This is a genomic window from Anaerobacillus sp. QJM3NY_17, assembly GCF_056173665.1.
Map to the genome: position 1 here is coordinate 3,911,689 of NZ_CM149685.1, position 57,671 is coordinate 3,969,359.

Sequence of the window (57,671 nt, forward strand, 5' to 3'; positions counted from 1 at the left end):
TGTAGTTGGGCAGTGATATCGGTCGCTTCAATAGAAAACTCAACCGCCCATACATTTACAGGAATGAGTAAGATAAAAAGAAAAAAGCCTAAAACTAACACCTTATTCATAGACGTAACCTTCTTTCCTGTACATTTACACTTTTATATACGGATAAAATAGGTAAAAGTTACAAATTCATTACGTTGAGATTAGAAATTGATTTGACATTAAAACATTATTTTTCACAATAACATTAATGCAAACGGTTGCGTAAATGTTAAAGATTAGTATATACTATTCAAAGAAAACGCTTTACCATATTAATGATGCATTCCTTTACTACTTCACGATCCTAGTGAGGTATAAAGCTTATAACTAAAGCGTTATCACGACTAATTCACTTTACAGAAGGCTGATCGAACCATTCGCGAGTACAGCTTTTATTTTTTAATTCTCATGCAAGCGATTGCATTTTCTTTGTTCACTTATTTATACGCCATACATATACAGGAGGAAATTATGTTACAAGAACAAGTTGCCACAACGAATGAAAAGCGATATCAAAAAGAATTACCCGCTCTACCTCTCACGACAATCTGGTTAATTAGCTTCGGATTTTTAGGGGTTCAGATGGCCTTTTCATTACAAAGCGCGAATATGGGACGCATTTTCCAAACCTTAGGAGCAGATCCTCATAATCTCGGTTTATTCTTTATCCTACCGCCACTCGCTGGATTAGTTGTCCAACCTTTAGTTGGATATTTTTCCGATAGGACCTGGATTCCAGGGCTTGGCCGACGAATTCCTTATCTACTCGTTGGAGCTGTAGTTGCTGTCATTGTCATGTGTCTCTTGCCCAATTCGGGTAGTTTCGGATTTACTGCAGTAACAGCCATGACGTTTGGCGCCATTGCCATTCTCTTTATGGATGTCTCATCAAACATGGCGATGCAGCCATTTAAAATGATGGTTGGGGACATGGTGAACAAAGAACAAAAAGGATTTGCGTATTCGATCCAAAGCTTTTTATCAAATAGTGGTGCTGTGTTAGCTAGTATTTTCCCGTTTCTATTAACAATTATCGGCGTTTCAAACAGCGCACCAAAAGGCGTTGTGCCACAATCTGTCGTCCTTTCATTTTATGTTGGTGCAGGAGTTCTCATCATCTGTAGTCTGATAACGGTATGGAAAGTAAAAGAGTATACTCCAGATGAGTTCGCAGTTTATCACGGCATTTCGAAAGAATCGACGAAAGAAAAGGTAAACATTTTCAAATTGCTTGGAAGCGCTCCAAAAGTATTTTGGACCGTTACACTCGTTCAATTATTCTGCTGGATAGGTTTTCAATACTTGTGGACGTATGGCACCGGTGCCATTGCGTTAAATGTTTGGAATACGAGCGACCCTTCTAGCGCAGCTTATCAAGATGCCGGGAACTGGTTTGGGATTTTAACAGCCGTTCAGTCGATTGGCGCCGTACTCTGGTCTCTCGCGTTATCCAGAATTCCAAACAACTCACGCAAATTCTATTACTCCATGAGCTTATTGCTAGGTGGGATCGGATTTGGATCTGTTTTCTTCGTGCACAATCAGTGGGCACTCGTTATTTCCTTTACGTTAATCGGAATCGCTTGGGCCGCAATGATGACATTCCCATTCACGATCTTAACGAACGCGTTGAAAGGGAAGAACATGGGTACATATCTTGGGTTATTTAACGGTAGCATTTGTTTACCGCAAATTATTGCTTCATGCTTAAGCTTTGTTTTATTCCCATTGATCGGATCTTCCATGCCGTTTATGATCTTGCTTTCAGGTGTGTTACTTGTCGTTGGGGCGTTGTCTGTACCGGTTATTAAGGAGACGTATGCGAAGTAGACATGAACGAGACGATTCTGTCCAATGACATTCATAAAACGAAAAAGCCAGATAAGCAAACAATTAGCTTATCTGGCTTTTCAAGTTTTATAGTCTAACTTAAAAAATAGAATAGAAACTCTTTAATCAATCGTTTGTTTAACTTAAGAAATATACTGTTTGAGACGTCTCTCTAAACAAAGCCCCAACTTCCTCTGGTTGATAAAGAAACCATTTCACACAAAGAATATAAATATTTATTAAATAGTTCCACATAAATGGGTGGTGACAGACACCCAACATGCCTACTGAGCTATCCTCATCCCATTGTTGTTATACAAATTGGCATACATTCTTCCAGACTGCATTAGCTCCACGTGTGATCCTTGTTCTACTACTTCACCTTTGTTAATTACAACAATATGATCTGCATTCCGTATTGTAGACAACCTGTGGGCAATCATTATAGTTGTGCGTCCTTCCATAAGTCGCTCTATGGCTTCTTGGACTAAACGTTCTGATTCATTATCCAACGCAGAAGTTGCTTCATCTAGCAACAAAATAGGTGCGTCTCTTAAGATGGCTCTAGCAATTGCAATTCGTTGCTTTTGTCCACCAGATAATCTTGATCCTCTTTCCCCTACTTCTGTTTCATAACCACCTTTTAACTCCACGATGAATTGATGGGCATTTGCTTTCTTAGCAGCTTCAATTATCTCCAACCTGCTAGCACCTATCCTACCAAATGCAATATTTTCTTCAATTGTTCCACTAAAAAGGAATGTGTCTTGAGGTACATAAGAAAAATAACTTCTTTGTTGATTTACTGACATTGCGAAGGCATCTAAATCATCAAAAAATATGTTCCCACTGTGAGGTTGATAAACACGTTGAAGGAGATGGAACAGTGTGCTTTTTCCTGCGCCACTCGGTCCAACCAGAGCAGTAACTTTACCAGCAGGCACTTTCAATGAAAAATTTTGAAATAACACATCATTTTGCTGATAGTGAAAGTCCAAATTTCTAAACTCAATCATTCGTTTCATTCTAATAGGTGGATTCATATGATCCTTAAGATTCATTTCTGGTTTTTCCTGCATTGCTTCCATAATACGTTCAACAGCAGCAATCGAACGCTGAAAGCTCCCCCATTGTTCTGCAAGGGAAGTTAGAGGATAAACCAACCTTTGCATTAAACTTACAAAAGCGAGTAATACCCCAATCGTAATTTGCCCATGCGTTACAAGAAAAGCCCCTAGTCCTAACGTAATAAAGAAAGACATCGTTCCTGCCATATTAGCGGCTGTACTAAACCAACTACGAATAGAGGCCTCTTTCATTTCAGTATGAAGAAGTTCGTCCGATGATTGTTGGAAGCGTCTTAGAAATAACGTTTCAAGACTAAACGTCCGAAGAACCATATTACCAGCGAATGAATCATTTAATGTGATGTGCATATCTTCCACTTGTTTATGAATAAGACGATTCCTGTCTCTCATTTGCTTTCCAAAGACAATTCCTGAAATAATCGTTAATGGAGCGAGTACGATAAATAGAAGAGATAATTGCCAATTCAATAAAACAAGATACACAAAAATAGAAATAACTAGGATAGGAAGACGAACTAAATTTAATAGCACTCCGCCAACGGCACCATGGATCTTATCAATATCATTCGTTAAATGTGATAGTAGTTTACCAGAATGATTCTTTTCAAAAGATGCATATGGAATAGAAAGAAATCTTTCAAACAATTGTGTTCGAAGATCTTTCTTTACATGACTTACAGTGTAGGTTCTTAAATAGGAGTCAAAATAATCTACGATGCCTGTAACAACTAGTGCAATTAATCCAACAGTGAAAAGTGTCTTTAACTCTTTAAAATCCCCATTCACCGCACTGTCAGTAATATGTTGCATTAACCAGGCAAAGAGTAAAATTAGAAAAATGTCTACTATTAAAATAAAAAGGAGACAGCAGTAGCTTCTCCAGTACGGTTTGATATATGAAGATAAAAAAGTTAAGGAACCTTTAATGTCACCTGTCTCAAGTAATCTTTTAACTGGCGCTAGACTCTTCATTGGCTTTTCTGTTCCTTTTCTTTAATATTTTATGAACGTATATGTGTAATAAAATTGATGCCGCGCGGGAATGACATAGTAAAAAACTATAAATTTTTATGAACCATTTTGTGACATCTATTGTTGTTCTACTTTTCTTGATCATTGTTAATTTTCCAATAACCTCCCCCTCAAATACTGGTGCATCAGGATAAAGATTCGTATCTCCTTTGCATATAAATCCTATCTGCCCATTTAGATAAATAGTTCGCAAATAGCGATGTCCCGTTAAGCCACCATCTTTCGTTTCAAACAACAAAATATCACCTTTTTTTAATTTTTTTAGATTAAACTGCTCGAAGGCACAAACATTATTTTGACTAATCATAGGGTACATACTGAAACCTTGTGACGGGACCTCAAGAAATTCATTAGATTTAATTAGTTTCTTAAGTAGTTGGGACTGATTCTTCATTTTTTTACTAATCCGGCGTCCACCATTTCATTCAAAAATTGCTTAATATCTTTCTGTACAATTTCGGTAGAAACTTCATAATCACTCTGAATTTTCTCAGTTAGTGACTGAACTGATTGTTCCTTAGTAAGAAGCTCCCAACATACACCTCCTAGGGCATTTAACTTTGTCACTGTGTAATCGACAGGATGTAGAACAACCCAAGTTCCATCCATCTCTACTGCTTCAAGATCAGATTGGCGAATATAAGTTTCCATTAACTAATCTCCTTCCAAAATAAATCATTTTTTTGAAATTGAAGCCTATAAACTGGTACATTACTAACAAGTTGACTTAATAACTCAAATAATTTTTTAGTCTCAACTGGATCACTTGCCCAGTAGAAGACTTTATCAAATAAGCTCATCATACTCTCGGATTTTTCTAACCGAAACCGGTTAATGTTTTCAGACTGTTCAAGAAGTTGAATTCCTCCAAGTTCGATCGATGGTTCTTGAAAAGATGAAGTTGTATCACTTCGGAATGGTGAGTCATAAACTTTCGTACCGCTACTTGTTATTTTAACTACTGTTGCTTCATCGGAAAGAATAGCACGTGGATAAGACAACTCAACCACAGTAGATTTACCAGCACCAGATTGGCCTGAAAAAAGATAAGCTTGGTTACCTTCTCTCATGCATGAAGAATGAATAAGCAATCCCCACTGTTCATGGACAATAAAAACACTATATAAGTTCATGAGAGCATGCTTCAAAGCAAAATCATTAAGAACCTTTATATTTGCAGTCGTATAGCTTGAGTCGACCTCAATAATATAATCCCCACGATCATAGAAAACAGTTCCATTATCCTTTGTGATATCTACATCAAAACTATTAAAAGGATAACCGTATCCGTATTCTATTACAATATCTAGGTTAGCTTTTTTTGACTGTTTAGTCGGTACCACTTTAAATCCATTAACAATGTGTTGAATGGCCTGCTCTGACTGCGAATTAATTCTTATACTGTGATCACCTATCTCAATCCATAGCTGATTCATAAGTTACTCCTCCTTATTCATTATGCCTTATGATATTTGAGCGAATTTTGCTGCAAAAGTACCAAGTAATATTTTTTTAGTAATACCCACCTTGAATGATTATCTTTATCTTCACCTAGAAAATTCTTCAAATATATTTTAGGAGGATAGATAACATGAAACAGTTTTGTTGAAGTAATTAGATGTTTAGGAGAATCAAAAAGACAATGATTAAAATAAAATTTATATACGTAATATGAAAGATCTTTATGATTTCTCTGAGCTTTTCGTGCATTACTTAAACTCCAAAAAAGGACACGTTTTCGAAAAGGGTAAAATTTTATTTTTTCAAGAAACGGAATCTCCTGGTACAAAATTGACAGACAAGCATTTATTTTTCTCCATGTCTTATCAGACTTGGCGCGATTTTTTAATTTATGGAAATCAATTTCCTCTGCATGATTTGATAGAATTTGAATAAGATCAATAAAATATTTCAACGAATCCATTTTATGTCGTACAGCATGGAGAGAAGTGAAATAAAACGTATCTTGTACCGATAGAACCCTTACATAATTGTAATTAGAATAGGAAATAGAGTTATCCCAAAACGGGTCTATATGCACATCGGAATAATATTCCTTATCTAAATTCCAATGCAATTCTACGGAGACAGATAAAGAACTATTAGGATTATTTTTCACAAAAGAACAATGGTTATTAGATGGATCTTCTGACTCTTCAATAGTAAAACCAGCCTTTTTCACAAGGTTTATTGATTTTTGCAGGTCGGAAGAGCGAATGAGTAAATCGATGTCTGCTGTCCCTCTAGCTAAAAAACTATTAAAATAAGTTTCTGAGAAGACTATTCCTTTTAATGGAATAACTTGTAAAGATGCTGCTTCAAAACAATCGAGGAGATGATTAAGTTCATGTCTTAGCATTAAATTCTGATAAGATGCTTTCTCATAAGAACTTTTTAATTGGTTCATAAGGGATATCGAATAACTACTTTTCTGCTGACAAGACTTAAGATAATGGTACACTTGGGACTTTATAGCGAACACATTAATATCGTTCAGCATTGATATGTAGGTATCTTCTCCCCCTTCATAAAGATCTTTTTGAGTATACATCTTCTCAAGCATAGACATAATCATAATCAGTCTCCTCTCTTACTTAAAAGCCTTTTTTCTTATCATCTTTATCTTTTTTACCAGAGGCCTTTGTTTCGAATTGGATGATTTGATGATCAATAACTTTTGGAGCTTCATAAGTTCTTTTCATTAGTTTCCACCTCCTTTTTATGTATTTGTTAGATCTCACGTTCATTATAACGCACAAAAAATTTAAGTGCAACAATTTTCTAAATATTAAAGCTGGCTATTTTGATGACCTTTACTATCATATTCAATAAAAATAGACATTGCTCCTATTCCATAATATCTAATGACTCCATATACTAGTTCATAAACAAAATATTTACACCTTTAATACAAAGGGGGATAAATTAAGGAGGGATTAAATGGAACTATGTTCAGCGAATACACTTCAAGAACAGATTAATAATGTAAGTGCTTCAGGTGGCGGAATTGTCACGGCTTCTGAATGCATTTATGTTCTGACAGAGCCACTCCTATTGAAACCGGGAGTACATTTAAAAGGGGCTGGAAAAGGGAAAACTATTATCAGAATTAATCCTAAAAGTTCTAGCGGGTCTTCAGCAAGTCATAAGTTACTAATTGCAGACCGCAGCAACAATATTAAACTTAGTGATATTACATTTGATGGTATGAAGGATAGTAGACCAGATCTTATAAACGATCCATACGCTCATTCTGTAGAGATTGCTTGGGTCGATAGCTTTGAAATAAATAATATAGAAATTATTAACTCTGCTAGTGCTTCTATAGTTCTTTATAACTCTAAAAATGGAGTAATTCAAAATAGTATAATTCTTAATAGTGGCTCTAATGGAATTCTTGCTCTACAAGAATGTAAGAATATAACCATAAATGATAATTTAATCGAAAATACGGACCATCAAAATGGAATATTCTTTAGTTATCAGCTTGGGAAATCGTGTTCCAATATTACAATAGAGCGAAATATCGTCAGGAATGCTGCTGATTTTGGGATTGAAATTGGACATACAGTTAATGAAGGCCATCCCCCCCATAAAAACATTATGATTCGGGATAATAAAGTGTATAACTCAAGAAATAGTGGTATTGCATTTAGAACTGTAAGTTTTGGAGTAATTGAGAACAATTTAGTAGAAGGGTACGGTCAAAACGGCGGATACGGTGGAGACGGTCTCTTCATAGAAGGATTTCGGAATAAAGCTGTTGATGTTCGTGTAATGAATAATATTATTAAACAAACGAATCAAACAGGTGATGCAAACGCTATTTATATTACTGGAGTAGATATGGTTCATGTTATCCAAAACCAAATTATAGATAGTAATGGAAGAGGAATTTTTGCACAGGCATCTGTTATGGGAGTAACCACAAAGGACTTCCCTAATGGTAGACGAAGATACAATGAATTATTGATTCAAAAGAACAATATAACAAATAGCAAAAGTGTCGGGATTCAGTTACAAGGCGAAAGTTCACTCAACAACGAAATTATTTTAAATAAAATTATTAGTAGCGGTGAAGAAGGTATCTTAGTAGCTAACTTAGATGAGTTAAATTTTGGACTTAAAATCTTGTTTAATAACATTGAAGCTAGCGCAGATGAAGGTATCGGTCTATACAAACAAAATAACTTCGAAATCAACAATAACATTCTATTAAATAATGGGAAGTCGACTGTAGAAGATACAAGAAAATCAGGTGTCCGACTGACAGTGGTAGGAAATGGATCATTCGTCAATAACACTTTTCAAGATAATCAAACCATTCCAACCCAGATTTATTATGTTGTATTAAGACAGGTAAACGGAACAGTTTCAAATGACGATGTTCTCCTTATTGGTGGAACGAGACAAAAAAACATTTTAAATTCGCCTAACTATTCCGAATCAAATGTAATTTATAAAGAGAATGATGATACTGATGGTCCAAGTGAATTTGAAAACAAATTATTAAAAGCAGTTGAAGGACTTGAAGATCTAAATGAAGCTACTATCGATAAAATACTAAATATTTTCAAAGAAATTATTGAACTTTCAACAAAAGAAACTTAAGAAACAAACGAGTGAAGAGATTTTATCTCTTCACTCGTTTGTTTCTTAATTGAAATTTCCCACTCACTTATGAACTAATTCCATCGAAATCTCATCCAATCTACCAATGAAAAAATCCAGATTTGAAGTTACTTTGTTATTAGATACTGTAGAGCATAGCGTAGAATAGTCAAGTATTTTATCTTTCAATTCTTCAATTTTAAAAATAGATATGATCCTTTTTTCTTTTTCGAGACGTTTAGAAAAATAGACTTGATGGTCATCGACATGTTCCTTAAATTCTTCTTGCCTCGGAACGACTATAGGGATTTTGCCTATAGATAATGGCAACATAATACTTCCTGGTCCTCCATGAGTAATAATTATTCGCGCTTCATTCGATTTTTTAACCATATCATCGTAGCTGATTAATTTTGCAGAATCGCAATACTCAGGAATATAAGAAGAATAACCAATCTGTATAAATACATCATCATAAATAATGCCATCTTTTTTCAAACAATCAATTTCTTTAATCAACCTATTAAAAGGTTGTTCATGTGTACCCACGGTTACAAATATCATAATAACCCTCCTAGGAATTCACCTTTGGGATAAAGTTTTCTTTGCTCTTCCCACTGTAAGATGAATTTATCAGCTATAGGGTAAACAATTTTACCTGTGAGAGTTGAAAGTTCGATACGATCATAAACTTCAATGTAAATTAGTTTGCATCCAAATAGTTTGCCTAGATAAAAAAAAGGAATGGCAGGAGCTGCACCAGTTGAAATAATAATATCTGGACGTTCTTTCATTAGTACTTTCCAGGATAGAATAGTATTTCTCAACAAATTTTTGACGTTACGATTAGTAGGATGATGACACCAATATCGCTTTTCGTTTTTCAACAAAGAGCAACTATCTTCTTTTTCAAATGTAACCCAAAACCTTTCATATTTTCTCCACCATTTTTCTAATTGATACAACTGCATTAAGTGACCACCGCTTGAACCCACAAGACAAATTTTCATCTAAACATCTCCTGTTCGTTTAGATTATTTTTATTAAACCTTTCATGTTTAGGTGGAAATGGGCAATTCGTTTATCAATTCATTACCCGACATATTAATTGAAGAATGAAGAGTTTGATTCCAAGCTTCTAGAGCTAAACTATCTGGTATTTCTACATTATCAAAAGTAAGATACTCCCCTTTTTTTACTGACTTTGTTATTTTCCCTCTAGATAATAGACCTATTGGAATATGGCGTGGAAAATCTTCTATTTTTATACTTGTTCCTCTAACTTCAAAGCTACCGATTCCTTTATTAATAGATTCTCCGAGTAGGAGGTTTCGCTTAGCTATCGCAGCTACACTAAATTTAGGATTTCTGGAATTATTCAATAAAATCCCTTCACCTCTAAATACTCTTCTAATGGTTTTTATAATTTCCAAATGACAGAGGTGATGATTCTGAAGTAGTGTATAGTAGGGGCCATCACCCATTTTTAAATATTTTAAAGCATCATATTGATCACTAGTATGCTCTGCTGTTATAAATACTCCTGCAGGAGCACTAGGGCATAATATGTAATCACTTAATGAATGATTACGACTTGTAGCCTCTACCGCAAGCTTTTCTCCTCCTTGGAAAACACTTTTAACTTCTGGGCCTAATAAACCATTCTCCGCAATTGTAGCTCCTAGGCCGTTGGCTACTAATACTTGTTCTATATTCACTTTTGTACCATCTGTGAATGAAGTCACCATTTCTAAACTAATTCCATTTTTTTTCGACCAGAAAGTCATATCCTGCATCTCTGGTTCTTCATTTAAATACCCCTTTATATTTCCATAAACCACTGGTTTAAAGCCCATTTCCAAAGCGTTTTCACGAAGTGCTGCAAGAGAGCCAGGTTGGTCTCCTTCTGCTTCAGTAATAAAACCTTTCTTTGCAAAATAAGAACCAGTGGTAATTTGCAATTCGGAATTCATTGTCACGATTGGTAAGGAAGCCTTCATTGCTCTGTCTATTACTTCTGTGCCGTATAGTACATCTCCACTACATTCAACAATTAAATCAGCGTTTTCTAGAAAGTCTTCTATTGAATTTGTTAAATCTTCCAGAGGGATGCCCTTGACTGTAGCAGGATCCCTCCTTGTTAAAACCTTCCCGATCATAATATCGTTTCGATTTCTTAATGTTTTGGTAAGTCCAGTACCAATAAAACCAGTCCCCACGACCCCTATTCTTTTCCTCATTACCAGGCACCCTTTCCATCAGTCGTATCCATCATTTAATATCGTTCGTTACAAACCTTTCTTTATAACGAACGATAAAGTTCATCATTATTTGCAGTTTCCTTAACTTCATCGTCCCGTTTTCTCTTAAGTAGATAGTACGATGTAATCAAAGCAAGATGAAACCACACAAATCCCATACGAAAACCATTGTTAAAGTTGAAATTTACTAGCAAAAGGATACAACAGCCCATTAAGCCTAATGAAATGTAATTATTTTTGTTAAATGTATTTTTAAGCATCCAACTAATACGCAATAAGATAGTGATAAAAATAGTTAATCCTACTATTCCAGTATCAAATAGCACCGATAAGAAAATGTTCGCATTTCCCTTTCCTGTGTTTAGATCTCCACCACCAGCATATTTGTTTCTGTTTTCTTCTAACTCTGAAAGTAGTGCCATTCCACCGCTCCCATTACCTACAATCGGGTGCTTAGGAATGTAGTCTAACATTAACTCGATTGATCCCAATCTACTGTCAGCAGCTCCCCTGTCTGTTGTGACAGATGTGGTAGGGTTGAAACGATTATAAACTTTCATAACAATTTCACTATCTACGATAAATAAAACAACGAGCAAGAGTAATAAAAACACTGTGGAAGAAGCAGCAATCTTAATAATTCGAACGTTCCATGTAATTACCAGTAAAATGAGAGTTGTTAAAATGAAGGCAAGAATGCTTGCTCTTGCCATACTAATAAATAAACCCATGAAACTTGCAGCTAAGCCAATTTGTACAAACTTTTCACTGAACAAACTAGAATCTCTTCTAATGAACAGTACAAGAAACCAAATAGATGTATATCCTGCAAACAAACCATACCAATCTGGTTCGTATGCGAAGGACGAAGGTCTTGGTATTCCTATAGCATCATAGTGACTAATTCCAATGTGAATCCCCATAAAAAAACCAATCCATTGCAAGATACCAACTACGACCACAATAAACCCTGATAAAATAGTGAATTTTAAAGTTTTATAAAAAAAACTCAAACCCTTCTCACGAATGCACTGCACTGAGATAAAGAAAAAAACATTTAGAAAAAGTTGCCCTACAACTGTTATCCAAAAATCTTTCATACTTAGCACATGAGAATAGCTTAAGAAATAACTCAAAACCCAAAGATTTATGAGAAAAAAAAGTGGCACCTTCCATAACTTTCTTTGTTCCAAAAAATATTCTATGAAAAGTTTCACACAGATTACCATTAGTAATAATTGATAGATTCTAATGTAAGACCCTTGTATTGAAATAAAAGATATATCTATAAAAATCACTAAAGCTACTGCTAAAAACAGCTTTTCAATGGAAATAGGATAGCACAGCACAATTAGTATGGGGATACTCAGCAGTACCATTTCCATAAGGCTAACTGTAGACAACACTCCCGTTACGAACGCTAGGAATAAAATAATCAGCATAAGAGGTAAATGATTCTCTTTTAGTGATAGTTGAATTTGATTCATATACATCCCTACCTAATTAACTTTCCAAAGTGCATTCCGATCAAGTTCCTCAATATAGTCCTGTAGTGCTTCCTTCCAGTTTCTCATTGCGTTGAAATCATTAAGCCTTAAGTTAAGTGGCTCCATAGCTGAATTCTTCGGTCGAGGAGCAGGTGCATTATAATCTTCTGTTGTAACGGCCGACACATCTATAGATATGTTAGATCTTTCAAAAATTTCTTTAGCTAATTCATACCAGCTACATAGGCCACTATTCGAAACGTGGTAAATACCATATTTCTCTGTGCTAATTAAGTTAATAATTTGTCTTGCAAGATCAATTGTGTAGGTTGGGTTCCCAATTTGGTCATCTACTACTGATAGACGCTCTCTTTTTTTAGCAAGCTCCTGCATTGTTGTTACAAAATTCTTTCCGCTCCCACCAAATAACCAAGAAGTTCTCACTATAAAAAATTTTGAACTTAAATCTCTTACATATTGCTCTCCAGCCAACTTAGATTTACCATATATTCCAGCTGGATTGGGAGAATCATACTCAGAGTATGGTCCCGACTTCTTTCCGTCAAATACATAATTTGTACTTAAATAAACTAGTTTCGCATCTACCTTATTTGAAGCCACAGCAATATTACGAGTACCAATACCATTTACTAGAAACGCTTGATCCGTATATCGCTCAGACTGATCAACGTTTGTAAAAGCAGCACAATGAATAATGATGTCAGGTTGAATCTTTTGAATAATTCTATCTACCTGGTCATGGTTAGTAATATCTAAATCTTCTTTCCCTAGAGGATAGATAGTATAATTTAGTCCTTTAAAACACCTAACTAATTCTTGGCCAAGTTGTCCATTCGCACCTGTAATCGCTACCTTACTCATTTCAGCACCGCCCATCCTATATGTGAACAACTTTTTTCTTAATCGTATCGGAATATACTTTTTCAAACTGACCTACAACCGACATCCAGGAATACTTTCTTGCCGTATCAATAGCCGCCATTTTCAAAAGTTGTTTATCTTGATTTGTAGAACAGATTATGTCAGTCACTTTATCAATAACGGAGGAAATATCATTAAAATCCATTAAATAGCCATTCTGAGCCTCTTCAATCATTTTACTAAAGGATGGTATATTATTCAGAATTGGAATCGCTCCAGCCGACATCGCTTCCAAAGTAGACATTCCAAATCCTTCATATTCTGAAGCTGAAATGAAATACTCTGATGCTCCTACTTCTTTTAATAGTTCTTCTTTAGACAACGCTTCTTTAATTGTAACGTGCCTCTCTAGTTGGTAGTCTTTAATCAGTTTATGAAATGTATTTTTTAAGTGATCATAATCTTTTCCAACGATACTTAGTGAAATATCCGGCTGGCTCTCTTTCAAAAGAGCAAACAACCTAAGTAACTTATCAATTCTTTTATTATTTGAAAATCTTCCTATAAAAACAAATTTATTTTTCTTCTTTTCACTATCAGCCACGCTATGAAAAGTTTCAAAATCAATTCCATTTTCAATTAATTGTACTTTTCGCTTTCCAATGGGATAGAACAAATCGTAATCATTATTGCTACAAGCTACAATTCGATTTGCCTGCTGTAAACTAAAACGAGTTACTGTTTGGAAATAAATTTTTTTGAATTGCGCAAGGGTCTTTGTATGAAAAAAACCCCCATGTGTCGAGAGGACGATCGGTTTTTTATGAAATGCTTTAAGTATAGCGAAGTAATCAATAAAAAAGTCTACTGCATGTATATGAATGAGATCATATTCAGACAGATAGGTGATGGAAGAAAGAGCGACGGGATACTTTCTTGAACCAACGTAAGGAATTCTCATTATCTTTATGCCGTTCTCACAAGAGAAAGCAGGCAGTCTGTCGCCTGTAGAAAATTCTTTATCTAGCGTTAGTATATCTGATTCAATCCCCAGTTTTTTAAGATGAATTGTAAGACTATCGACGAAGTTCTCCATTCCACCAATCGATGGTTTGAATTGCCTAACCACATGTAAAACTTTCACTATAACACCGCCTTCTTCGTTCTTTATATAGAACGATTGTAACACTAAATAACTTTTCGTTCAATATAACACTACATAAATTCTTTGTTGAGAACAATTTAATTTGATTTTTTAGTTTCCATAAGAACATTTGAGGAACTCTCAATGATTATATGATCTGTTAGTAACTGGTCCTTACTCTTATTATTAATCTCATTACCTTTAAGAAGCCCATCTGTAGTACTAACAACTCTTATTGAATAATCAATTTCATCAAATTTATTTACTGCATTATTAGTCAATGTATTATCTAATATTTGAAAATCCTTCTGTTGATATACTTCTATTCCGATTTTACTGTTATTTGTAACTTCATTGTTTTCAATTAGCAAACCAGTGCTAATGTGTAAATTTGCTATCAGTATTCCAATTCCATTATTCTCACTAACTATATTATGTTTGATTACATTATCTGTAGAAGCTGTTCCCTGTAAGTGAATGCCATCGATCTTATTCTTCGAAAAAGTATTATCAATTATATTTACTCTCTGATATTCTCGTAATCCGTTAGGAAAATCCTTCGTTGTTTCTCCTATTTTAGATGCTTGTACAAACAAACCTCGCCCTCTGCTTTTTTGAACATTATTTCCTTGTATCGTAATTCCATCTATACCTGTAACATAGATGCCGTTTGCATCTCCACTGTCATATTTCTGAACGACCACATTTTTTAATACCTTGATATTAAAAGCTTTATTAAATCCACCTTCAATGAATAAACCGTCTGCCCCGTATCCACCATTTTCTCCGTACCCCTCAACATAATTGTTTTCAATTATACCGTTACTTACTGTACGAAAAGCTATGCCAGCATTTTGTGAGTCTATTACCTTATTCTTTCTTATCTCAATACCCTGATGTGGTTCATCCCCAGATTTAACATTGTGACCCACCTCTATACCAAAGTCCCCTGCGTTCTTAACAGTATTTCCTTCTATTAGTATATTCTCGCTGGCTTTTCCGTCCTGATAACTAAAGTAAATTCCATTTTGGAAATCTATATTTTCAACTATATTATCAATTACTTTTATATTTCTAGTCGCTTGTAAACCGAGTATACCGTTTGAGCCACTATTTTTAATCGTATTGTTTTTAACAACACCATTTTCAGAATTATAAAGAACTATGGAAGCTCCCGCTGAATTGATGATAGTATTATTTGTGATTTCAAAATTATGGGTAAAGGGTAAGCTGATCGTATGGGCATTTGGGTCATCAATAAATTTTTTTCGATGTTGTTTATTACCATCAAATGTTATTTGGCTTATTTTAATATTGCTAGAGCCTGATTCAGCTTCTAATATTTTCATATCATTTAAAGAATGATTATCATTTATTTTATACTTAAGAGTAGTCTTGCCAGTATCATCACCCTTAAGGTGCACCCCAGTTTTTAGAATAATAGTTTTCTCAACAAGAATTGTACCTGGGGGCAGTTCGACCACTCCTCCCCCTTCTTCATACTTCTGATCCACTAGCATTTGAATTTCAATATCTTCCTTCATCATACCATCAGATAAGGTAAATCTGATAAAGATGAGTAGTAATAGTATGAACACTAGGAACACCCTACTCATTAGGGTTTCGGAAAGCTGTAAATTACGTTTCATTATTCAACACTTTGCTGACGATGCCACTTAATAAAATCAAAAAGCATCTTATAATCACTTATGTGATGACTATCTATTCCTTCTTCCTTTGCTAAATCCACAATTTGTGACCATCTGTGATCAAATCCTGTAGCTGGTGGATTATCATCTAGTAGATCATATAACTCAACATCAAGTACTTGACTAACTCGAAGCAAAATATCTATTGTTGGGTTAGTCTTTAAATTTCTTTCAATATTGCTTAGATAAGATTTGGATACTAACGATCGTTCAGCTAGTTCTGTCATAGAGATGCCTTTTTTTCTTCTGATTTCTCGAACGTTCTCACCTATCATTTGGGAGGTTTCCCCCTCTACTTTTATTAACCACAACTCAGTCAACTAGATTTCTTCACAAGATTCAGCTGTACACTTCATATTTCTGTTCATTTGTTTTTAACAAGTCATGGATTTCACTACGGTTTAATAATTCTTCAGGTTGCACTGCGCCCGTTAAATGTTTTTTTAACCATTCTTCATCACGAGAGAATAAAGAAAGACTCAATAGTTTATTAATAATATCTGCTTCAAAGCGATACTGAATTATCTTAGCTGGAACCCCGGCTACGATTGCATAAGGTGGAACATCCTTGGTAACAAGGGAACTCGCAGCACAAATAGCACCTTCTCCAATTGTTACACCATCTAACACAGTTACATTTGCCCCAAGCCAAACATTATCTTCTATCGTCACTTGTTGAAAATCTTCATAGTAATCCTTATCCACCCAAGTTTCATTATTTAGTTGACCAAATGTTGAATAAAAGATAGGGGAAGTACTCACAAAATGGGCAGGGTGTGAACCAAGCCCCATCTGACAGCCTGGACCAATAGAACAGAATGAACCTATGCGGCTGTTCATGATGTTACAATTCCTTGATGCGTATGTGTAGTTTCCTATCGTTGTATGCGATACCCTTGAATAATCGTTGATGCCACAATTTATTCCCATTTTACTAGTAGAGGGATCGATTTCGACTCCATGCCCAATATAGACAGACGAATGACGGGATCGAAATAAAAATTGTTTCACCCAGTTTTTAGCGAAATATGGAATGAATTTCTTAATATATTTCATACCTTTTCCCCATTTCATTCGATTATTATAGCTTTAAACTATCCCGTCCTCTGAACTCGTCTTCCAATATCTCTTCTAAAGAAGTCTTGAAATGCTTGGATAATAGCCTTTCTTATTCCTATGAATTCTCTACCTTTTATATAGTAAACTGTATATTTCACGATATTTTTCATTAAGAAATAGAGTAAGAAGCAAAAATACACATGTCTCTTTGCATACCTGGACATAAACAATAAGTTGTTACGTGTACCATAGTAATTTGATAATGGAGAACGATATCCGGTCGTTGCCTGTACTTTATGGTAAACTAGCGAACCAGGAACATAGCGAAGGCGATATCCTGCTTTTTTAAGTTCGAGACTATACGCTACATCCTCGAAATAAAGAAAATAATCTTCAGGTAAATAACCTACAGCTTGAATAATATGAATAGGAACTAACAAGACACACCCAGTTAGAAAATCCTCATCTCTTGCCTGAATCATTTTTCTCTTCTCTGTTCTATGAAAAGGAGTACCAATGATCCACCTAATTCCACCGCCGCTATACCAAGTATCATCTGGACGATCATAATAATTAATATGAGAACAGCATGCCCCTACTTCAGAATCCTTTTCACATTCATTAACTAGAGGTTGAAGGAAATCCGATTCTACAATCGTGTCGTTATTTAGTAGCAAGACATAGTCAAGTTCCTTAAACTTTTCCTGAGAGAACCGAATCCCAGCATTATTTCCTCCAGCAAAACCAATATTTTCGTTAAGCTGGAGTAGCTTGAATCGTTGGTTGGCCATATAATTAGTGAGCTCTTTTACCTCTGTAGAACAATTATCAACAACTACTACTTCATAGTTTGAATAGGTCATTTTTTTCAATGACTCTAGACAACTAATTGTATCTTTTGCATTGTTATAGTTGACGATGATAATGCTTACTGCAGGCGTTTCATTCATATGATCCCCTCACAATTTTCCTTCTAGCAATCGGTATCAATTGGTTTATCGCCTTCATTACCTCATCTCCATTTGATAATGATTTTGATAATACGTAGCGTAATCTCCTGACTTGATACGTTTCCACCACTCTTTGTTTGAGAGATACCAATCAATCGTTTCTTCTAATCCTACATCAAATGTATAGGTCGGTTTCCACCCTAGTTCTGTTGAGATTTTATGCGCATCAATCGCATAGCGACGATCATGACCTGGTCGATCTTCGATATACTCAATAAGGTCCGAAGATGCCTCTAAAGTGCATACAATCTTTTGGATTAATTCAAGGTTTTCTCGTTCATTATTACCTCCGATATTGTAAATTTCTCCAGCTACGCCTTGATGCATGACAAGATCAATAGCAGAGCAATGATCTTTTACATGCAACCAGTCTCTTATATTCTTGCCATCACCATAAACCGGAAGTTTTTTCTCTTCTAGTACATTAGTGATCATCAACGGAATTAGTTTTTCTGGAAATTGGTATGGACCGTAATTATTTGAGCATCTAGTAATATTCACATCCATCTCATACGTCTTATAATAAGAGTAGACAAGTAGATCAGACGCTGCTTTCGAAGCAGAATAAGGACTATTGGGGGCTAAGGGCGTTTCTTCTGTGAAAAAACCTGACTTTCCAAGAGAACCATACACTTCATCAGTGGATACTTGTATAAATTTCGGAACTTGATATTCTTTAGCAAGATCTAGAAGAGTTTGTGTTCCAACAACGTTTGCCTTTACAAAGCAATCAGGTTGACTAATGCTTCTATCAACGTGAGACTCAGCTGCAAAATTTATTACTCTATCAAATGTATGATTGGTGAAAACAGGTTTCATCGAATCGCAATCACTTATATCACCATGGATAAATGCATACCGGCTGCTATCTTCAACGGATTTTAAGTTTTCTAGATTACCAGCATAGGTTAAGAAATCTACGTTCACGATTTCATAAGTTGGATATTTATTATGAATATAATGTATGAAATTGCTTCCAATAAACCCCGCTCCACCAGTTATGAGTATTTTCACTTTAATGCCCCCCCCTGAAATATAGGTGCCTTAATCTCTTTTAATCGAGGTAAATCTGAATCCTTTGACGAAAGTATTGGAGTTAGAGATGGCCAATCAATAGACAGGTCTGGATCATTCCATAGTACTCCCTTGTCATGTTGTGGAGAATAAGCGTTATCTACTTTATAGAGCACCTGTGTATTTGGTACAAGTGTGCAGAATCCATGTGCGAAACCTTTTGGAATTAGAAACTGTCGATGATTTTCTTCACTCAATATTACACTCGTCCACTCTCCATAAGTTCTTGACCCTTCTCTCAGATCCATAGCAACGTCATAAATCACTCCAGATAACACTCTCACTAGTTTTGTTTGAGCATAAGGAGAATCTTGATAATGAAGCCCTCTCAACACTCCAATTTCTTTAGAAAGTGAATGATTATCCTGAATAAATGTATGATTAATTCCATGCTCCTTAAAGCGCTCTAAATTATAACTCTCCATAAAGTAGCCTCGATGATCTCCTATAACTTTTGGCTCAATTATTTTCACGCCATCTAATTTAGTATCAATTACTTTCATGCTCCCACCCCCAAGAAAATATCTTTATTTCATTAACATAGCTTCTTTTTCAAACAACCTACTAAAATCCACCTCTGCAGTTAGCTGATTAGCCAGTGCATATGATTTATGAGTACCTGCATCCGTCCATTCACCCGTCAAAATATCAAACGTTAAATTACCTTTATGAATATAAGCATTGTTAACATCTGTAATTTCTAGTTCTCCTCTTTCAGAAGGAGTAAGACCTTCGATAATATCAAAAACATAAGAGTCATACATGTAGATTCCAGTAACAGCATAATTTGATTTAGGCGTTACTGGCTTCTCTTCAATAGAAAGAATGTGGTTATTTAGAAGTTCTGGTACTCCAAAACGCTTAGGATCAGCCACTTCTTTAATGAGAATCTTCGCCCCTCCACCCTGATGATCATAGTTTTTTGCGAAGCCAGAAATATCTTCAGAAAAAATATTATCACCAAGAATTACAACCATTTTTTCATTTGCAACAAACGATTTTGCAAGTCCAAGAGCTTCTGCAATTCCACCAGCATTGTCCTGAACTTTATAAGTGAAGTTGACATCGAACTCATGACCACTCCCTAGAAGGTTTACAACATCTCCCATATGGTCCCTTCCGGTAACAATAAGAATGTCATCAATATTTGCTTCTTTCAGCTTATAGATTGAATGATAGATCATTGGATACTTACCCACGGGTAATAAGTGCTTATTGGTTACCTTTGTCAAAGGATAGAGTCTTGAACCAGTTCCCCCAGCAAGAATAATTCCTTTCATCTCATCACCTCATTAATAGATTTTAAACCTTTCATTTTCACGCTTTTTCTCCTCTTTCCACAAGTAACTTGAGCCTCTTGGATTTTGAGTAAAAACGTGATAAATCAATTTCTTTACGCATTGCCGATAGTAATAAAGAAATAATCATGATCAGCATAGCGCCAACTATAAATGCGACATATCGGTGCATCGGTAATGCCATCGTTAAAAAAAAGATACATAGTCCAATCAAACCTGAGTTTACAAACGTAATAAAAATTTGTTTATATGGAAGCAAGTCTCTTTGTTTAATGTTGAAGATTCTTGAAACATCCCTTTGTTGAAGGTAAACCCCCATATAAGCTGCCAATACGGTTGCTGCTGCCACCCCCAGGTAACCAAAAAAGTAAAGAAACGCAAAGCTTAAGACGATATTCAGAACAACAGTGATTACCGTGTTCTGCAACAGAAGTTTTTGATTTCCTGAAATCTGAAGTAACGTATAGAAGACTGTAAATCTTAATGGAAACTTAAGTAGATATACAACGAAAATAAGTGAAGCCCCAAGGTAAATGTCTGAATAGATCATTTCAATAAACTGCTTATTATAATAGAGTAGAATCCAGAACAGAGGAAAGATTATCACTGCAAGAGAACGACTAGTCGAAGACCAAAGCTTCAATGCACCTTCCCGATTATGATCAACGTTATATATTCCGCTTAACCTTGGAAGCATTGCAGTAATAACAGAGACTGTAATAATCGCCATGAATGGAACTTCTTTTGCAGCAATTGAGAAGACGGCAAATGTTTCAACTGCAAAGAATAAACTAACTATCACTTTGTCTGTTGATTGCATGATTACATCAAGTGCCGTAACTGAACCAACAGATAATGTATAGTGAAACTGCCGTTTAATAATGGCTAAATCAAAGGAGAAAATGATTTTTTCTAATAATAGATAGATGGCATGTAGAAGAATTACACGAACGATTTCCATAACCCCGATCGTAACAACGATCCAATAAAGGTTGTGACTGATATAAGCTACATAAACGACTGTTAATAAATAGACCAAATAGTATAAAAGTGTAAAGATACTAAAAACCTTTACCCTTTTGCTGGAAACATAGAGGTTCTCCAGATAACTACCTAAAATCGTTGCAAAACACCATAACCCTAACCAAAACGAATACTTTCTAAGGTAACTATCACTAAAAAAGAAACCATTATGAAAAATAATAATAAATGAAAGTAATGTCAGTAACCCTAGTCCTAATAAAGTAATAAATGTATTAGATAGCACGCGAGATTTTTCTAATGCATCATTAGTTTTGTTGTAAAAATAAGTGAAAGTGGTTTGCATTTCAAATGGAACCAATGCACCAACCATGATTGAAATAAGTAGGATCTGTTGATAAACCCCCATTTCATTAATGGTTAGAATTCTTGCAAGAATCATCATAATAAATAAAGCAACTAGCGATTTCGCCATTCGATAGCTTGATAGAAGAATGGAATCTTTAAGCATACTTGCACTCCCTAATAAGCGTGATCAGACCGAAAGAATACCAAAAAGGTTTTGCAAATAATTTTCAGATCTACCATGAGTGATCTGCTTTGAATATACTGTAGATCCAGAGTAACCATTTCTTCAAAACCAAGGCTGCTTCTTCCATTTAATTGCCACAAACCGGTACAACCTGGTGTTACGATCAGTCTCACAAGGTCTCTTTCTGAATAAGCGGCTACTTCTCTTTCAAGTGGGGGTCTAGGTCCAACAAGACTCATTTCACCTTTTAGTACATTCCAGAGTTGAGGTAGTTCATCAATACTCGTCTTACGAATAAATCTTCCAATTCTTGTGATGCGCGGATCCTGTTTCATTTTAAACAGAGCACCACTGGCTTCATTTTGATCAAGAAGTTCATCTAATAATTCCTCAGCATTAGAAACCATTGAACGGAACTTATACATATGAAATTTAGTTCCGTCCTTTCCGATCCGGATTTGTTTGAATAAAACATTTCCTCTAGGATCCTCCAGTTTAATCAAGACAGCAATAATGATAAATAACAGTGATAAAACCATTAATCCTATTGTTGCAAGGACGATATCCAACAACCGTTTGTAGGTTAAATAATTTCTTCCACCTGCAGGCTGTATTGTAGATAGATCGAACTCCTTACGATGATCCTGTATTTTGCTGTCCTGCAAAAAAAGCCCTCCTTTACTTAACGGATTTTTCCCTTGCCAGAATACTCTCCATGGCTGACATAATGTTATACCGCAAGTCACGGTCTTTGAGAGCTAATTCAATTGTTGTAATAATAAAGCCCTCTTTTTCACCCACATCAAATCGCTCCCCTTCAAATTCGTATGAATGAACCTTCTGACTTTGTGTTAAACCTTGAATCGCATCGGTTAGCTGAATCTCACCTCCTGCGCCACTTTCTTGTTTCTCAAGAAAGGTAAACACTTCAGGAGTTAAAATATATCTGCCCATAATAGCCAAATTTGACGGCGGATTGTTTTGTGGCTTCTCAACTAAACTCTTTACTTCACAACCCCTTCCGTTCTTAATAGAGAACGGTTCAATAATACCGTACCTGCGAGTTTCTTCATCAGTTACTGTTTTTACACCTATAACAGACGTACCTGTTTCATAGTACTCATCAATTAACTGTTTCAAACAAGGTCTCTCTGATTGAACAATATCATCGCCTAGTAAGACGGCAAATGGTTCATTTCCAATAAATTTCCTTGCGCACCATACTGCATGACCAAGGCCTTTAGGCTCTTTTTGACGGATGTAGTGTAAATCCACTTTGGAGGAGTGTTGAACTTTCTCCAACAATTCGAACTTTCCCTTCTGAAATAAATTCTGCTCAAGTTCAAAAGCATGATCAAAATGATCCTCAATTGCTCGTTTTCCTTTACCTGTTACGATAATGATATCCTCAATACCTGAAGCAATTGCTTCTTCTACAATGTATTGAATTGTTGGTTTATCAACAATAGGAAGCATTTCTTTTGGCATGGCTTTCGTTGCTGGTAGAAAACGAGTCCCTAATCCAGCAGCTGGAATGATGGCTTTCGTTACTTTCTTCATTTTAGTCCCTCCTTCAATTAAACATTATTTATTGGCGCATATAATTCTTCGATCTCACTCCAGCTTTCCATTAAGCAAATCGAACCTTCTCCAGAAGACACCTTACCTCTTCGCACCTCAATCATTTCCAAATCAGTTAAAGCTTTCAGAGCATAAGGAGTGTTAGCTGAAATTTGAAGGACAGCTCCACTTTGAACATAGTGAACTTTCTCATTCTTAACAAATTGCCCTTGACCATTTGTTAGTGTCAAAACAATATCTATATTGGGATTAAACTGATATTTAAGATGAGCCCCGGATTTAATTACTGTTTTTCTTGTAACAACCTCCGCATCATTTGCAGTATACGAACGATCTAATTCTTTCCAGAAACCCCAAAGACGTTCTTCAAATCTTGAGTTTTCCTTAAAGTCATCTAACTGTTTTTTAATGCCTGGACTAGCATCTTTATTTGAAACGAGTATTCCATCTGGACTTGCTGCGATCACTGCATCTGGTATTCCTAATACAACTATAGGAATCTCTAGTTCATTCACGATATGGGTATTTAAAGAAACATCACATATTTTTCCTAATCCAATTTGTTTCGTTAACATCTCTTCAGTTAACGTATTCCATGTACCAAGATCTTTCCAGTAGCCATGATAAGGTATAGCAATGATGTTACTCGTTCTTTCTACTACTTCATAATCAAAGCTATTTTTAGGAAGGATATCGTATTGTTTAACTAACTCATCATACTGAATTGGAAATCCTGCTTTCTGTAAGTAGGAAATCACGAAGTTTAATTTAAATGCAAAAACGCCACAATTCCATAATCCGTTATTTTCAATAATAGTTTCCGCTAGTTTTTCTTTCGGCTTCTCAATAAACTTTTTCACCTTTATAAATCCACTAATTGGTTCATCTGAAGGTATCATGTAGCCATACTTTTCTGATGGATGCGTCGGTTTGGCTCCTATCAAAGCTAGATCAGCAGGTGTTGTTGTTATAACATTCTCCAACTGCTTAATAGTCGTGAAAAACTCATCCTCTACGTATGGATCTACCGGTAGGACTGTTACGACTTCATCTAGTTTTACTCCTTGCACTGAATACAAATAAGTGGCGGCAAGTGCTATTGCAGGAAACGTATCTCTTCTTTCAGGCTCAACCACTAGAGGGATCTTGCTCGTCAATTGCTTTTGAAGCATTTCAACCTGCGTTTTACTAGTAGCTATAACTGTCGAGGAAGATAATTTCGCTCTTTCTAATTGCGACCAAACCCTTTGTGCCATGGATTGCTTCTCTCCGTGTTCATCAGATAGTACCTTCAAAAATTGTTTAGATCTTGAATCATTTGAAAGTGGCCAAAGTCTTCTACCAGATCCACCAGAAAGTAAAATTACTTTCATAACTTCCTCTCCTTTCGTAGTTCTTATTAAAGAACGATAGCGGAATACTTGATCGCACAGTTAATTTGTATAGTAGTAGCTATTCTTGTTTTTCTTTTCTTTATTTTGATTCAATGAAACACCAAGAAATTTTGCTTCTGCATTTTCCATAAGAACTTTCGACTTTCTGGCATCATGTTTACTTGTATTACCGCTTTTCAAAACTAATAGAGACCCTTCACATAAATTTAAAAGAATTTGTGCATCTGATACCACTAGTAAAGGGGGCGTATCAAAGATAACTAAATCATATCGTTGCTTGGCATCTTCTATTAAATATTCCATCTCTTCAAATCCTAATAATTCAGAAGGATTAGGCGGTATAGGTCCACTTGTTAAGAGATCTAACCTCTGAATATCTGTTTTACGAACGCATTTTTCCAATTTGCTTTGTCCTGAGAGGATATTAGATAAACCAATGCGATTTTGTAAATGGTATATCATATGAAGGCTCGGTTTTCTCATATCTGCATCTACCAATAATATCTTCTTTCCCTGCTGTGCCATTACAATGGCAAGATTAGATGCTGTCGTCGTTTTACCATCTCCTGATTGAGAAGAAGTAACAACGATGGACTTAACTTTCTTTCTTCCCGTTGAAAACTGAATGTTTGTTCTTAACGTACGAAACCCTTCAGAAATAGGCAAATGTTTGTTATGAAAAGAAACTCTTCCAAGTGCACGACTTATCAACGTCGTATGATCAATTCTGTGACTCAATGGTCTTACCTCCTACTTTATTTTTAGATACTTTATTCTGCGTTTGCATAAGCTTTTTGGGGCTAGTATAACTGATGATACCAAGTGTAGGAACGCCGAGGATCTCTTCAATTTCTTTGTCAGTTTTAATGGAGCTATCCATATATTCTAGAAAGAAGGAAAGTACAACTGATAGAGCTAAGCCAAGTACTAATGCAATCCCTATATTCATAACAGGGTTAGGACTAATAGGATTCAAGCTAGTACTTTCTTTTGCGCTGGATAAGACGCTAACATTATTTACATTCATAATTTCATTGATCTCATTCTGAAAAACTTTTACGATATTGTCCGCAATTGCGATTGCTTTATTTCGATTATCATCTACTACGAAAATTTCTACTACTTGCGACTCTTCCGCATTAGCAACTTCAATTTGACTATTCAATTCTTGTGCCGTTAGATCCAATTTCATTGATTCTATCACTTGATTTAAAATTAGTGGACTTTTAATAATTACGTTATACGTATTAATCAGGTCTAGGTCTGTTTGTACCTGATTACCATCAAGGACTGTATCCTCATTTGATTGGTGCACAAGAATTTGAGTGGAGGCTTCATAAACTGGGGTTAAATAATAGAAAGAAATAGCAGCACTTGTAAGAGCAGATAAAACTACCAAAGCAATAATCATAATTAACCTTTTCTTTAAAACACCTAATACTTCTTTTAGATTAATTGTTTCTTCCATAACACCCTCCAATTTCACTTATTTATGTAATTTTTTACCTCTAACGTTCTTTAAAAAGCTATTAATCATATTATAACGTTTTTTATAAAGAACACAAGTGGATAAGTTCCTTTATTTAAAACTTATCGTAAGGTAATCTGACTCCACATTTAACTGTGTTAGCTTATATTGTTTATATTTCAATTGTCGGCTCAATCGAGTGAAAGGTGGTTTTGTGAGGAACCAAAATCAACAACACTCATTAACATAGCCTAATATTTAATAGCCTCTTCTCAAAAGCGGTCGTTTTCACATTCTATTCATTTATTGAAACATAATACATTTGTTCGTTATATAAGTTAATCCACCAATAAAAGAGGACAAAACGTTCTTAATAGTATACAATATTAAAATATATAAATCATTTATTAGAAACGAATGAAATTTTCTTCTTTAAAAAGAACGGTATAATTCCACTATAGGAGGGTGTTAAATGACTATCGTCAAAAGTTCGTCTCTAATTGATCACAAAACAATTATCCAAACCGGAATTTTAATAAGAGAAACGGAGCAAGCGTTGCTTGACCTCTTTTCTCAAGGTAAACTCTACGGAACTGTCCACACATGTATTGGACAAGAGTTCACTGGCATAGCAGTTGCAAGAGCTTTTCAAAAAGATGATTTTGTTTTCTCAAACCACCGTGGCCACGGACACTATCTTGCATGGACAGATGACGTTGAGGGACTGATCAGCGAAATTATGGGTAAAGAAACAGGCGTCTGTGGAGGTAGAGGCGGCAGTCAGCACCTTTGTAAGGATGGCTTTTACTCCAATGGGATACAGGGAGGCACTATTCCAGTCGCTGCAGGAATGGCGTTGGCAGAGAAACTGAAAGGTCAAAACGCAATCGGCGCTGTATTCTTAGGAGATGGTACGTTAGGAGAAGGGGCCGTTTACGAGAGTCTGAACATTGCATCCAAACACCAACTCCCCCTCCTTCTCATTGTTGAGAACAACCGCTATTCCCAATCAACATCGCAGCAGGAAACACTCGCTGGAACCATTAATGGCCGGGCCGAAGCTTTTGGTATACGTTATACTCACACATCGACATGGAACCTGGAAGAACTTATGCAAACTGTTCAGGAAGCTTCCGAACGGATTCGAAACGGGTTGGGCCCTGAAATATGCATTGTTGATACATACAGATTAATGGCCCACTCAAAAGGAGATGACGATCGTAATCCTGAAGAAATTGAAACGTACCGTGCACAGGATATATTGAGTCAGCTATATTCATCTGAAGAGGATTGGGTATCTGAAAGTATCATTAGAGCAAGGGAACGCATTCAGAAGGCAATTAATCAATCCGAAAGTGACTCATATCCTGCTTCCTTAAAAGAAGAAAGAGTAGAAACACCTGTTGTAAAATGGAAAGCCTGGCATGATGAAGGAAATAATAAGCGAATAGCCGAGCGCATCAGGGATTCATTCCAGGAAACTTTAAAGAACGATTCTACCCTCATTCATATTGGTGAAGACATTCGCTCACCTTATGGTGGTGCTTTCAAGGTAACAAAAGGGCTGTCAGACCAGCATCCGGATCGTATCTTAAATATGCCCATCTCCGAGCAGGCGATTGTTGGTATTGGGAATGGTCTTGCGTTGAGAGGAATGAGACCGTTCACTGAGATCATGTTCGGTGACTTTATGAGTTTAACCTTTGATCAAATCATTAACCATGCTGCTAAATTCCCTTACATGTTCAATGACAAAGTAACAGTACCAATCGTCATTAGAACGCCAATGGGCGGGAAGCGTGGATACGGGCCAACCCACAGCCAGAGCCTTGAAAAACATTTTCTTGGCATTCCACACGTTGAAGCGATTGCGATCCACCAGCGCTCAGCAATTGAGAACGTATATGAAAAATTAACACTTACAAACAAACCTACACTACTATTTGAATACAAAGTTCTCTATTCTAAAAAAGTAGCTCCACCAATAAAAGGCTTTACGATCGAAGAAAGTGATTGTCATTATCCCATGCTTAAAATTAGCCCCTCAAATGAAATAGCCGATGTTACTATCGTCGCGTATGGTGAAATGCTCGAAGAAGCTGAGAAAGCAGTTGAAATATTATTTGATGAACACGAGATCTTGTGCGAAATCATCACCCCTACTCAATTACACCCTTTAAATATACAACCCTTTATTGAGTCAGTTAAGAAAACAAATCATCTCATTGTCGTGGAAGAAGGGCAGATCTTCTGTGGATTTGGTAGCGAGCTTATTTCACAAATACACGAGAAATTAAACGGAACAAAATGGCGATCAAGACGAGTTGGTCCTGCAAAAGTTCCGATCCCATCCTCTCGGCCGCTTGAATCACTCGCATTACCTGATCATGCTGATATTGTAAAAGCTGTAACGGAGGTCATTACACATGCCTGAAATAAAAATGCCTGCCATCAATGTCAACGACGACACGGTTACCCTAACAACCTGGCTTGTTTCAAATGGCGACTACCTTACGAAAGGACAAGCGATATGTGAAGTTGAAACCTCTAAAACGACGGAAGAAGTGACGTGCCCTGAAACTGGAATCATACAAGGATTGATTGAACCAGGAGAAATTGAAGTGGGGAAGTTGATCGCACGAATTGGTGAGGACGAATACGTCGAAAAAACTAGTCTCATCAATGATTCTTTACCACTTAACAATAGATTACAAGACGCTGGTGAACTTCCTCGTTTCTCAAAGGCAGCTCTTTTACTTATGAAAGATAGACAAATTGATCAAGCTGTTTTTGTTGGTAGATCTCTTATAAAGAGTAAGGATGTTTTAGAACACCTCGGCGAAGTTCAATCATCTAGAACAAGCCTTAACACGATAAGACCAGCCCATCTTCCACCGTCTAAAAGGAAAGCTTTGCGGAATAATGACCATGCCGTTTCCAAATCAGAAATGTCGCTCGCTACAAATCAGCCACTAAAATTAGAAATCAGCTATCCAAGTGCTGTTAAAGTTCCAAGGCGAAAGAAAGAAGAAATTAAAGTCCTAAGCGAAGGACATCATCCCTCTCTACCTAGTGTGTTAACACAATTTGTTCAAATATCCGGTGTGAAAGACTACTTGCGTACATTAGATACCCCTGTAACACTTCTGGCTATTACAGCATACGAAGTAGCCGCTTTACTCAAAGAATATAAGGTTTTCAATGCCATGTTTACAGATCAAGGAATTGTCTACCATGAGAACATTCATGTAGGTATTGCAATGGATGGTGAACATGGTCTAAAAGTTCCTGCTATTAAAACAGCGGATACGTTGACCGTTAACCATATCATGAAAAATATCGAGCTTCATTATGAGGCTTATCTCTCAAACACATTAACGATCGATTCACTAACAAGTGCTACCTTTAATATTTCAGATCTAACTAACCTGGAAATTCCGTGGTTTATTCCGCTAATCAGTAAAAATCAATCGGCTATTCTTGGCATGGGGTACGCTGGAGATAATGGTATTGAAACACTTTCCCTAACCCTAACTTTCGATCACCGTGTTACAGAGGGGAAAACAGCTGGAGAGTTTCTTTTAAAGTTAAAAGAACGTTTGAATAAATATACGGATCTAGCAAAACAAAATAAAAATACCATTTTAAAAGAAGCAGTCCCTTGCTGTAGCAAATGTTATAAATCGATGAATGAACTCATTGAGGGGAATCGTGTCCTTTTAAAAATGGTGAATGCTCGTGGCGAAGATGAATTGATTTGCAGACTTTGTTTGGAGGGGTGGCTATGAATACAAAAAAGGAAGAAATCATGACATATATCGCAGATTTCAAGGAAGTCCCCCTAGCGTCTGTAAATAAGGAAACACCTATTAAACTGAACTCACTTTTATTCGAGAGATTCGTTGCTGGTCTTGAAAAGCAGGTCGGGATAAAATTACCGACAAGTGAACTAAAAAGAGCGGAAACAGTTGGGGAACTTCTCGTACTACTTGATAAAACCCCAAAAACTTCAGTAAGTAAAGAGGAAGAACTTTTTTCGGCAACTAACCATGTTAACAATACAAAGAACATTTCTTCTGGAATTGACATTGAAATGGTAGAGTCGTTTCGAGGAACAGTAGATGTTCAAGGGGACAGTAGCTTTAAGAGACTATTTACTCCATCTGAAATGGCTTATTGCATGTTACAAGAAGATCCCCCACAGCACTTTGCAGCAAGGTTTTGCGCTAAGGAAGCAATCAGGAAATGTGGTCGTATTTTTATTGATTTACCATATCATCAGATTGAGATTTGTCATAAAGAAAACGGGGAGCCTTATGTTAGAATCCTAGGCGAGGAATTAAAAAGTGTCTCGATTAGTTTGTCGCACACGACTGAATTTGCAGTGGCTAGTGCTATTTTGTCTCATGAACCACAATCGGAAGCAAATAAGAATTCACAAAAAACTGAAGCTACTAAACCACGTAATGAGTTGCATGATAGTCAAGAAACTATATCTAGTAAAAGTAAATTAAGTAAAAAAAATCTACTGCTTAGTGCCATTTCAGTCCTAGTTATTATTGAAGGAGCTGCCATTGGATTATTGTGGTTTTAAATTTCAACCCACCGTTAGACTGCGGTGGGTTGTTTTGTTTAGTAATACATAAGAGGGATATGGTTTTCGAATCAGCAGGCCAGGACTGCTGATTCACTTTCTTATACAAACAAAAGAAGCAGGTAACTAATCAAAGAAGTATTAGCTACCTGCTTCTTACCAGAGTCTTAAATACAGAAATCTATTAGTATTTGAGAAGGAATTACGAAAACATTCCGTGATTCTCAACAGTAGGTAACATAATGGGGATGGTGCCTGTCACCACTACCCCATCCGCGCCAACCGCTCATAAACCTCACGCAAATTCGTAAATCCCATCTCCTGAATTCTCTTCAAGTAATAACACCAAAGCTCAGCTGTCATTTTGGCATCTCCCAGGGCATGATGGCGATCTTTTACCTCAACTCCGCAATTTGTACAGCACTCTTCTAATTGAAACCCTTTTAGCTCCGGATCAGCAATTCGTATTAAAAAGGAAGTATCCACAATGCGATGATCGAAACTGGCACGCATCAAACTCCAGGTGGCTTGTTGCATGAAAGACTGTTCATGCTTCGCATGATGCGCAACTAAAGTGTGCCCTTTCATAAATTCATAAAATCGAGCGAGCACATCTGAGAGGGGCGGTGCGGAATCCAGATCTTCCGCCTTAATGCCCGTTAATTCAGTAACCTCTCCGGATGGGGCGTTACTAGACTGAACTAATGAATAAAAAGTATCTTTTTCGATGGTTTCACCGGTTACTTTCACCGCCCCAATCGACAGGATGGTGTCCCCTTTATTCGGATAAAAACCAGTTGTTTCAAGATCAAACACAACGACTCGTAATTGATTTAAGGGTACTTCTAACGTGTTTTTCATTTTTATTTCTTTTTGCATCTGTCTTAGCATGGAAATATGATGAGGATTTGATTGATCTTGAATTGATGCGTACATGCTCGTATTCACCTTACCGGACAGCTGCTTTAAATATTGAACCATTTGATTCATCTTCATTTAGAACACCCTTTTTCGATGTGCTTTGTGGTGTCGTTGTAAAGCTCAATCCCTTTTTTCATAATCTCCTTAAGCTCTTTCTTCTGTTCTCTAGGAAGGGAATCAATCGTCACATAATGAACGGCTTCATAATCTTCTTGTTTTCCATAACGAAGTCGAAACTGTAAAAGCTGCCTAAATTTATCTTCATACTGCTTCCACTCCGAGCGGCTAATGTCTGATAAAGCACCAAGTCTTGCTAAAGTAGACGTCGTCATCACGCTCTCCTTCAATGCAAGAAGCCTCACTGCGTTAACATAGGGAAATAAAGCCGTCTGTTTTAAATTGATTTCTCCAGTATGAGTACCATGCGTTTCGACGAGTATTTGTCCGAATACACCGATCCCTTTTTGAAGCCTCATCGTATTTTTCAGCATTCTTTTTAATAAGTATGGTGATTCCTCGATATTAGAGTGAATGACTTGCTTTAAATCTTCAATAAACGTATACCGACCAACTAACACTCTCGCGTCAATAAAAATCAATAAATGACGAATGGCTTCAAAACTTTCATCATCCATCCAATTTTCAAGCTGCCTTTTCCACTCTTCTATTGATTTACACCAAAGTGGATTAGACGCCATCACATTTCCATCACAGAATTCATATCCAATCGTATTGAGACCAACCGAGATTTCTTTTCCAAGCTTAAGAAAATAGTTGCTCGCCTCTTCGCTCGTAACTTCATAGACAATCCCATGATCCTGGTCACTCCATAGCGCTTGCTCAAACCGCCCGCCGCTTCCCATTAAAAAAAATGAAAAAGGAGAGGGAGGTGGCCCCCACTCTTTTTTCACTTTCTCTACTGCTAGATGCACGATTTGACTCATCAGCTGATCATGGAAATGATTCAGTGCAAAATGATCTGTCGCAACGTTCTTGATTTGTTGTTCTCTCATTTTGTTTAGATCCTCATAAGTTTCAACACCGTCATCCATATCGACAGCCCCTTTGCATCTCAATTAACCGGATTTTGAGCTTTTTCCACCTTGTTGTACTGGCTGTTCGCTCGTCTGCAAAAATTCTGGATAGCCATAGCTACCGTGTTCACTCAGATCAAGACCGATAATCTCTTCTTCTTCAGTGACACGTAATCCGTTTAGCACTTTCTTAATGATCACTAAAAGAAGAAATGAAACACCAAAGGCATAAGCCCCACTCGCACCAACACCAAGCGCTTGAACGCCTAGCTGCTCGAAGCCGCCTCCGTAGAAAAGTCCTGGTTTCCCAACAGTCGCAAGTTCTGGCGTTGCGAACAAACCGTTTGATAACGTACCCCAAACGCCTGCTACACCGTGAACAGATAAAGCAAAGATGGGGTCATCCACTTTCCGTTTTTCGAAAAATCTCATGCTGTAAAATACGATCATTCCGGCAACTAATCCAATCACAACCGCTGCCCATGTGTCGACAAAGGCACAGGAAGCTGTAATGGCAACTAATCCTGCTAATCCACCGTTTAACATCGTTGGCACATCCGCTTTTCCTGTTACGGCCCACGCCACAACCAAAGCGGCTACAGCTCCAGCACCTGCTGCTAAGTTTGTATTCATGGCAACAAATCCAAAGAATGCAGCGTCAGCAGATAACGTACTACCTGCATTAAATCCGAACCAACCTACCCATAAAACAAGCACACCAAGCGCCGTAAATACCTGATTATGTCCGGCAATGTTGTTTGGAGAACCATCTTTATTGTATTTACCAATCCGTGGTTTTAAAAGAATCGTTGCGGCAAAAGCGCCCATTGCACCTGTAAGGTGAACAACCGTTGAACCCGCAAAGTCCTGTTTCCCATGCTCAGCTAACCAGCCGCCGCCCCAAATCCAGTGGGCAATCACAGGATAAACGAGGACCGAAAATAAAACCGCAAACAGAATATAAGCTGTTAGTTTCGCACGTTCAGCAAAGCCACCAAATGCGATCGTTAATGAAATACCTGCGAACGCTAACTGGAATAAGAAGAAAACTGGCGCCGAAAGTCCTAATCCCTCAATTTCATAACCTGAATAGAAAAAGTCCGTTAAACCGAAGAGAGCATTTCCTTCACCGAAAATTAACCCATACCCAACTGCCCAAAAGACTAACGAAGCAATCCCAAATGTGAAGATCGTCTTACCAGCAATATGGCCAGCATTTTTCATTCGTGTTGACCCAGCTTCAAGTAAAATGAAGCCACCTAGCATCAAAATAACGAGTACTGCTGAGAACATCACCCAAAGACTATTCATCAAAAACATCGAATCCATTCCAACTTCCCCTTTCACTTTTCAGAACCATAATCTTATTTTTAGAAAATGTTAATTAATCTGACATTTATTATTATAAGTATTTTTGCATGAACAAAAATTGTCTACAACAATCATGTCACATTATCTCTCTGACTATATGTTGAGGGGTGGTCAGATCACGTTGAGGGAGGTTTTCTAGGATTTTGTGAATATGATTAGTAGGGTTAGTTTAAAAAGCATATTAATCAAACGTTTGTTTAATATGCCATTTACCTAGTCTGAATGGGTACGATCATCATTATCCAATTTCGATCGTTTATATTTTTAAACTTAAAAACGGTAGCACAGATCTTATGAACAATAGTTCTACCGATTAACTGAATTTATTATAAAAAAAACAGGTAAGCTAAGTAATAGCTTCCTGTTTTTTTATATGGAGATCAGTTTTAGCTTACGAGAGTTCACTAAGAACAGCCCTTTTCCCTACTTATGTAAGAGATTTTAACTCTAAAATGAACCATTAGTATCATTCAAGAACTGTGAAAAACATGGTTTTCCCTCATATTAGTCCACCGCTCTCATTTATAAAAAGTAAGAAACCCAAAGCCAATCGGCATGGGTTCAAAATGGAGGATACTGAGTAGTCTAAGTATCAACACGAATCACATTCATTGCACGTTCGGATAATTGCTGAACATAATCATTATCCAGCTTTTGATCGGAAAGAACGTGATCGATCATATCCAACTCTGCAAAACGAGCGAATGCCCGGAGACCAAACTTGCTATAATACACCATCACAAAATTAATATCCGCACTATCTAACATTTTCCTTTTAATGCGAGCTTGCTGTTCATTTGATTCACTAATTCCTCGGCTTAGATGGATACCTTTACAAGAAATGAAGGTTTTATTAACATGATAATCCTCTAGCCAAGCCTCAGCGAGTGGACCAAGATAAGACATTGATTTAGCATGTAAAGAATCACCGAGACGGTTCTACTGATTCACTCTCTATTCCTAATAGAAAACCAGTTAGCTCATCAATGAGGTGGTGATTTAACTGGTTTTTTGATTAGTATTTGCGAAAATCTGTTTATACTTTCAAGTGCCTCATGAGCACCACCCCCGTGATTTCCAATTTCCTTCATTTCAAGACAAACCTCTATCTACAGTAATTTGATATTCTTTCATTTTTCTCCAGAGTGTTGATCGACTCATACCTAGACTCTTTGCAGTTTTGCTACGGTTATATTGTGTTTTAATTAATGTTTGTAGAATGCGTTCTTTTTCATTGGTTGGATGGTCATCAAGTTTTCCAGGTGAGGTGTTGTGAAGAACTGCTTTTACATCTGACTGAGTAATATTAGGCGTGTATAGCACAGCTAATCGCTCACAAATGTTATAGAGATGTCGCACATTTCCTGGCCATGAATAATGCATTAATAATTGTTTCGCTTCTTCTGTAATTTCAATCTCAGGATAATTTTTATGGTAATAATCTTCGACCAAGAAAGGAATATCACCTTTATGTTGTTCTAAGGTAGGCAATTCAATCCTTAAAACATCCAATCTATAAAACAAATCTTCTCTAAATCGATTCTCTTTCACTAAAGTTCTTAAATCTTTGTTCGTTGCAGCGACAAGACGAATGTCTACTTTAATAACCTCATCACTTCCTACCCGCATAAATTCCCTTTCTTGTAGAACACGTAGGAGTTTGGCCTGAAGGGTTAACGGTATTTCGGCGATCTCATCTAAAAAAATAGTTCCACGATGAGCGATCTCAAAAAGTCCAGCCTTTCCATTTTTATTAGCTCCAGTAAAACTTCCAGACACGTAACCGAATAGTTCACTTTCTAGGAGCTGTTCAGGTATAGCCGCACAGTTAATTGCCACAAACGAATTGGAAAATCTGTTGCTTTCACGATGTATACTTTGAGCAAATACTTCTTTACCAGTACCACTTTCACCTATTAAAAGGATATTCGAATTCGTACGACTATATCTTTTTGCTACTTTTATAATTTGTTTCATTCTTTCTGTTTCTCCAATAATCTTTGAAAAAGTGAAATTCGCTGTATGACCTTTACTATAAATTCGTTTTCTTATACTGCCCTCTAGTAATTGTAGGTCTTGAACCGCTTGAATTGTAAATACAATATCAGATACTACTTCTTTAACTTTAATAAAGCGTTTATTGATATTTAGCATTATTTTGTTGTATTGAAAAACCTCATTTGTATACTCATTTGTATCTTGCATTAATACTTTAAACTCCGGTAAAATAGTTGTGTTTTCTATTTTTTGTTCATTAGTAGTCTTGTCGAGGTCCATTAGTTGGGCTGCTTTAGGATTCAACATTACGATTTCGTTACTCTCATTTATCACAATAACCCCATCGCTAGAACCATCAAGGATCGCCTGTAATCTTTTTGCCTTTTCTTGTTCTCTTAAAGCTGTGATAACCATTATCTTCGCCTGTGTAATTGCTTGCCACAGCGCCTCGGGACTTGATTCAATTACCATATTATCAATTTCTAAATCTTCCGCATATTTACACGTTTTAATTCCACCTAGGATAATTTCACAACCACTAGCATGAGCTTCTTTTACCAAATAACTCCCGTTCCAATTAGTACCCAGTCTATACGTTTCGATAGGTGCATCAAGTAAATCATATATATTATTTAAACCTGCTAACATGTTGCTTGCAGCAATGACACCTATTTTCCTTCTACCAAATTGCTCACTACACTTACGAATGGTGCGAAGTATATCAGAAGAAGAAACAGCGATTTCAACAATTGGGATATTCCCAGAAACTCTCCTTAAAATTTCAGCTAGTAGTCCCCGAGTAATAATAATATCTGCATGGATTTTAGCATGCTGATTTTCCTCAGCAATTACAATCTCCTCAAACTCAAATAGATATTTTTGTTGATTTGAATCTAATTCATCATGTTCTTTAAAAATAGTAGCAGCATCTTTGATAAAGTCCTTGCACGGAACAACTAAAGCAATTTTAATCACTTAATTTCCCCCTTCTAGTTCGTATAGTAGCTTTTATTATGGGGCCATGGGATAGTAACTATATTTCACTATTAAAAAACGAATGAACGCAAGAGATAGCGCTTACAAAAAACGCAGAACACCATAGGAAGATGCCCAATTAAAAGTTTTCTTAATCGTAACATAATTACCCTTCCTTTCTCGTTTAATGACACAAATTGTTGAAACAAATATGTCTCATTAAACAATATTATGAACCAATGAAGTACTAAATTTATACTTAATAAACTCACAACCCTTTTAAACTGCGCTTTTTGAATAATATATAAAATCATAAAAGTTGGCATACTTCTTGCTACTTATATAAACGAAAACAATCGAGGAGGGTTTCAAGTGCTAAAGTTAAACAATGTATTTAAAAACCGTGTAAAGGATCAGCTGTTAGGTAATAAAAAAATGTCCGCTGGGTGGCTACAAGCCTCAAGTCCCATAACTGCAGAAATTATGGCGAAATCTGGTTTTGACATTTTAGTAATTGATATGGAGCATGGACCAGGAGATATAATGTCATTGCTTCATCAGCTCCATGCATTATCAAGTTATGAAGTAACACCTTTTGTAAGAGTACCATGGAATGATTTTGTAGTAATTAAAAGAGTTCTCGATGCCGGAGCTCACGGAATATTAGTTCCCTATGTCAACTCCGTAGAAGAAGCCAAACAAGCAGTAAAGGCTTGTAAATACCCTCCCGAAGGCTTTAGAGGGATTGCGCCAAGTCCGAGGGCTGGAGGGTTTGCTATGAATGGTAAAGATTATCTTGAACACGCAAACGCACAAATCAGTTTGTTTGTTGCAATTGAAACGAAGGAAGCAGTTGATAATTTACCAGAAATCTTAAATGTAAGAGGAATTGATGGGATATTTATAGGACCAATGGATTTATCTACATCTATGGGTTACTTTGGGAATCCCCAGGCATACGAAGTTAAGGAGACAATTAGTAAAATAGAAAAGTTAGTATTACAATCAGACAAAGCCCTGGCAACGGTTGCGAGTAATATTCATCAAGCTAAGGATTTATATGAAAAAGGTTATCGTATTGTGGTTATGATGTCTGATACTACGACTCTAGGAGAACTCGCAAAAAACACAGTATCAAAATTCAATGAATTATATCCAAAACATTAAGAAAGTTATGGGGGGATAATAATGATTAACACGGAACCACAGTATAATCCTCAACCGGAAAAAGTTGAATTCAAAAAATTGACGTGGAAACAAACACTGAAGTCTCTAGGACCTGGGGTAATTTTTATGTTAACAGGGCTTGGTGCTGGAGATTTAGTAGATTCCTCGGTTGCAGGTTCACATTACGGATATGCTCTAATGTGGGTTTTAGTAATTGCTTGTATGATTAGATTTATCGTTGTCAATATTCTGACTCGTTTCGAACTTTGTAACATCGAAAAAATATCATTATTTGAAGCCTATACAAGAATTAGTAAAATCTATCCGTTCCTATTTATGACAATGGCTATTGTATTAGGGCATATGGCTATTTCAAATATGGTGAAGGGATCTGGTGAGGCACTCTATTATATTTTCAACGGTTTTGGAAGCCCTTTCTTTTGGTCAGTTATTGTGATTATCTCTTGTTTTTTCCTATTGAGAACGAACGTTTATTCTCAACTTGAGAACGTCATGAAAGTTTTATTGGCTGTTATGACCATAGCATTTATCTACCTAGCGCTTACGAGTACTCCAGATCCAAATGAATTAGCAAAAGGCGTTTTTACATTTGAAATGCCAGAGGGAACCGGTTTGTTTGGTTCGTTAGCCATAACATTATCAATGATTGGTGCAGTAGCTGGCTCAATAGTTAACTTTCTATATCCACGTTCCATCCGTGCAAAAGGTTGGAATAATTCATCATATAAGAAAATACAAAGAAATGAATTGCTTTTCACCATAATTATAATGGTTGTTATCAATCTATCTATTTGGGTGGTTGGTGCCGAAATTCTTCGTCCGCAAGGTATTGAAGTAACATCATTAAGTGACATCGCAAGGGCATTAGAAGGAGAGTTTGGACGTATAGGTGGACTTGCATTTTACCTAGGAGTTTTCGGTGCATTATATAGTACAATACTTGGCATTATCCACGGCTATAACAATGTTGCCATGGATAACCTATGGATTATAAAACCCGAAAGAAAAGAAAAGTATTCCACAACTGAGAGCGATCCTTTATACAAGTACATTGCTATATTTTTCATGTTTTCAGCATTTATTTGGTTTATACCTGGAATGCCCGGCTTCATTGAATTAACCTTAATGACCACAATTCTACAAGCAGCATGCCTTCCTGCTATAGCAATTGGATTGCTGTTTCTAGCTACAAGAAAAAAATATTTACCGACTCAATTTCTTAATAATTGGTTTGAAAATATTGTATTGATTGGAACTACAGTCCTTGCCTTATGGAGCTCATATAAAATAGTAATTGAATTATTTTGAAATCCAGAAAACAACAAAAGGTGGTAATGAATTTAATGGACAGGAAAATAATTGTCTTAGACGATGATCCAACCGGAGTTCAAACCATTCACAATCTTTCCGTATATACCTGCTGGGATATTAATTCCGTTAGGGAAGGTTTTAATGAATCTGAGGAAATGTTTTTTATTTTAACTAATTCAAGGAGTTTTTCAAAAGAAAAAACGATTAAAACACATCAAGAAATAGCTAAAAATATCGTTAAGGTTTCGAAAGAAAGTGGCAAAGAGTTTGTAATTATTTGTAGAGGAGACTCCACTCTTCGCGGCCATTATATCTTGGAGATGGATATTATCTCTGCGACTATTAGAGAGTTAACAGGACGCGAAATGGATGGACAAATCATTTGTCCAAGCTTTTTTGAGGGCGGACGTATCACGATTGACAATGTTCATTATTTAAAAGAAAATGATAAATTAGTTCCTATAGCAGAAACTGAATTTTCCAAGGATAAGACCTTTGGTTATTACCATTCGCACCTTGGATTGTATATCGAGGAAAAAACCAATGGACTATATAAAGAGAATGAGTGTATGTATATTGATCATAAAGAATTGAAAAAAGCAAACATATATCCATTAATGAATAAACTAGATTCCATATCAAATGAAAAAAAAGTAATTGTGAATGCCACTGAGTATAGTCAGTTAGAATTTTTTTGTGAATCGTTGCGACTGTCCCTTGCAAACAAGAAAAATTTCATCATCAGATCTGCAGCTTCTTTTGTTAAAGTGTTTGGAAGAATTCCTGACAAACCATTATTAACAGGTAAGGAATTACTGAATACAAACAATCAAAACGGTGGTTTAATCATCGTTGGCTCTCATGTAGACAAAACAACTAAACAACTGAAAGCACTAATGGATTCAAATCTACCAGTAACTTTTTTGGAATTTAATATTCAAAAAGTGATTAAGCAAAATGAAAAAAAGGTTATTCAAACTATATCAAATCAAGCACAGAATTTAATTCAAAAGGGGCAGAATGTAGTTATCTTTACAAGCAGAGAAGTATTTATATCGAAGGATATGGACGATGAGGACCTATTAGAAATTTCCGTTCAAATATCCAATGCCCTTAGTAGTATTGTAATGAAGCTTGAAAGCACACCTTCTTTTATTATTGCCAAGGGAGGAATTACCTCTAGTGACATAGCCAAAAAGGGCTTAAACGTAAAAAAAGCTCAAGTTCTAGGTCAAATAAAGAAAGGAGTACCAGTTTGGATCACTGGAATTGAAAGCAAATTCCCCAACTTCCCATATATCATCTTCCCTGGCAACATTGGAGAAGATTCCTACCTTAAAGACATTATCGAAGAACTCGGGAAGAGGGAGACACCTACTTCATACTAAACTATAACCTATAAATTAGACACTATGAATAACGTTCTCTCTTGAATTGCAATCTATAATATAGATAGTTGAAACCTTCAGGGGGGGTTCGAGACCACTCATAAAGGCTAAGCGAGAACACCTGGGGGACAAAGGGACAGATACATTGGCCCAGCAATTATCTAATAAAACAACTTTGCAGATTTGATCATAAACATTCTACAATTACTAAAGAATGACTGTATCGCTTCTATACTAACTCCGAGATTCCCGGTGGGACGAGGTACCTGTCCCCATAGCCGTGTAAAACAAGACTGAAGACATCACTAACGGGACTGGGGACCTGTCCCCACGTCCCTTAATATTCTCACTCATAATTTGTAGTAGTTATAAAATCAAAAGCTCCGGCTGAAGTAATTTCATTGTTATATTCAAAATTATATATGAGAATTACTGCATTATATGATTTTTCCAATTTTATATTTCCCATGAGTTTCGGAATAATAATCTCTTCATATGAACACCCACTTAACAAAGTAGAGATATCACTACTTCTTTTTTTATAGTTTACTTTTTCTATAGTATCCTCATCTGTATCATCCCTATCAATATTAAAGTCAATAAAAAACTGGGAGGAGACGGATTCACCATCCTCATCATAAGTTATATCCAAATAATCTCCTACGGAGTGATTTTCTTCAATATTACCTAACCAAACTGAAACCCATCCCTGATTTTCCATTATATTATCCTCCTAGTTTAATCTAAGACCTTTTGGTAAAGCCATAACCCCACCTTCAAGTCTGTAATTAGCCCAATTATTAAGTCGTCTAACAAATGTATTATAGTCGTTGGAAGTATCTATAATTGTAATTAATTCATTATGCGCTTTAGTTGAACCAATCCTCCATGAACACCGCTTGGATTGACAAAGTTAACATCAGATATTGCCGTTCTTAAATCTTTAATTTCTTCAGCACTAATATTCCAATACTTAAATTGAGGTGCCCTTGGGTACAGCGGGACAGGTACCTTGTCCCAGCAAATATAAAACAAGACTGAAGACATCACTAACGGGACGGGTGACCTGTCCCCACGTCCCTTGATGAGTTTAAAGAGAAGTATCGAAAACGAGCTTGTCAGGAATGGAAGAATGGGGAGATGAAGAACTTCCACGGATTAGGTTGTGCCAGGTGGTACAGTCGATTAAGTATGTCTAAACAAGCCAAGTTAACGGCTATAGCCGTTAACTTGAAGAGGATAGGTAAGATCCTATCCTCTAATAAAGCTAAATATGGTATTTTTTACTATTTTATTGGATATGTCCTAAGTCACTGGTTGGGAGGAAAAACCTGTCCCCATGTCCCTCCTAATACCTCGCTTTCCGGTGAGAAGAGGAATCTGTACCTGCTTCCATGTCCCTCCTATATTGGATAGCATAATGTTTAATTAGTTTAGTTGTTTCATCTTTAACGACTTTAATAGTTTGTATATCATTTGGAATAAGTTTGATCGTTTCATTCATTATCTATTCCCCATCAAAATAATATCTTTTTGATAATTTTACCATATAAATAAAAAGGCTTGTCTCAAAATAAAACATTTCATAACAACAAAAAAAGCCCACCAAGCGGATGCATCAGCTAACTCAGCGGGTTTCCTTCATTACTTCTTCAGCGTATAATATTTTGCTTGAACAGATCCAGTGGGACGAGGAACCTGTCCCCATGTCCCCCAGGTCATTTTTTATTAACTGAACTGTTCATATTAAAGGCTACAATTCAATTTGTCCCACACTTTTTTTATTTTTCTTCAAAGGCCGCCATTCTCTTCATTAAGTCTGTATCAAATTGTTCTTTATTTTGATTTACATATTTAAACTCAAAATACTCAATCCGATCTGTAGGACCGAATTCGCTGTTATGCCAGTTAGTGTAGTCAAAATGCACATTCAATTTACCAGACGCATTTAAAATGAATGCAACTGAAAACCACGGTTCTTGATCATTGTCTATAAACACCTGCTGTACCTTAGTAGTAAGTTCAAACAATTTATGAAGTTCTTGATCATATGATTTCTCACTAACATTATATAAATCTGGTATATCATGTGAGTAAACTACTTCATTTTGACTATCAACAGGGATGAAGAAAAAATATACACCGCCCTCATTTCCCTTTACTTCTCCATTGAAATAAACCTCACTCCATTCAACTGGTATCAATTCGTTAAGATGTTGTGCAATTTGTTCATATAAGTTATTTAATTGAAGTTCAAAACTCATAATTTTAACCTCCTGATTGGTTTGATATCTCTAGCCTAACTTGTCTTTTTCCTTCAAATTTGTATTTTATTATAAATATATCTGGCCGCATAGATTTACTAGAATAAATAGGTTGAATTTTAACAGAAACTTTTTTAGGTGGTACCTCTTTTAAGGCATTGGCCCATTCTGTCTCCATATCATACCAAACTCCACCTCTTCTATTAATTTGACTATTTTGAGGTACGAGGTTATCAATATCTGGAGGACCATTAAACTGTGCTCCTATTAAATGGCCACCATCATCGTCTACTAACCTATCATTACCACCTACATTTGCTTGGGCATATTTGTTTCTATCAGCTCTCTTTAAAACAAGCTCAGAGGCTTCTACATTAACAATACGCCCAAGTTCATCAGTAGTATATTTATAATTATCGCTTGTCACATATTTAGTAATTGGCATTAATTTTTTTCTGCCATTTTCGCCTTTTATTATATGTTTTCCAAAATCTATCTCTTTGACTTCTTTAGTTAAATTACCTCTATTATTTCCCTCTGTCCCTTTATCCTTCTTCACACTACTAAGATTAAACGTTTCCCTAGCATTCTTCCCCATATCTCTCACAGTATTATGAGGAATATCTCCAACTCCCGCCAAAGCATAATCCGTTCGCAACGGAACCTTATAATCAAGGACCTTCCGCACAATCTCTTTCATATCCACTCGCGTATTCATCAGTGGACCCTGCACCACTTTTTGATAAGTCTCTTTCATGACTTTCCTTGTAACGTCCGGATGAACACTATGCTTGATGCTGTTCATCTTAGCCGTGCTGCTTTTAGGAACACTCACCTTCGCCCCAGCAACCATCGATGCCAGCCCAAAACTACTCAACCAATGCTCTTTCGAAAAATCATCTTCAGGATTTAACGCGTCTGTCACCAGATCCGCTCCACCACTCGTCAAGTAATTCACAAAATCATACGGTGAATCCATAGCTTTATCAGATCGTTCGTCCATTGCACTAACAGCACCTCTTACCCCCTCGAATAATCCTGAGGTGAGATAATTCCCAAAGTCGTAGAGAGAATCCATTTTCTTTTCGCCACGCTCTTGAAAGCCAGCCCAAAAATCAGTACCAATCTCTTTAAAACTATTAACCGATTCAATAAAAGGATTTTCATTTTCCTCCACAGCCGATTCAACTTCCTGAGAAGTTTGCTCTTTCTTCACGCTAGCCGCTTCCGCTTGACTCGCAGCAATCGCCGAATAAATATCACTCGAATGAAAAGACTCCGCATCGTAGTAGATCGATGAAACCTGATTCCCTTGACTCGAGGCATTCATTAATTCACTGCACAAAGCGGTTAGAACCTGCTCATTGCTTTCCATCATCGTGTATTTACTCGTTAGTTCTTCATCAAATTGTTCAACGCTTTCGATCGTCTTTTCTCGTTTCATCTTTGCTTCATCAAGTTGTTGATCGACTTCGTTTCGAGAAAAAACTTGCAGTGGTTGAATGTCGCTGATGCGATCGAAAATCCGTTGCAGATCTTCCTGTTGATCTGCAATCATTTCTTTAGCTCTATTCTCGCTGTTCGATAGCTCATCTTCTAAAAAAGGAAGCTCAACGGTTTCGTTTTCAAGATTTCTTGACGCAGCCTTTTCAGGAATCTCACTAAAGAATGCAATATTTCGATCAACGAGTTGAATCCATAGACTTAACACATCAAGTTGAGCCTGATAAAAGCCTTTGATCGCATCGGCACCTTTGCCTTTAAGGGCTTCATCAAGTTCAACGATGCTTTGAAATGCTTTTTGTAGGGTAATCAATTGTTCTCTTAGCGTCTCGTATTCCCTTCTTCTTGTCGACATCGTATCAAATAAGGTTGAAGCTTCATAGACTTTCACTTATAACGACTACCCCTTCTTTAAAATCTTGTAATAGCTTCATCCTGCTCTTTAAGTGAATCCACATTCGCTTTCGTATCTTCAAGGTTTTTTTGCACAACCGTCATATAATCCTTCAATAAACTTTGGAGGTTTTGTTCGCGATTGATCCAGGCATCTGTATAGTTCATTTTGTTACGGCCAAGTTGACCTGTTGAAGGTTCTGGTAACGTTAGATGTTGAACGGTATTTTTCGCTTCTTCCAATTTCGTGATCACTTCTGAATAATTAAGTTTAATCTCCGTAGAAGATCCTCCGCCTGAAACGGCTTTATACATCAGAAAATCCTCCCTTTAATATGATTGATTTTCGCTGTTACGTCCTCTGCATAATCTTCACCTTTATGTAACAAAGATTCTGCTTCATGTGCGAGACTCCCTAGAAAGCTAAAGTGACTTTGCTGGGCTTCAAGAGAGTGAATACGTGAATCGATAACCTTTTGGTACAAATCGTACTGTTCATTCCCTATCTGAACCATGGATTGATAGGAAGCCTCTCGATCAGCATCATATTTATCAGAAAGTGGTCCTACCCATTGATCTGATAAATCAGGTCGTCGCAAATTCCGAATTTCCCCGAGCAACACATTTTGCTCACGATTAATTTCAGCTTTCGCTTCTCGTAGACGGCGCAATTGATCCGCTATGTCACTCGCTTTTCCATTTATCAGTCCTTGAAGACTATATAACTCTCCATAAATCCCCATGACTTCACCTCAATTACCTCATTATGAAATCCTCTTCATAAAAGGATTTATCTCGATATCTATCTTACCATTTACCCAATTCAATTTATTTCCAATCTGTTAGTTCCATAAAAAACGAGCATATAGTTGGGGAACTCTACAAGGTGGTTGTACTGATATACCCAGTTAGCAGTTTTTCAGTACAGTAACTCCTGTAGTATCATAATATGGAAACCATAATTTAACTAAGTAGGTGATTTTTATGCAAGACCACATACTAGATGTCATTAAACAAACAGAGATCGATCACGATATTAAAATCCTTTATGCTTGTGAATCGGGGAGTAGAGCGTGGGGTTTTCATTCTAAGGATTCTGATTACGACGTTCGCTTTATCTATATTCATCGAAAAGACTGGTACTTGTCCATTGATCAAGAAAGAGATGTGATCGAAATTCCAATGAGAGATAAAGTCTCCATTCCCGTGGATGATTTAATGGATATGAGCGGTTGGGAACTGACAAAAGCTCTTAAATTATTTCGAAAATCCAATCCCCCTCTCCTTGAGTGGCTACACTCAAATATCGTTTACTACGAATCTTTTTCAACAGCCGAGCAAATGAGAAATTTCGGCGGCGAGATCTTTTCACCTACATCCTGTTTGTACCATTACCTAAACATGGCCAAAGGGAATTTCAGAGAATATCTACAGGGAGATGCGGTTCGGATTAAGAAGTATTTCTATGTTCTTAGACCTGTTCTTGCTGCGAGGTGGATAAAGAAGTATCAGTCGATCCCGCCAATTGGTTTTCACGAACTATTTGAAGATGCAGCTCTGTCATCAGATCTCCATGAAGAGATTACTACATTATTGAAACGTAAAATCGCTGGGGAAGAATTAAATGCTGAGCCGAGAATTGATGTCATTAATTCCTTTTTACAGAAAGAGATTGAGGAATTAGAAGCCTATACAAAAAGTTTAGATTATGAATCAGAGGATCCAACGGAACTGTTAAATGAGCTTTTCAGGAGTACGTTAGAAGAGGTGTGGGGGTAATAGAATATAGAAGCAGTTTGCTTGTTCTATTTAGGGAATTTCTGTGAAATACAGGAAAGCTAGTGAACTACTCATTACTAGAACGAATCTCTTTACCTCTTATATATACCTACAATTAACCTTTCAAATATACCAACCGAACTATTCCAGTGATTCGCATGCTAAAGTAGGGAAAAGGATTTGATAAATATGATGAATATATTAGCTGTTTGTTGCGGTGTTATTGGATTTTTCCTAATCATTAATCTATTTTTTTCATTTTTATATTTGATTAGTAAATCAGCGGGATTAGGATTTTATCGTTGGGCTTCCCATGATGACCTAGAAATTTCAGTAATAGTAACCGCTCCATTATTCGGTTTGACCCAATACGTAGCAAGTCGATTATATGAAAAACACAACTGGTTTAAAGCTAGAATAATTCTTATTCTATACTCCATTTTATTGGTGATACTAGCAATCTTGTTCTTTATTTTGTTTGACCTACTATAAGTAGCTACTTAAAACTAATGACCGAAAGGAGACTACACCTTTAAGTCTTACACTCTATCTGCTGAAGAATACATATTATCATTACTTTTAATAGACAGTGTTCAGGCGGCAGCTTTGATAAAAGATGAGATTTTCGAAGATATTTCTGATAGAGAACTAGAAATTCGTTTAGATAGTGCCACGAATGGATTGCTCTCGAAAGGTTTATTAACGATCGATGAAAATGAGGAAAATGTTGATGAAGGGTTTGAAAAGTTTCTGATAGAGTTAACGAATACACCTCGTGTGAAGCGGTGTCAGATTGCTACTTACTGAATCGTCGGGACGGTTCTACCGAGTCACGCCCTAAAAATCAACGACTGCGAAACACCCAATATTCTTGCCATCTGCCGTTGCGATACCCCTTTGATTCGTTTTAACTCTCTTATCAAGGGATCTCTTCTCTCTTTAGGGAGGCTCTTTACCTGAGCAATTTCCACTACACCAAGACTGCTTCTGAATCTGAATCCGCGGGACGGTTCTCCCGATTCACGCCCTAAAAATCAATGACTGCGAAACACCTAATATTCTTGCCATCTGCCGTTGCGATACCCCTTTGATTCGTTTTAACTCTCTTATCAACGGATCTCTTCTCTCTTTAGGGAGGCTCTTTACCTGAGCAATTTCCACTACACCAAGACTGCTTCTTATGAGGTCTCTCGCTTCATCATCGGTTAATCTTCTTCTTTCATCGTTTACATCTTCTAAACAACAATCTTCAGTGATTCGTTCATTAAACTCCCTAAAATGCCCAGTAGCTAAACGTCTATTATGACCATAGAATTTCAGGATATAATCACAATCTAGCCATTTCGTTTCGGAGTAACCCCGATAATATTCCGCACAACTGCTCCATGGCCAATCATCTACACTCCTAACCATCCGCGCTTTCAATGGATTTTGGTGGATGTAACGCACCACGGTAAGAAGGTATTTGACTGACTCCACATTTTCACTTTTAAACCGATCTTCGAAGAGATGTCCAGATGTACGATATTTAAAATGATAGGTTTGGACAAAACTTATGGCGAGGCGTTTTAACGTAAGTGAGATTTCTTCGTTTCCTTCCTTTAATAGAAGATGGATATGATTGTTCATAAGGCACCAGGCATAGCATTTCATTTCGTACAACAGGGCGTACTTTTCAAGCGCGTTAAGAAATCGAATCCGATCATGATCATCATGAAAAATTTCCTGACGATTGGCTCCTCTAAAAATAACGTGATAAATCGATGTCTTGCTTCTTTTTCTTGCTTCTCGTGGCATAAATATTCTCCCTATTCGATTGGTCGAGGCGGAATCTCTGAATTGATTGTCAGAGCATATTGAATTTGTACACTACTCAAATTAACGGAGACGATTGAGATAGAGGTAGGTAATGCGAGGATGAGATGATTGTCAGAAGAGACGTTTGGGATATAAATCTAGTAGATGAAAAATGAGATCAAAATTTGGAATGAAAATAAGTTAATTAGTGGTAGGTTCATACTTTTGTAAAACGGGGTTAAGATTTGGAGGAAATGAAGTCATGGTACTTAGATAAGAGTTATTAGGGACTTAGGATTTTAATCCATTTACAAGATCACCTCCTGATTATCTCTAGTTCGTTTACATATTCTTTTTGCTTGTGAAATTCCCTTCATCTGTATGTAGATATTTTGATAAATCTGTTTATTCCCAGTTAATCAAACGTTTGTTTAACTAGGCCTTTTTCGCCTCTCTTCCCCCAAAAAGTCGAGTCGCTGCCTAAATACCCAAGACTCACCTTTTGTTCTATCACTCTTATTTCTAGTTTTCATCTTATATTGAATCACACGAACCGTCCCAGCGATGCGCCAGCGATGCGCGCTCCCGCCGATGCTACCTATGCCGCCCATTCCCAGTGATTCTCATTATCTGGTTGACAATGAGAATCATTCTCTATATGCTAATGATGAAATGATAACGATTACTACATAGAAAATAGGGGGAAACCAAACGTGTGGAAGCATAAGATCTTATATTTATTTCTTGCGCTAGGACTTGTTCTAGCTGCTTGCGGACAATCAAACGGTAATTCTGCCAATGAAAGTGCTGCTGATGAAAATTCAGAACAGAATAGCACGGAAAAAGCGGCTGAAGAGAACGGTGAAGAAAAGGAAGAAGATGCTGATTTCATTTCTTCTTTTAATGAAGGGAAAGCAGAGCTTGAGAAAGCTTCTGAAGGTGAAGAAGTTGACTATCAGGCTGTGATTGATCTTTATCATAACGATTTACAACCTCTTGTTGAGCAAAGAGAAGGCGATATGGATCAACAGATCTCTTCTGCTTTAGAAGCTGGAAAATCTGGTGACCTAGATGGCGAAGTTGTGAAACAAATTTACGATAAGCTAATGCAAAAAGTTTTCCATTTAACGGTTAAGCATGAGTTTGACGAAGTGAAAGAAAACTGGGGCAACGCAGAAGAAGTGAACAAAGAGATTGAAGAAGCGAAGGAATACTATGAAGTGTTAAAAGGAACGGTTGAAAAGCGCGACGCTGCATACGATACTTCCATGGTTTCTCAAATCGACGGTGCTTTCAGTGACATGGAAGCCGCTGTAGAAAACGATAATAACCTTCAATTTGTACTCGCTACCCAAATGGTCGATAAAACGTTGATGAAGACGTTCTACCTTGCAACTGGCGCTCTACCTGAAGGATATGCTACAAAAGCAGCGAAGGAAGCAAAAGAGGATCCTGAACACGCTCGTGTAGAACAAGCAGAAGGATGGGCATTCTATCAATCGATCTCAAATTACATCATGAACCACGCTGAAGAAGACGCAGCACTGATCGAGAAGAACTTCAGTCTTGAAAACGATGTGGCAGAGATCGACCCAGAAGCTGTTAACCATGCGTTTATTCGCGGCTTCTCAAAAGTAGCGCTTCATGAATATGAAGAAAGCGAAGAAGAATGGGGAGAAGATAAATCCACGATTACTGCTCTAGAAGGTGCTCTCTTCATCGATATGATTTCAAGCGACATTACGCGCATGGAAGGCGAAGAAGCTTACAACACTCTTTCTGACCATGCCCAGTCTTATCTTGAAGCGGTTAAATCAGATGAAAAAGAAAAGGCAATGGAAGAGCTGAAGGAAATCAAAGAAACGTTGAATACGGTTATTAATAAAGCTGAGTAAATGTGCAAGAATCACCGGGACGGTTCTACTGATTCATTTTCACACATAATTTAAATAAACCAGATGATCTAATCTACTGATTAGATCATCTGGTTTTTCTTTGAGGTTAAAAAAATCAAAGGCGATTTTTCACCTATCCACCAGTAATTTATGAATGAATCATGAGAACCGTCCCGCCGATTCCCTAGCTGAATATTGCATAATAAATGAGCCACTTATGCGCAAAATTAAACCACCAATTGCGGAAGATTGAGCCACCGTATGCGTAATATAGAGCCAAAAACATATTTTCACGATAAATACCTCCGGTATACTTAAGTAACATGCTTAAAAAGCATGACACTTGTGTAGAAGGAGGATTTTTTTATGGTTAATTATCGGAAGATTCTGGGGATGGAGTTCGATGGTATAAGCCAGAGGACGATCAGTTCCAGTACCGGCCACTCGCGAAATACTATTGCTGAAGTTATCCAGCGGGCTAAAGAAAGAGGGTTAAGGGAGTTAGAGGATTCCATGAATAATCAGTGGCTTGGGACTTACTTGTTCCCTGAAAAACAAGCTATTGAAAAGGGATACTGCCCCGTTGATTTTGAGTGGGTTCACAAAGAACTTCAAAAGAAAAATGTCACCCTGACGCTTCTGCATAACGAATATGCCAGTGCAGCTAGAGAAGATGGAAAAGTCCCTTATGCCTATCGAACATTCGCTGAAAAATATGGGAACTTCGCAAAGAAGTATAAGCTAACCATGCCAATCAGAAGAAAGCCAGGCGAGATCTTAGAGGTGGACTGGGCAGGAACGACGCTTAAGATCATAGATAATTTCGACCGGCGAGGTTATACCAGCGTGTGTATTCATTGCAACCCTTCCCTACAGTCAGTTGAGTTATGTAGAGGCATTTCTTGATATGAAATCAACTTCCTGGCTGCGTGCACATATTCATGCATTCGAATATTTTGGAGGCGTTACCGAGGCTTTGGTACCTGATAATTTGAAGACAGGCGTGACTAAGCCCCATCGGGGCGATCCAATGATCAATGAAGCTTACCGGGAATTAGCCGATTACTACCGGGCGGTTGTGGTGCCCAGTCGCGTCAGAAAGCCGAAAGACAAAGCGAGTGTAGAAGGAACTGTCGGATACATATCAAGGCAGATCATTGCATCACTACGAAACTATCAGTGTTTTCATCTAGAGGATTTAAATGCACGAATCTTTGAAAAGCTGGAAGAAATCAATACGATGAATTTCCAAAAGCGCGAGGGTTCTAGGTCCAAAGTGTTTGAAGAAGAGGAGAAGAGCCACCTTCATCCTCTACCTCCAACACGGTTCAAGATGACGGAATGGGCGACTGCCAAAGTTCAACCGAACTACCACGTTCAAGTGGACTATAAGTTCTATTCCGTCCCTTATGAATACGTCCGCGAGGATGTCGATGTCCGAATCACTGCGGATGTAATTGAATTGTACTTTAAAGATGTGCGGATTGCATCCCATCCACGTAAACAAAAAACAGAAGATTCATATACCACAAATCCGGATCACATGCCAGACCACCATCGGCTTTATCTCGATCACAATCCAGAAAACAACCGGAAATGGGCAAGGACTGTCGGACCGAATACGGAACGACTAGTTGAACATATCTTGAAAACAAATGTCGAAAAGAAAGCTTTGAATATATTGAACGGGTTGAGAAGTACAGCCTCTAAAAGAACGGAATCTGAGCTTGAGGAAGCGACCAAGACCTTACTGGAGATATCCTCCCATCCCACTGTTGCCGTTCTTAAAAGTATCTTGGAGAGGCAGAAGAAAAAGCAAGTGAACAAACAGCTAGTTGGAGAACCGCAAACAGAGGACTATGGTTTTACCAGAGGCGCTACCTATTTTGGGAGGGATAAAAAATGATTAACCAAGAAACCTTACGAAAGTTAATGGACATGAAGATGAGTGGAATGGCGGAGTTATATCAACTACAGAATGAAAATAAAGACTTCCAAGGCATGGATTTTGATGATCGTTTTAACCTATTGGTGGATACAGAATATGATCGCAGAAGATCGAATAAGCTGGACCGATTGATTAAACAAGCCACATTTGATGACTCGAGCGCAGCCGTTGAACTGATCGAATATCACGCTGACCGTAAGTTGGATAAGCAGTTAATTTTAGAGCTGGCGTCCGGCACCTATCTTCAGAAGCATCATAATATTATCCTTATGGGCGCTTCAGGCAATGGAAAGACATGGATATCAAATGCTTTCGGCATTCAGGCCTGCCGGCAGTTCTACAAGGTGAAATATATCCGATTGCCCGAATTATTGGATGAACTCGCAGTTGCCAAACATGAGGCAGATGGAAGTTTTCGCAAACTGATTAAAAAGTACAGATCGATTGATTTATTGATATTGGATGAATGGCTCCTGAGTGAGCTGTCTCAAGATCAAGTGCTCCACGTTTTAGAAATTATCGACGCGAGGCTCAAGCGGACTTCTACCATCTTTTGTTCCCAGTTCTCACCCGAAGGGTGGCATTCCAAACTCGGACAAGCCCAGGTAGCTGATGCGATTCTTGACCGGATTGTACATGACTCTTATAAAATAATAATCGATGGCCACATATCAATGCGTGAAAGGCATAGTTTAGTCGCTCCTCGTTGACCATATTAAAGAAGAGAGTCACTAGTGAAATTTACCCGGTGGCTCTCTTCTATGCATTCACTGGCTCCATTCTCCGCAATTGATGGCTCAAAACTTCGCACAAGTGGCTTTTTCGTTCCGCAATACTCACTAGCTTTGCCCCCTGTTAAAAAATCGTCCCTCTCTCAACCTGTGAATGAAACAATTTAAGATTCTCTACCACTTGTTCTGACTCTTCGACAAGGGCTTCCACAGATACTGCTTTTTGATGTGAAAGCTGGTTGATGATATCTGAGAATAATAGAATCATTTCCTCTAAGATTGTGTTCGAACTTAAATTGTACAAGCGAACATCATGATATTTACTAATGTTAAACAGTGCTGTATCAATATAAGGCTTGAAGCGATCGATCAGATCTGGGAAATTGGTTAACAATTGCTGAGTACCTTCTTCAAGTCCTTCCACCATATTTTGTAGTTGCTCTAATGGCGTGAGCGTGATGGAAATGAGCTCATTAATTTGCTCATCAAAGTTACTAAACAAACCTACTAATTTTGCTGGCAAAGAAGAGGTAGCTTGGACGTTAATGAATCGGATTGTTTGAATCAATAGAGTCAATGAATTCCCGAATAAAGAAAGGACACTTTTAATCGCTGATAGAGGCGGAATAATTAACTGCCAAATCGCTTGGATAAATGTCTCCGTTCCTTCTTCTAATACCTTTTCTTTAATCGAGAGGCCATTTGGTAAATAGTGAGAGTCCAGCAAACGTGATTTTTCTACTTTTGATATTTTCCCTATATCTTGAACTTGATTCACTTTAGACTTAATGGAATCCGCTAAAGATAATTCTCGATCGAAAAGGGAAGCTGCCGTTTCTGAGACACTTGTTCCAAAACTCATGATTTGCTGTGACAATAAACCGTTATTTTGGTTAATGATGTCATAATGAGAGGCTAATTCCCCAACCACAGCATCATAAATAAAATCGGTTCCGCCCTCAAATAATTCAGGTAGTTTCTCTTCTCTTATGTAAGTGACATGCTGTATAAGATCTTCAAATGAACTTTCGATCTCATTAATTTTATTGCGAATTTCTCCAAAAATGCTTTCCACACTCACATCCATATTAAGAAGGTGTTCAGCAATTTCTGCTGGGGGGGAATTTAGGAACGCATTCAAGCTTCTAAAACGTTCCTCGGCCATCGTTAACATCGTTCTCATACTATCCAGTTCAAACTGGATAAGGTAACCGGTTGCGGTAATACTTTTTAAGACAGGGGACGAAGTTAGATCCTCCACAAACGTAGAAAACGTTTCTTTCAAATTTGTTACACGTTCTTCAAATTGAGCTCTCTCGTCCTCGACGATACTTACGGAATTCCCAATGTATTCGGAAGAAAGGGATAGACGATTTCCAACCAAATCATAGATTCCTTGATAGAGCGTATTGATCGTATCTGCATTCAATTCGATTCGACTTATATTCCCTCCGTGAAGAGATTCTCCTGTCCAAATACTCGTGACAATGTGTTCATCAGCACCAACGCGAATAAACCCGTAACCGACATCGCCCTTTGTACCAACTTCTACTTGTTGATCCTTCATATCACCTTCTAGATAACCAGTATGGTTAGCACCTAAAAGAAGAGATCCTGTCGGCGTCCCCCCTCCAATCCGATAAACTTTCCCGGGGATACGATCACCAAGATCCAAAGCTTCCTCTCCGTTTGTCAACGGGTCGTATTCCATAAAGTAATTGGTGCTATTTACGTTTAAGTTTGAAGAAGGGATTAGTTCACCAGGTAAAATGGCTGGGTTCAAAGTTACACTTTTAACATCTTGATTTTGTACTGCGATTGAGTTTGCAAGAGCACCTCCGAGGGAGTTTCCAGCTACGTAAGAGATATCGCCGTACTTTCCTTCCATCTGGTCAAAATAGTTTTTTGCATCTTTTAATTGCTGAGGAATATCGGAACCGATTAGTTGAAGATCAGTAAAAACATCTTGTTTGCTTGCTGGATCAGTTCCTACATAAATAACAGCTATTTCCCGTAATTTCGTGTCTTTATTTACTTTTAATACGGTAACAGCATTTAATCCTGATGAAATTATTTTAATTTTATCAATTACTCTATAAGTATTTCCGTTAACATTTAAGGTTTCATTAAGGAAAGGGTTCCGATAAGCGTGAAATCCCGAGAGTTCTACCAAATCTACATCACTGATATTATTAATAGTAATCTTTCCCACACCCCCACTCCTTTCAATAAATCATTGGATTATTCTTTAATAATCTCATCAGGATAAGTTTGTTCTAAACTATTGTCCTTTACATTTTGACCACTGTATTTATCGATTGTATTATCATGTAGAATAAAACCATATTGCCCAGCAGCTAATTCTTCCATTTCAGATAAATCATTTACGATTTCATCAAATATCTCTTTGCTTGGTTCAACATTAGGATCTTCCATATACAATTGAGTGAGAACAGCTACCATCGAAGGATCAACCTTTTCACCTTCTAACATGTTGGCCCACTCTTCTTTTGAGCGGTCAGGGTTATCCATATACGCTTGTAGAAGCTTTTCTTCCACGACTCCGCCATAAATGACTACTTTGTAATAAGGGGTAGTATGATAATTTCCTACACCGTTTTGATTAGCTTCTTCATTAATCCCGACAATTGGATATTCCTTCACTTTTTCCTCTATATACTGATCCAGCTTATTGAATTTATCTTCATTAATCCACGCATACAATCCACTTATGATTGCTGTTTCAACTTGACCTTCTTGAGACCAAACTCCTGAAGAGTCTATTTCTCTAGTTTTTTTGTCAATCGGAATAATGGCGTACGAGTAAAAATGCGGTTGACCAATTGACTCTACAGATACAGATGCACCACCCGTTGCACCAGTAATGTTATGTACCTTTACCTCTGTTTTGTACTCGTCCTTGAAGTACTTCTTGATTGCTCTCTCCACTTCTTCTCTATTTTCTTCAGCGATTTTATCTGTCTCTTCACCATTATCAAGCGTATATTCTTCCCCTGTATAGTCTTGTACTGAAACAAAATATTTGTCCTCTATCATTTCTTCCTCAGTCTTTTTATCTGCTTTTTGTTCTTTCTCTTTTCCAGTCTCATCATTTGAATTAGTCAAAGCAGAACAACCTCCTATAAATAATGCACTACAAAGGATGCCAGTAAGTAAGAAACGTTTTTTAGTCATAAGTAGCTCCTTTTTCAGTTCTTCCTGGTTTTTATTTGTATTAGTTTCTTCCATAATAGATTATAAATGAGATTTATGTGACAGAGTGAATTGGTTACCAATTAATTGAAAACAGTCTGTTTGAACTAATTAGAAGACCTATTAAACGATTCTATTTTACTAGAAAAAGTGAATCTTGATTCTTTTCTTATATACTCCAAGCGCTTTTTACAAATAATTACATATACCCTAATTAAGTACCCTTTTAAAAAAATTCAAACCTAAAAATTGTAAGATTCCCTCTTTGTTACCTTTCTTTATCCAAATCAACTCTGCCATATTGGTTCAAAGTGAATCACCGGGACGGTTCGAGATCAGTGAAAAAGTAATCACTTCACAAAAAACAAGTTATTTAGGGGATACTAAAATATCTCTCCGTATTGCCAACGAGCCTTATAAGCAATTCTAAGGGCTCGTTTTTCTTTCATTAAAACACTTCTTAAAAAAGTTAGACTTTTTCACCAGTCTCGGACCATCCACGCTATTCATAGAAAAATCACTCTACAAGTGTTCTATTAACTTAGTAGTCAAAATAAGATGCGTTGTAGGGACAAAAATCCATATAGGAGGTTTGTTAATGGAATCAGGTACAAATGTAGAAGCTCTCCGTACGTTTGGTTGGATATCATTTTTCGGAGGGTTCATTCTAGCAATTACGTTAATCATTGCCTTGGATCCTCACGGTTGGCTACTCGGTATCGCTTCAATAGTTGGAGGGATTTTTCTTTCTGCTCTAATAATGGGTTTCGCTATGTTGATAGAGAACAGTAGAAGAATACGTAAAACAATTGAAGAATCAAATGGAAACAAGTCAATTACCTAGTAATTCTAAAACATAGAATCAGCTGGTACAGTCCGAGACCAGTGATTCTATGT

Annotated in this window: 53 protein-coding genes and 3 pseudogenes (1 of these 56 running past the window's edge); 16 read left to right on the plus strand and 40 right to left on the minus strand. The window is 37.0% G+C overall.

The window, feature by feature from the left end; genetic code table 11:
* Window positions 1-110, minus strand: partial view of a DUF2207 domain-containing protein gene (locus AC0VYV_RS20035; RefSeq protein ID WP_475366010.1) — the beginning only. Its footprint begins 1,522 nt before the window's first position; 110 of the gene's 1,632 nt are visible here — the first part of the coding sequence; it begins with the start codon at window positions 108-110; its stop codon lies beyond the left edge, outside the window.
* A 391-nt stretch (window positions 111-501) separates the two neighbouring features.
* Here AC0VYV_RS20035 and AC0VYV_RS20040 point away from each other — a divergent pair, with 391 nt between their 5' ends.
* On the plus strand, window positions 502-1,860 hold the full coding sequence (locus tag AC0VYV_RS20040; protein ID WP_475366011.1) for an SLC45 family MFS transporter: 1,359 nt from the start codon (window positions 502-504) through the stop codon (window positions 1,858-1,860).
* 284 nt (window positions 1,861-2,144) lie between these two features.
* Here the strand turns inward: AC0VYV_RS20040 and AC0VYV_RS20045 are convergent, their stop codons facing one another.
* The 5 genes from AC0VYV_RS20045 to AC0VYV_RS20065 all read right to left on the minus strand — a co-directional run bounded on the left by AC0VYV_RS20045 (window position 2,145) and on the right by AC0VYV_RS20065 (window position 6,555).
* Window positions 2,145-3,920 (minus strand): ABC transporter ATP-binding protein, encoded by a 1,776-nt coding sequence (locus AC0VYV_RS20045; RefSeq protein WP_475374168.1) that lies wholly within the window; start codon window positions 3,918-3,920, stop codon window positions 2,145-2,147.
* Window positions 3,898-4,287 carry a S24/S26 family peptidase gene (locus AC0VYV_RS20050; RefSeq protein WP_475366013.1) on the minus strand — a complete coding sequence of 130 codons (390 nt, stop codon included), beginning with the start codon at window positions 4,285-4,287 and terminating at the stop codon, window positions 3,898-3,900. Before AC0VYV_RS20050 ends, AC0VYV_RS20045 begins: the two co-directional genes overlap by 23 nt.
* A gap of 83 nt (window positions 4,288-4,370) precedes the next feature.
* Window positions 4,371-4,631 carry a PqqD family protein gene (locus AC0VYV_RS20055; RefSeq protein ID WP_475366014.1) on the minus strand — a complete coding sequence of 87 codons (261 nt, stop codon included), beginning with the start codon at window positions 4,629-4,631 and terminating at the stop codon, window positions 4,371-4,373.
* Window positions 4,631-5,416 (minus strand): hypothetical protein, encoded by a 786-nt coding sequence (locus AC0VYV_RS20060; protein ID WP_475366015.1) that lies wholly within the window; start codon window positions 5,414-5,416, stop codon window positions 4,631-4,633. The genes AC0VYV_RS20055 and AC0VYV_RS20060 overlap by 1 nt, the downstream gene beginning before the upstream one ends.
* Before the next feature lie 20 nt (window positions 5,417-5,436).
* Window positions 5,437-6,555: a nucleotidyltransferase family protein gene (locus AC0VYV_RS20065; protein ID WP_475366016.1), complete on the minus strand. Its 1,119-nt coding sequence runs from the start codon at window positions 6,553-6,555 to the stop codon at window positions 5,437-5,439.
* A gap of 365 nt (window positions 6,556-6,920) precedes the next feature.
* Between AC0VYV_RS20065 and AC0VYV_RS20070 the strand changes: the two genes are divergently transcribed.
* The gene (locus AC0VYV_RS20070) at window positions 6,921-8,591 is read left to right on the plus strand and encodes a right-handed parallel beta-helix repeat-containing protein (protein ID WP_475366017.1); all 1,671 of its coding nucleotides are present in this window, start codon (window positions 6,921-6,923) and stop codon (window positions 8,589-8,591) included.
* 63 nt (window positions 8,592-8,654) lie between these two features.
* On the opposite strand, the gene AC0VYV_RS20075 is transcribed toward AC0VYV_RS20070, so the two are convergent.
* The 19 genes from AC0VYV_RS20075 to AC0VYV_RS20165 all read right to left on the minus strand — a co-directional run bounded on the left by AC0VYV_RS20075 (window position 8,655) and on the right by AC0VYV_RS20165 (window position 26,471).
* Complete coding sequence (locus AC0VYV_RS20075; protein WP_475366018.1) at window positions 8,655-9,155, minus strand: glycosyltransferase; 501 nt, start codon at window positions 9,153-9,155, stop codon at window positions 8,655-8,657.
* Complete coding sequence (gene pssD, locus AC0VYV_RS20080; RefSeq protein ID WP_475366019.1) at window positions 9,152-9,601, minus strand: PssD/Cps14F family polysaccharide biosynthesis glycosyltransferase; 450 nt, start codon at window positions 9,599-9,601, stop codon at window positions 9,152-9,154. Before pssD ends, AC0VYV_RS20075 begins: the two co-directional genes overlap by 4 nt.
* A gap of 48 nt (window positions 9,602-9,649) precedes the next feature.
* Window positions 9,650-10,831, minus strand: a complete 1,182-nt coding sequence (locus AC0VYV_RS20085) for an NAD(P)-dependent oxidoreductase (protein WP_475366020.1) — start codon at window positions 10,829-10,831, stop codon at window positions 9,650-9,652.
* 62 nt (window positions 10,832-10,893) lie between these two features.
* Window positions 10,894-12,339, minus strand: a complete 1,446-nt coding sequence (locus AC0VYV_RS20090) for an O-antigen ligase family protein (protein ID WP_475366021.1) — start codon at window positions 12,337-12,339, stop codon at window positions 10,894-10,896.
* A 12-nt stretch (window positions 12,340-12,351) separates the two neighbouring features.
* Window positions 12,352-13,221 carry a dTDP-4-dehydrorhamnose reductase gene (gene rfbD, locus AC0VYV_RS20095; RefSeq protein WP_475366022.1) on the minus strand — a complete coding sequence of 290 codons (870 nt, stop codon included), beginning with the start codon at window positions 13,219-13,221 and terminating at the stop codon, window positions 12,352-12,354.
* A gap of 16 nt (window positions 13,222-13,237) precedes the next feature.
* On the minus strand, window positions 13,238-14,365 hold the full coding sequence (locus AC0VYV_RS20100; protein WP_475366023.1) for a glycosyltransferase family 4 protein: 1,128 nt from the start codon (window positions 14,363-14,365) through the stop codon (window positions 13,238-13,240).
* Window positions 14,366-14,463: 98 nt separating this feature from the next.
* A complete protein-coding gene (locus AC0VYV_RS20105; RefSeq protein ID WP_475366024.1) occupies window positions 14,464-15,963 on the minus strand; it encodes a right-handed parallel beta-helix repeat-containing protein in 1,500 nt (499 codons plus the stop codon).
* Between the two features lie 50 nt (window positions 15,964-16,013).
* Window positions 16,014-16,349: a helix-turn-helix domain-containing protein gene (locus tag AC0VYV_RS20110; protein WP_475366025.1), complete on the minus strand. Its 336-nt coding sequence runs from the start codon at window positions 16,347-16,349 to the stop codon at window positions 16,014-16,016.
* A gap of 64 nt (window positions 16,350-16,413) precedes the next feature.
* Window positions 16,414-17,130 (minus strand): CatB-related O-acetyltransferase, encoded by a 717-nt coding sequence (locus AC0VYV_RS20115; RefSeq protein ID WP_475366026.1) that lies wholly within the window; start codon window positions 17,128-17,130, stop codon window positions 16,414-16,416.
* Between the two features lie 38 nt (window positions 17,131-17,168).
* Window positions 17,169-18,083 carry a glycosyltransferase family 2 protein gene (locus AC0VYV_RS20120; protein ID WP_475366027.1) on the minus strand — a complete coding sequence of 305 codons (915 nt, stop codon included), beginning with the start codon at window positions 18,081-18,083 and terminating at the stop codon, window positions 17,169-17,171.
* A 57-nt stretch (window positions 18,084-18,140) separates the two neighbouring features.
* Entirely contained in the window at window positions 18,141-19,157 is a 1,017-nt protein-coding gene (gene rfbB, locus AC0VYV_RS20125) for a dTDP-glucose 4,6-dehydratase (RefSeq protein WP_475366028.1), read from the minus strand.
* The gene (gene rfbC / locus AC0VYV_RS20130; RefSeq protein WP_475366029.1) at window positions 19,154-19,720 is read right to left on the minus strand and encodes a dTDP-4-dehydrorhamnose 3,5-epimerase; all 567 of its coding nucleotides are present in this window, start codon (window positions 19,718-19,720) and stop codon (window positions 19,154-19,156) included. Before rfbC ends, rfbB begins: the two co-directional genes overlap by 4 nt.
* A gap of 24 nt (window positions 19,721-19,744) precedes the next feature.
* Window positions 19,745-20,497 carry a sugar phosphate nucleotidyltransferase gene (locus tag AC0VYV_RS20135; RefSeq protein ID WP_475366030.1) on the minus strand — a complete coding sequence of 251 codons (753 nt, stop codon included), beginning with the start codon at window positions 20,495-20,497 and terminating at the stop codon, window positions 19,745-19,747.
* A gap of 37 nt (window positions 20,498-20,534) precedes the next feature.
* Window positions 20,535-22,007, minus strand: a complete 1,473-nt coding sequence (locus tag AC0VYV_RS20140; protein WP_475366031.1) for an oligosaccharide flippase family protein — start codon at window positions 22,005-22,007, stop codon at window positions 20,535-20,537.
* 11 nt (window positions 22,008-22,018) lie between these two features.
* Window positions 22,019-22,678, minus strand: a complete 660-nt coding sequence (locus tag AC0VYV_RS20145) for a sugar transferase (RefSeq protein WP_475367529.1) — start codon at window positions 22,676-22,678, stop codon at window positions 22,019-22,021.
* 28 nt (window positions 22,679-22,706) lie between these two features.
* Entirely contained in the window at window positions 22,707-23,588 is an 882-nt protein-coding gene (gene galU, locus AC0VYV_RS20150) for a UTP--glucose-1-phosphate uridylyltransferase GalU (RefSeq protein WP_475374169.1), read from the minus strand.
* 17 nt (window positions 23,589-23,605) lie between these two features.
* Window positions 23,606-24,982 (minus strand): sugar phosphate nucleotidyltransferase, encoded by a 1,377-nt coding sequence (locus AC0VYV_RS20155; RefSeq protein ID WP_475366033.1) that lies wholly within the window; start codon window positions 24,980-24,982, stop codon window positions 23,606-23,608.
* Between the two features lie 60 nt (window positions 24,983-25,042).
* Entirely contained in the window at window positions 25,043-25,741 is a 699-nt protein-coding gene (locus tag AC0VYV_RS20160) for a CpsD/CapB family tyrosine-protein kinase (RefSeq protein WP_475366034.1), read from the minus strand.
* A complete protein-coding gene (locus tag AC0VYV_RS20165; RefSeq protein ID WP_475366035.1) occupies window positions 25,725-26,471 on the minus strand; it encodes a YveK family protein in 747 nt (248 codons plus the stop codon). Before AC0VYV_RS20165 ends, AC0VYV_RS20160 begins: the two co-directional genes overlap by 17 nt.
* A gap of 472 nt (window positions 26,472-26,943) precedes the next feature.
* Between AC0VYV_RS20165 and AC0VYV_RS20170 the strand changes: the two genes are divergently transcribed.
* The 3 genes from AC0VYV_RS20170 to AC0VYV_RS20180 are packed head-to-tail and all read left to right on the plus strand — an operon-like array spanning window position 26,944 to window position 31,065.
* On the plus strand, window positions 26,944-28,905 hold the full coding sequence (locus AC0VYV_RS20170; RefSeq protein WP_475366036.1) for a dehydrogenase E1 component subunit alpha/beta: 1,962 nt from the start codon (window positions 26,944-26,946) through the stop codon (window positions 28,903-28,905).
* Entirely contained in the window at window positions 28,898-30,259 is a 1,362-nt protein-coding gene (locus AC0VYV_RS20175) for a 2-oxo acid dehydrogenase subunit E2 (RefSeq protein ID WP_475366037.1), read from the plus strand. Before AC0VYV_RS20170 ends, AC0VYV_RS20175 begins: the two co-directional genes overlap by 8 nt.
* A complete protein-coding gene (locus AC0VYV_RS20180; RefSeq protein WP_475366038.1) occupies window positions 30,256-31,065 on the plus strand; it encodes a 4'-phosphopantetheinyl transferase superfamily protein in 810 nt (269 codons plus the stop codon). Before AC0VYV_RS20175 ends, AC0VYV_RS20180 begins: the two co-directional genes overlap by 4 nt.
* A 264-nt stretch (window positions 31,066-31,329) precedes the next feature.
* Here the strand turns inward: AC0VYV_RS20180 and AC0VYV_RS20185 are convergent, their stop codons facing one another.
* The 5 genes and pseudogenes from AC0VYV_RS20185 to AC0VYV_RS20205 all read right to left on the minus strand — a co-directional run bounded on the left by AC0VYV_RS20185 (window position 31,330) and on the right by AC0VYV_RS20205 (window position 37,364).
* Complete coding sequence (locus tag AC0VYV_RS20185) at window positions 31,330-32,061, minus strand: exonuclease domain-containing protein (RefSeq protein ID WP_475366039.1); 732 nt, start codon at window positions 32,059-32,061, stop codon at window positions 31,330-31,332.
* Complete coding sequence (locus tag AC0VYV_RS20190) at window positions 32,058-33,038, minus strand: DUF294 nucleotidyltransferase-like domain-containing protein (RefSeq protein WP_475366040.1); 981 nt, start codon at window positions 33,036-33,038, stop codon at window positions 32,058-32,060. Before AC0VYV_RS20190 ends, AC0VYV_RS20185 begins: the two co-directional genes overlap by 4 nt.
* 24 nt (window positions 33,039-33,062) lie before the next feature.
* Window positions 33,063-34,349 (minus strand): ammonium transporter, encoded by a 1,287-nt coding sequence (locus AC0VYV_RS20195; protein ID WP_475366041.1) that lies wholly within the window; start codon window positions 34,347-34,349, stop codon window positions 33,063-33,065.
* Between the two features lie 627 nt (window positions 34,350-34,976).
* Window positions 34,977-35,312, minus strand: a pseudogene (locus AC0VYV_RS20200) (DeoR/GlpR family DNA-binding transcription regulator); the annotation flags it as partial.
* 171 nt (window positions 35,313-35,483) lie between these two features.
* The gene (locus tag AC0VYV_RS20205; protein WP_475374170.1) at window positions 35,484-37,364 is read right to left on the minus strand and encodes a sigma 54-interacting transcriptional regulator; all 1,881 of its coding nucleotides are present in this window, start codon (window positions 37,362-37,364) and stop codon (window positions 35,484-35,486) included.
* 372 nt (window positions 37,365-37,736) lie between these two features.
* On the opposite strand from AC0VYV_RS20205, the gene AC0VYV_RS20210 reads away from it, so the two are divergent.
* From AC0VYV_RS20210 to AC0VYV_RS20220, 3 genes are read left to right on the plus strand one after another with little or no spacing between them, the layout of a single operon-like run.
* Window positions 37,737-38,531 (plus strand): HpcH/HpaI aldolase family protein, encoded by a 795-nt coding sequence (locus AC0VYV_RS20210; RefSeq protein ID WP_475366043.1) that lies wholly within the window; start codon window positions 37,737-37,739, stop codon window positions 38,529-38,531.
* Window positions 38,532-38,552: 21 nt separating this feature from the next.
* The gene (locus tag AC0VYV_RS20215; protein ID WP_475366044.1) at window positions 38,553-39,860 is read left to right on the plus strand and encodes an Nramp family divalent metal transporter; all 1,308 of its coding nucleotides are present in this window, start codon (window positions 38,553-38,555) and stop codon (window positions 39,858-39,860) included.
* A gap of 35 nt (window positions 39,861-39,895) precedes the next feature.
* Complete coding sequence (locus AC0VYV_RS20220; protein ID WP_475366045.1) at window positions 39,896-41,251, plus strand: four-carbon acid sugar kinase family protein; 1,356 nt, start codon at window positions 39,896-39,898, stop codon at window positions 41,249-41,251.
* Window positions 41,252-41,597: 346 nt separating this feature from the next.
* Here the strand turns inward: AC0VYV_RS20220 and AC0VYV_RS20225 are convergent, their stop codons facing one another.
* Both AC0VYV_RS20225 and AC0VYV_RS20230 read right to left on the minus strand, forming a co-directional pair.
* On the minus strand, window positions 41,598-41,972 hold the full coding sequence (locus AC0VYV_RS20225) for an immunity 22 family protein (protein ID WP_475374171.1): 375 nt from the start codon (window positions 41,970-41,972) through the stop codon (window positions 41,598-41,600).
* 12 nt (window positions 41,973-41,984) lie between these two features.
* Window positions 41,985-42,250 (minus strand): annotated as a pseudogene (locus AC0VYV_RS20230) (T7SS effector LXG polymorphic toxin); the annotation flags it as partial.
* An 84-nt stretch (window positions 42,251-42,334) separates the two neighbouring features.
* Here AC0VYV_RS20230 and AC0VYV_RS20235 point away from each other — a divergent pair.
* A pseudogene (locus AC0VYV_RS20235) lies at window positions 42,335-42,511 on the plus strand (IS5/IS1182 family transposase); the annotation flags it as partial.
* A gap of 88 nt (window positions 42,512-42,599) precedes the next feature.
* On the opposite strand, the gene AC0VYV_RS20240 reads toward AC0VYV_RS20235, so the two are convergent.
* From AC0VYV_RS20240 to AC0VYV_RS20260, 5 genes are all read right to left on the minus strand, one after another.
* On the minus strand, window positions 42,600-42,755 hold the full coding sequence (locus tag AC0VYV_RS20240; protein ID WP_475366046.1) for a hypothetical protein: 156 nt from the start codon (window positions 42,753-42,755) through the stop codon (window positions 42,600-42,602).
* Between the two features lie 277 nt (window positions 42,756-43,032).
* Window positions 43,033-43,515: an immunity protein YezG family protein gene (locus AC0VYV_RS20245; RefSeq protein WP_475366047.1), complete on the minus strand. Its 483-nt coding sequence runs from the start codon at window positions 43,513-43,515 to the stop codon at window positions 43,033-43,035.
* A gap of 4 nt (window positions 43,516-43,519) precedes the next feature.
* Window positions 43,520-45,409, minus strand: coding sequence for a T7SS effector LXG polymorphic toxin (locus tag AC0VYV_RS20250; protein WP_475374172.1), 1,890 nt, complete (start codon window positions 45,407-45,409; stop codon window positions 43,520-43,522).
* Window positions 45,410-45,429: 20 nt separating this feature from the next.
* On the minus strand, window positions 45,430-45,726 hold the full coding sequence (locus tag AC0VYV_RS20255) for a YwqI/YxiC family protein (protein WP_475374173.1): 297 nt from the start codon (window positions 45,724-45,726) through the stop codon (window positions 45,430-45,432).
* Window positions 45,726-46,154 carry a hypothetical protein gene (locus tag AC0VYV_RS20260; protein ID WP_475374174.1) on the minus strand — a complete coding sequence of 143 codons (429 nt, stop codon included), beginning with the start codon at window positions 46,152-46,154 and terminating at the stop codon, window positions 45,726-45,728. Before AC0VYV_RS20260 ends, AC0VYV_RS20255 begins: the two co-directional genes overlap by 1 nt.
* Before the next feature lie 241 nt (window positions 46,155-46,395).
* Here AC0VYV_RS20260 and AC0VYV_RS20265 point away from each other — a divergent pair, with 241 nt between their 5' ends.
* Window positions 46,396-47,190, plus strand: coding sequence for a nucleotidyltransferase domain-containing protein (locus AC0VYV_RS20265; protein WP_475374175.1), 795 nt, complete (start codon window positions 46,396-46,398; stop codon window positions 47,188-47,190).
* Window positions 47,191-47,796: 606 nt separating this feature from the next.
* Window positions 47,797-47,997, plus strand: a complete 201-nt coding sequence (locus tag AC0VYV_RS20270) for a hypothetical protein (protein ID WP_475374176.1) — start codon at window positions 47,797-47,799, stop codon at window positions 47,995-47,997.
* A gap of 213 nt (window positions 47,998-48,210) precedes the next feature.
* Here AC0VYV_RS20270 and AC0VYV_RS20275 read toward each other — a convergent pair whose 3' ends face one another.
* Window positions 48,211-48,987, minus strand: coding sequence for a transposase (locus AC0VYV_RS20275; protein WP_475374177.1), 777 nt, complete (start codon window positions 48,985-48,987; stop codon window positions 48,211-48,213).
* A 713-nt stretch (window positions 48,988-49,700) separates the two neighbouring features.
* On the opposite strand from AC0VYV_RS20275, the gene AC0VYV_RS20280 reads away from it, so the two are divergent.
* The 4 genes from AC0VYV_RS20280 (at window position 49,701) to istB (ending at window position 53,540) form a co-directional block, all read left to right on the plus strand.
* Window positions 49,701-50,882, plus strand: a complete 1,182-nt coding sequence (locus tag AC0VYV_RS20280; protein WP_475374178.1) for a hypothetical protein — start codon at window positions 49,701-49,703, stop codon at window positions 50,880-50,882.
* Between the two features lie 366 nt (window positions 50,883-51,248).
* Window positions 51,249-51,788 carry a hypothetical protein gene (locus AC0VYV_RS20285; RefSeq protein WP_475374179.1) on the plus strand — a complete coding sequence of 180 codons (540 nt, stop codon included), beginning with the start codon at window positions 51,249-51,251 and terminating at the stop codon, window positions 51,786-51,788.
* Entirely contained in the window at window positions 51,763-52,788 is a 1,026-nt protein-coding gene (locus tag AC0VYV_RS20290) for a Mu transposase domain-containing protein (RefSeq protein WP_475374180.1), read from the plus strand. The genes AC0VYV_RS20285 and AC0VYV_RS20290 overlap by 26 nt, the downstream gene beginning before the upstream one ends.
* A complete protein-coding gene (gene istB / locus AC0VYV_RS20295; protein ID WP_206889188.1) occupies window positions 52,785-53,540 on the plus strand; it encodes an IS21-like element helper ATPase IstB in 756 nt (251 codons plus the stop codon). Before AC0VYV_RS20290 ends, istB begins: the two co-directional genes overlap by 4 nt.
* A gap of 145 nt (window positions 53,541-53,685) precedes the next feature.
* Here the strand turns inward: istB and AC0VYV_RS20300 are convergent, their stop codons facing one another.
* Together AC0VYV_RS20300 and AC0VYV_RS20305 are read right to left on the minus strand one after the other, a co-directional pair.
* The gene (locus AC0VYV_RS20300; RefSeq protein WP_475374181.1) at window positions 53,686-55,773 is read right to left on the minus strand and encodes an SA1320 family protein; all 2,088 of its coding nucleotides are present in this window, start codon (window positions 55,771-55,773) and stop codon (window positions 53,686-53,688) included.
* Between the two features lie 29 nt (window positions 55,774-55,802).
* Window positions 55,803-56,687 carry a DUF1672 family protein gene (locus AC0VYV_RS20305; protein WP_475374182.1) on the minus strand — a complete coding sequence of 295 codons (885 nt, stop codon included), beginning with the start codon at window positions 56,685-56,687 and terminating at the stop codon, window positions 55,803-55,805.
* A 685-nt stretch (window positions 56,688-57,372) separates the two neighbouring features.
* Here AC0VYV_RS20305 and AC0VYV_RS20310 point away from each other — a divergent pair.
* On the plus strand, window positions 57,373-57,618 hold the full coding sequence (locus AC0VYV_RS20310) for a hypothetical protein (protein WP_475374183.1): 246 nt from the start codon (window positions 57,373-57,375) through the stop codon (window positions 57,616-57,618).
* Window positions 57,619-57,671 lie beyond the last annotated feature (53 nt).

Bases quoted from the DNA above. Each gene is read 5' to 3' on its own strand.
- AC0VYV_RS20085 (WP_475366020.1), bottom strand. From the start codon at position 10,831: ATGAGGAAAAGAATAGGGGTCGTGGGGACTGGTTTTATTGGTACTGGA.
- AC0VYV_RS20175 (WP_475366037.1), top strand. From the start codon at position 28,898: ATGCCTGAAATAAAAATGCCTGCCATCAATGTCAACGACGACACGGTT.
- AC0VYV_RS20185 (WP_475366039.1), bottom strand. From the start codon at position 32,061: ATGAAGATGAATCAAATGGTTCAATATTTAAAGCAGCTGTCCGGTAAG.
- AC0VYV_RS20165 (WP_475366035.1), bottom strand. From the start codon at position 26,471: ATGGAAGAAACAATTAATCTAAAAGAAGTATTAGGTGTTTTAAAGAAA.
- AC0VYV_RS20215 (WP_475366044.1), top strand. From the start codon at position 38,553: ATGATTAACACGGAACCACAGTATAATCCTCAACCGGAAAAAGTTGAA.
- AC0VYV_RS20050 (WP_475366013.1), bottom strand. From the start codon at position 4,287: ATGATTAGTCAAAATAATGTTTGTGCCTTCGAGCAGTTTAATCTAAAA.
- AC0VYV_RS20260 (WP_475374174.1), bottom strand. From the start codon at position 46,154: ATGGGGATTTATGGAGAGTTATATAGTCTTCAAGGACTGATAAATGGA.
- AC0VYV_RS20180 (WP_475366038.1), top strand. From the start codon at position 30,256: ATGAATACAAAAAAGGAAGAAATCATGACATATATCGCAGATTTCAAG.
- AC0VYV_RS20240 (WP_475366046.1), bottom strand. From the start codon at position 42,755: ATGAATGAAACGATCAAACTTATTCCAAATGATATACAAACTATTAAA.
- galU (WP_475374169.1), bottom strand. From the start codon at position 23,588: ATGAAGAAAGTAACGAAAGCCATCATTCCAGCTGCTGGATTAGGGACT.
- AC0VYV_RS20065 (WP_475366016.1), bottom strand. From the start codon at position 6,555: ATGATTATGTCTATGCTTGAGAAGATGTATACTCAAAAAGATCTTTAT.
- AC0VYV_RS20060 (WP_475366015.1), bottom strand. From the start codon at position 5,416: ATGAATCAGCTATGGATTGAGATAGGTGATCACAGTATAAGAATTAAT.
- AC0VYV_RS20220 (WP_475366045.1), top strand. From the start codon at position 39,896: ATGGACAGGAAAATAATTGTCTTAGACGATGATCCAACCGGAGTTCAA.
- AC0VYV_RS20155 (WP_475366033.1), bottom strand. From the start codon at position 24,982: ATGAAAGTAATTTTACTTTCTGGTGGATCTGGTAGAAGACTTTGGCCA.
- AC0VYV_RS20045 (WP_475374168.1), bottom strand. From the start codon at position 3,920: ATGAAGAGTCTAGCGCCAGTTAAAAGATTACTTGAGACAGGTGACATT.
- AC0VYV_RS20195 (WP_475366041.1), bottom strand. From the start codon at position 34,349: ATGGATTCGATGTTTTTGATGAATAGTCTTTGGGTGATGTTCTCAGCA.
- AC0VYV_RS20190 (WP_475366040.1), bottom strand. From the start codon at position 33,038: ATGGATGACGGTGTTGAAACTTATGAGGATCTAAACAAAATGAGAGAA.
- AC0VYV_RS20090 (WP_475366021.1), bottom strand. From the start codon at position 12,339: ATGAATCAAATTCAACTATCACTAAAAGAGAATCATTTACCTCTTATG.
- rfbC (WP_475366029.1), bottom strand. From the start codon at position 19,720: ATGAAAGTAATTGATACTAAATTAGATGGCGTGAAAATAATTGAGCCA.
- AC0VYV_RS20310 (WP_475374183.1), top strand. From the start codon at position 57,373: ATGGAATCAGGTACAAATGTAGAAGCTCTCCGTACGTTTGGTTGGATA.
- AC0VYV_RS20140 (WP_475366031.1), bottom strand. From the start codon at position 22,007: ATGCTTAAAGATTCCATTCTTCTATCAAGCTATCGAATGGCGAAATCG.
- AC0VYV_RS20245 (WP_475366047.1), bottom strand. From the start codon at position 43,515: ATGAGTTTTGAACTTCAATTAAATAACTTATATGAACAAATTGCACAA.
- AC0VYV_RS20055 (WP_475366014.1), bottom strand. From the start codon at position 4,631: ATGGAAACTTATATTCGCCAATCTGATCTTGAAGCAGTAGAGATGGAT.
- AC0VYV_RS20075 (WP_475366018.1), bottom strand. From the start codon at position 9,155: ATGATATTTGTAACCGTGGGTACACATGAACAACCTTTTAATAGGTTG.
- AC0VYV_RS20225 (WP_475374171.1), bottom strand. From the start codon at position 41,972: ATGGAAAATCAGGGATGGGTTTCAGTTTGGTTAGGTAATATTGAAGAA.
- AC0VYV_RS20265 (WP_475374175.1), top strand. From the start codon at position 46,396: ATGCAAGACCACATACTAGATGTCATTAAACAAACAGAGATCGATCAC.
- AC0VYV_RS20070 (WP_475366017.1), top strand. From the start codon at position 6,921: ATGGAACTATGTTCAGCGAATACACTTCAAGAACAGATTAATAATGTA.
- AC0VYV_RS20255 (WP_475374173.1), bottom strand. From the start codon at position 45,726: ATGTATAAAGCCGTTTCAGGCGGAGGATCTTCTACGGAGATTAAACTT.
- rfbD (WP_475366022.1), bottom strand. From the start codon at position 13,221: ATGAGTAAGGTAGCGATTACAGGTGCGAATGGACAACTTGGCCAAGAA.
- AC0VYV_RS20135 (WP_475366030.1), bottom strand. From the start codon at position 20,497: ATGAAAGGAATTATTCTTGCTGGGGGAACTGGTTCAAGACTCTATCCT.
- AC0VYV_RS20115 (WP_475366026.1), bottom strand. From the start codon at position 17,130: ATGAAATATATTAAGAAATTCATTCCATATTTCGCTAAAAACTGGGTG.
- AC0VYV_RS20170 (WP_475366036.1), top strand. From the start codon at position 26,944: ATGACTATCGTCAAAAGTTCGTCTCTAATTGATCACAAAACAATTATC.
- pssD (WP_475366019.1), bottom strand. From the start codon at position 9,601: ATGAAAATTTGTCTTGTGGGTTCAAGCGGTGGTCACTTAATGCAGTTG.
- AC0VYV_RS20040 (WP_475366011.1), top strand. From the start codon at position 502: ATGTTACAAGAACAAGTTGCCACAACGAATGAAAAGCGATATCAAAAA.
- AC0VYV_RS20275 (WP_475374177.1), bottom strand. From the start codon at position 48,987: ATGCCACGAGAAGCAAGAAAAAGAAGCAAGACATCGATTTATCACGTT.
- istB (WP_206889188.1), top strand. From the start codon at position 52,785: ATGATTAACCAAGAAACCTTACGAAAGTTAATGGACATGAAGATGAGT.
- AC0VYV_RS20120 (WP_475366027.1), bottom strand. From the start codon at position 18,083: ATGAATGAAACGCCTGCAGTAAGCATTATCATCGTCAACTATAACAAT.
- AC0VYV_RS20285 (WP_475374179.1), top strand. From the start codon at position 51,249: ATGGTTAATTATCGGAAGATTCTGGGGATGGAGTTCGATGGTATAAGC.
- AC0VYV_RS20110 (WP_475366025.1), bottom strand. From the start codon at position 16,349: ATGATAGGTGAGAACGTTCGAGAAATCAGAAGAAAAAAAGGCATCTCT.